Here is a 57,671-nt window from a genome sequence, read left to right as displayed (position 1 = left end):
CTCACGCCACCGGCGGTCGAGGGGGTCGACTGGGGTGTTCCCGTGTTCTCGGGACCCGATGTGCACTCCGTGGCCGACGGCGGAGCGCAGTTCACCGTCGGCTCCGGTACGGCACTCGCGGTCACGCTCACCAACACCGCGACGACGCCGCCCGTGATTCCGCCGACGACACCGCCGACACCGCCCACCGGGGTCACTCCGCCCACCGAGCTGCCACTCACGGGTGGGTCGTCGCTGGCCACCACCGGTGGCGATGTCCCCGCTGCGATGCTCTGGGGCGGCGGCGCGGCTCTGCTGCTCGGCATCGCTCTGACCGTTCTCGGAGCGGTCCGGGCGCGCTCGCGCGTGGCCCAGGACTGATCCATCGGACGACTGGTCCGTCGGACGACTGATCCACCGGACGAGGCCGGTGCCGAGGAGTCGCCTGCTCCCCGGTACCGGTTTCGTCGTACCGGTTTCGTCGCGCGCGGGAGAGCAGACGCTCTCCGGTCTTCCGCGAGATCCTTCTCCGTGAGGTCGTTTCCCGGGGGTCAGGCGACGGCGATCACCGTCGCGTCCGTGATACGGCGGAGTTCGTCGAACGTCAGTGGCATGACGGTGTGTGGATGGCCCGCGGCCGCCCACAGCTCTCGATGGTCCCGCAGTGCTTCGTCGATGAACGTGCGGAGCGGCGCGGGGTGCCCGACAGGAGCGACGCCGCCGATCGCCTGGCCGGTCGCCGAGCGGACCACGGATGCGGGCGCCATGGACACGTCGTCCGCGCCGATGCTCGCCCGCAGGGTGGAGAGCTCCACGCGGTGACCGCCGCTGGTCAGAACCAGGACGGGGACGCCATCGGCGAGGAACACCAGACTGTTGGCGATCGCCGCGACGTCGCACCCGATCGCCGTCGCGGCCTCCACGGCTGTGCGTGCGGAGTCCGGAAGCACACGGATCGCTGTCTCGACGCCGGCGTCCACGAGATGCTCATGCACGAGACGGCTGCGTTCGGGGAGGGAAGGCGTTTCGCTCATCGCCCCACGATATCCAAGGCGCAGGCTGCCGGATCCAGAGGGTGCAGGCTGCGACGCCGGAGCGGGCTCCGCTGGCCGTTCCGACGTCGCAGGTCCGGTTCAGGCGGCGTCGCCCACGAGGATAGCCGCGGCGTCCTCCGTCGTCGCGTCCGCAGGCTCGTCGTCGATGTGCGCGAGCACTCGGCGTCCCAGGAACACCGTGAGTGCGGCCAGCAGCACCGAGGCAGCGGCGAACAGGTAGGGAACCGTCGCGTTGAACGCGTGCCACAGCAGCGCCGCGATCGGAGGAGCCATCGCACCGCCGAGGAATCGCACGGCGGAGTACGCCGAGGAGGCGACGGAGCGCGGAAGATCCGTGGCCTCCATCACGGCCTCCGTGAGCACGGTGTTCATAACGCCGAGCAGGAGCCCGCCGATGACGATGCAGGCGACGAGAGCAGCGGCGTTCGCGACCAGGAGGCCGGCGGCGACGAGGTCGATCGCCAGGAGGGGGAGCACGACGAGGATGATGCGCGTGCGGGGCATCCGGCGCATCAGGATCGGCGCGACCCACACGCTCGTGACGGCGAGTGCAACGCCCCATCCGAAGAACGTGAAGCCGATTCCCATCGCGCCGAAGCCGAGGGGGAACGGCGAGAACGCCAGCAGCACGAAGAAGCCGATGTTGTAGAACAGCGCTGTGATCGCGAGGACCGCCAGTGCGGGACGCCGCAGCGCGGCGAACGGCGCGGAGAACTTCACGGGAACCCGCTTCTCCCCGGGCCCCCGCAGCAGCACGAGCACGGCGACGAATGCGACGGCCATCAGCACGACGACGCCGAAGAACGGGCCGCGCCAGCTCTGCTCCCCGAGGAGTCCGCCGAGGAGAGGGCCCACGGCGATCCCGAGGCCGAGCGCCGCTTCGTAGAGCACGATGGCAGCGCTGCTGCCACCTGACGCGGCGCCGACGATCGTAGCGAGCGCGGTCGAGATGAACAGGGCGTTGCCGAGGCCCCAGCCTGCCCGGAAACCGATGACGGCATCGACACTGCCGCTCAGGGCGCACAGCAGGGCGAAGACGACGATCAGCGCCAATCCGATGAGCAGGGTGGCCTTCGCGCCGATGCGGCTCGAGATCCAGCTGGTCACGAGCATCGCGAGCCCGGTCACGAGGAGGTAGCTGGTAAACAGCAACTCGGTCTCGACCGGCGAGGCCTGGAGCGATTCCGCGATCGCGGGCAGGATCGGGTCCACGAGGCCGATGCCCATGAAGGCGACGACGCACGCGAATGCGACGGCCCACACCTGGGCCGGTTGCTTCCACACCGAGGGGGTGGCGGGGGTGTTCACCGAGATTCTCCTGTTCGATCAGTGGCGGTGTGCGCGGCGAGGATCTCCGCCGCACGGGTGAGGGCAGCCCATTCCTCGTCGCTCAGCGCGGCGAAGCGCGGGGCGAGCGTGTCACGGAACTCGGCGCGCCAGGCGGCGAGGGCGGCGGTTCCCCGTGGAGTGATGTCGACGACCGTCGCTCGTGAATCGTCGGGATCGGGGGAGCGGAGCACGAGTCCTTCCCGTTCCAAGCCGCCGAGGAGACGGGTCATGCCGGGTTGGGTGGTGCGGGCGGCCGCGGCGAGTTCACCCACCCTTCTCGCGCCTGCCTGTTCGAGGAGGCTCAACACTCGCCACTGCGCCGCAGGTGCGTCGTTCCCGGCGTCCTGAGCGGCGATGCGGCCGAGCGCGTACCCCGACAGCACCAGAGAGGGGATGACATCGACGCGATTCATACCAACGAGTATATACCGGTTGGTATGAATGGTCGTCACCGCCTGGTGCTGGCGATCCTCGCGGAGAGTTGGTGCGCGTGCGCGAGGAGCGTGCGACCGAGTTCGGCCATCCGCTCCGGGCCGAAGCGGAACTCGACGCCGGTCAGACTCAGCGCCCATTCCGGGCGCCCTGCACGATCGAAGACCGCAGCACCCAGCCCCCAGCTGCCCTCGACGATCAGTCCGGGGTTGACGGCATAGCCGCGTTCCTTGGTCTCGGCGAGGCGTGCTCGGAGGGGGAGCTGACCGTGCGCGCGCCCCCACGCTCCCTCCAGCTCGGGGTGGCGGTCGAGATAGGCATCCACATCGTGGTCGGGGAGGAACGCCAGGATGGCGAGTCCGGCGCTGGCGACGCCGAGAGGGAAGCGGACCCCTTCGCTGAGCACGAAGGAGCGGATCGGGAACGACCCTTCCTCGCGGAGCAGGCACACCGTCTCGTCCGCCCGTCGCACGGAGAGGAACGCGCTCTCCTCGGTCTTCACCGCGAGAGACCGGACGATATCGCGGGCGAGCGTGGTGACGTCGTAGCGGGCCGCTGCCACCGATCCCATGAGGAACAGCTCCGGCCCGGGCATCCATCGCGTGCTCGCGCCGTCGCGGTCGACGAGTCCTTCCGATTTGAGGGCGCTCAGAAGGCGGTGGGCGGTCGAGCGCGAGAGCGCGGCGGCGACCGCGAGCTCCTGCAACGAGGCTCCGTCGGAGCCCGCGGCGGTCACCAGACGGAGCAGACGCGCGGCCCTCGCGATCGCCTGCGTGCCGGGAACTGAAGAGGCGGGTTCCATAATGTGGACGCTACCTCCGTGTTCGGCCACATCGCAAGATCCGGCTTCCCCGCAGACGGCTCGTCGGCGGATGCTGGGGTGAGCACGGAATCGAAGGAGCCGACGTGATCGACAAGCAATGGGAGTCTGCGGAGGCTGCCGTCTCCGACATCGAGGACGGAGCGTCGCTGGCCGTCGGCGGTTTCGGCCTGTCCGGGAACCCGATCGCTCTGATCGAGGCTCTCCTCGCGCAGGGCACCAAGGGCCTCAGCGTGGTGAGCAACAACTGCGGAGTGGATGACTGGGGACTCGGAGTGCTGCTCGCCGCGCAGCGTATCCACAAGATGACCTCGTCGTACGTGGGGGAGAACAAGGAGTTCGAGCGTCAGTTCCTGAGTGGCGAACTCGAACTCGAACTCACCCCGCAGGGCACCCTGGCAGAGAAGCTCAGGGCCGGCGGCTCGGGGATCGCCGCGTTCTATACCCAGACGGGTGTCGGGACGCAGGTCGCCGAAGGCGGGCTGCCGCGTCGGTACAACCCCGACGGAACCATCGCCACCGCCTCGCCGGTGAAGGACGTGCGCGTCTTCGCGGTGAACGGGCAGCCGAAGGAGTTCGTCCTGGAAGAGGCGATCACCACCGACTTCTCGCTCGTGCACGCGGCACGCGGCGACCGACACGGAAACCTCGTGTTCAACAAGGCCGCGCGCAACTTCAATCCGCTCGCCGCGATGGCCGGTCGCATCTGCATCGCGCAGGTCGAGCAGCTGGTGGAGCCGGGCAAGCTCGACCCCGACGACATCCACCTCCCCGGCGTGTTCGTGCACCGGATCGTCGAGGTGGGCCTCGACATCCCCAAGCGCATCGAGCGGCGGACCGTCGCCGTGGAAGGAGCCTGAGATGGCACTCACCCGTGAGCAGATGGCGGCCCGCGCGGCGATCGAGCTGGAGGACGGCGCCTACGTCAACCTCGGCATCGGCCTGCCCACCCTCGTACCCAACCATGTCCCGCCCGGGGTCACGGTCGTCCTGCAGTCGGAGAACGGCATCCTGGGCGTCGGTCCCTACCCGCGGGAGGACGCTGTCGACCCAGACCTCATCAACGCCGGCAAGGAGACGGTCACCACCCTCCCCGGAGCGGCGTTCTTCGACTCCGCGACCAGCTTCGGCATGATCCGCGGCGGCAAGATCGACGCGGCCATCCTTGGTGCGATGCAGGTCTCCGTGAGAGGCGACCTCGCGAACTGGATGATCCCGGGCAAGATGGTCAAGGGTCCCGGCGGCGCCATGGATCTGGTTCACGGAGCCGGCCGCGTCATCGTGCTCATGGAGCACGTGGCCAAGGACGGCTCCGCGAAGATCGTCGACGAGTGCTCGCTGCCGTTGACCGGTCGCGGTGTCGTCGATCGGATCATCACCGACCTCGCCGTGGTCGATGTGACGGCCGAAGGCCTGGTGCTCGTCGAGACGGCGCCGGGCGTCACGGTCGACGAGGTCATCGCCGCCACGGAACCACCGCTCACCATCTCCCGCACTCTCCTCACCGGAAGGACCACAGACCATGACTGAGAACGATGTCGTCATCGTCGCCGCCGCCCGCACGCCTCAGGGTCGCCTCAAGGGGCAGCTCGCCGCGTTCACCGCACCTCAGCTCGGCTCCTTCGCCATCCGAGGTGCGCTGGAGCAGGGCTCGATCGATCCGGCTGACGTCGACGCGGTCATCGTCGGCCAGGTGCTCGCCGCGGGGTCGGGGCAGAACGCGGCGCGTCAGGCGGCCATCGGCGCAGGGATCGGGTGGGACGTTCCCGCGCACTCCGTGAATAAGGTGTGCCTGTCCGGTTTGACCGCCATCATCGACGCGGCGCGGATGATCCGCACCGGCGACGCCGATGTGGTCGTCGCCGCCGGGATGGAATCGATGACGCGCGCGCCCCATCTGCTCATGGGATCGCGCGACGGCTGGGCGTACGGCAGCGTCGAGGTTCTCGACCACATGGCATACGACGGCCTCACGGATGCGTATGACCGGGAGAGCATGGGCGCGTCCACCGAGCGGCACAACGCGCGCTTCGGGCTGACCCGTGAAGCGCAGGACCGGGTGGCCGCGCTGTCGCATCAGCGCGCGACGGCAGCGCAGGAGGCAGGTCTCTTCGACGAGGAGATCGTCGCCGTCGACGTGCCGCAGCGTCGGGGAGAGCCCGTGCGCGTGACGAGGGACGAGGGCGTGCGTCCGGACACCACCGTCGAGACCCTCGCGGGACTGCGTGCCGCGTTCGCAGAGGGAGGTTCGATCACGGCGGGGAACTCGTCACCGATCTCCGACGGTGCCTCGGCTGTGGTGGTGACGACACGACGGACTGCGGACGCCAAGGGATGGCCCGTGCTCGTGACCGTCGGAGCGAGCGGGCAGACCGCCGGTCCCGACAACTCGCTGCAGGCGCAGCCGGCGCGTGCCATCGAACGTGCGTGCGAGAAGCAGGGCATCGCGCCCGCCGATCTCGACCTGGTGGAGATCAACGAGGCCTTCGGCGCTGTCGTCGCCCGTTCGCAGGAGGAGCTCGGCCTGGACGAGGGCGTCGTGAACATCCATGGCGGCGGCATCGCCATCGGCCACCCGATCGGCGCATCGGGGAACCGGCTCGTGGTGCATGTCGCACACGAGCTCGCTCGTCGAGGTGGTGGTACGGCCGCCGTCGGCCTCTGTGGCGGTGGCGGTCAGGGAGAAGCCCTCATCCTCACCCGGTGACAAGAGTCTCGGGCGGGGAGGACGTCAGGGGCGAGCGTCCTTCGCGTGGTCCTGCGTGTCGGCGAGAGCCTTCTGCGACCGGAACTGCAGTCGCTGGGCCTTCTTCGCCTTCTTGACCGACTGGGGCGAGTCGGCGTCGACCAGGACGCCGCGGCGTTCACGGTTCATGTCGACGACGGCGCCGACCGCGAGTGCCATCGTGATTCCCCAGCTCACCCACGACAGGACGGCGCGCCAGGTGATCGGCTGCTCGCGCGTGCCGCGCAGCAGGGAGACCCCGGCAGAGATCGCAGCGACAAGTCCAGTGCTGAAGAGGTAGCGCATGCCCCCACGCTACCTTCCCGTACCCCAGGTCGCACCGAGCCTTGACAAGCCCTCCCTGATCCTGGCAGGGGAGTAGGTGGTGAAGGACAGGCGGAGGGTGCGTTCGTCGGGGATACCGGAGAAGAACGACGTGCCCGGTACGAAAGCGACGTCGTGGGCGAGCGCTGCGGGAAGCGCCGATGCGGCGTCCCGTCCCTCGGGGAGTCGAACCCAGACGAACATGCCACCGTCGGGTCGGTTCCAGCTGCTTCCGTCCGGGAGCGCGGAGGGAAGCATCTCCAGCATCGCGTCGCGACGAGCGGCATACGCTTCGCGGATGCGCGAGAGCGCGAGCTCGCCGCGACCCGAAGCGAGGTAGTGGGCGGCCGCTGCCTGGTCGACCGTGGAGGTGTGCAGGTCGGCCGCCTGTTTGGCGATCGTGATCGACGAGCGGATGTCGGCCGTGGTGCGGATCCAGCCGATGCGCAGGCCGGGTGCGATCACCTTGGAGAAGCTGCCGAGGCTGATGACATGTCCGGGGGCGAACGCGGCGAGCGAGGGGAGGGCATCCCCCGAGTACCGCAACTGGCGGTACGGCTCGTCCTCGACGATCCGGAAGCCTCGGCGCTGCGCGATCGCGGCGATCGTGCGGCGTGCTTCGACATCGTGCGTGCGTCCGGTCGGATTCTGAAACGTGGGCACGGTGTAGAAGAACTTCGGTCCATGGTGCGCGGCGAGGCGGTCCAGTGCGTCGAGGTCGAGGTCATCGCCGACGTAGGGGACACCGACGACGCGGGCACCGGCCAGCGCGAACGTCTGGAGCGCTGCGAGGTAGCAGGGCTCCTCAACCAGAATCGTGTCGCCGGGATCGACGAGCGTCGTCGAGATGAGCCCCAGCCCCTGCTGCGACCCCGTCGTGACGATGAGGTCGGATGCCGCGGTGGGTAGCCCGTCGGACGAATAGCGTCTGGCGACCGCGTCCCGCAGTCCCGGGTCTCCCTCGGACGTGGAGTACTGGAGCACCCCCGGGGAGTCGAGCACGGCATCGAACGCGGCGCGGATGCCCTCGACGTCGACGAGCTCGGGCGCGGGGAGCCCGCCGGCGAACGAGATGACCTCGGGGCGCGCGGTGAGGGCCAGCAGGTCGCGGACCGGCGAGGTCTTGGCACTGCCGGCACGCTGTGAACGCGACGGGAGGGAGAGGATCGGCGCGGCGGGCTGCGGGGCAGTGGGCAACGGGGACTCCTCTTGCGCTTGTCGTTCGGCGGGTGTCGCCCAGACTAGACCCGTCCCGAGGCGCCGGCTTCCCTGCTGTTCCCCGGGCCGACCCGCTATCATGGCCTGGTCGCGGCTCGCCCGCGGCCGCACCCCGTGTATCTACCGGCCGTCGGCATTCCGACGGACAGCGGCGGCACCCGACATCGCGTCCTCGACGCGCGAGAGCCATGACACGCGCCACAGCAATCCCACCACTCACCGAGCCGAGCCTTCTGCGTCTCGCCGGTCTGCCCTACTTCCTGATCGCCTTCATCGCGCGGTTGCCGTTCGCCATGATGGTGGTCGGCGTCCTGACCGTGGTCGTGTCCGCCCGCGGTTCCCTGTCCCTGGGCGGGCTCACCTCCGCAGCCGTCGGCCTCGGCACGGCCTGCTTCGGGCCTCTTCTCGGCGCCGCCGCAGACCGCTTCGGTCAGCGCGTCGTCCTGATGGTGCTCGCCCTCGCCAACGGCGCCATGCTCCTGCTCTTCACGTTCGTGGTCTATGGCACCGCGGCAGACGGCTTCGTGCTGCTGGCCGCAGTGGGCATCGGAGCCACCGCCCCGCAGGTCGCACCGCTCTCGCGCTCGCGGCTGGTGACGATCATCAACGAACGGATGGCCGTGGCTCGCCGCGCCAAGACGGTGTCGGGCACGATGGCCTACGAGTCCGCGGCCGACGAGACCGTGTTCGTCTTCGGTCCCTTCCTGGTCGGTATCCTCGCGTCGGCCATCGCGCCGTGGGCGCCTCTGGTCGGCGCGGCCGTGCTCACGGTGGTCTTCGTCGGTGCCTTCGCTTTGCACCCCAGCGGTCGACACGTGTCGCAGGACCGCGACGCCGACGGCAGGGCGCCGTCCGCCGTCTCCGAGCTGTTCCGCCCGCAATTGCTGATCGTCGTCCTCGGCATCCTCGGAGTCGGGATCTTCTTCGGCACGATGCTCACCTCGCTGACGTCGTTCATGGCCGATCGCGGCGCGCCGGAGCAGGCCGGGCTCCTCTACGGGGTCATGGGCGTCGGTTCCGCCATCCTCGCGCTCGGCGTCGCCTGGCTTCCCGCCGCCTTCTCGATGCGGGCCCGATGGCTCGTCTTCTCCGGCATCCTGCTGGCGGGCACCCTTCTGCTCGGATTCGTCGACACACCGGGCACGATGATGCTGGCGCTCGCGATCATGGGAATCGGCATCGGACCCACCCTCGTCACGCAGTACAGCTTCGGCGCCGCCCGCAGTCCGCGCGGACGCTCGGCCACCGTCATGACCATGTTGGGATCCGGTGTGGTCGTCGGTCAGTCGATCGGAGCCGCGTTCGCCGGTGAGATCGCAGAGAACGTCGGCACTCCTGCGGCGCTTCTCTTGCCGATGATCGCGGCGTTCATCGCCTTCGCGGCGGGCCTGGCCAACTGGTTCCTGACTGGTGTGGGGCGCCGGGAGGCTCTCGTCAAGGCCTGAGCGACGATCCGCGGAAATCCGCGTTCCTCGATAGCCTGGAGGAAACCCCCGGGAGGAGCCCTCGTGGCCGCAGCAGATTTCGTCGTCGTCGCCAACCGCCTGCCCGTGGATCGCGTGGTGGGGCCTGATGGTGAGGAGACCTGGCGCACCTCTCCGGGCGGACTCGTCGCCGCCCTCGAACCCATGATGCGCAGTGTCCACGGAGCCTGGGTGGGCTGGCCCGGTCAGGCCGACGTCGAGCTGGAGCCTTTCGAGGCCGACGGCATCGATCTGATTCCGGTCGCGCTGAGTGCCCAGGAGGTGGCGGAGTACTACGAGGGCTTCGCGAACGACACGATCTGGCCGCTCTATCACGACGTGATCGCTCCTCCGCAGTACCACCGCGAGTGGTGGGATGCCTACGTCACCGTGAATCGACGGTTCGCCGAGGCGGCCGCTGATGCCGCGGCGCCGGAGGGCACGGTCTGGGTTCACGACTACCAGCTGCAGCTCGTGCCGCAGATGGTGCGCGAACTGCGCCCGGATGTCACGATCGGGTATTTCCATCACATCCCGTTCCCCGCACACGGGCTCTACGCGCAGCTGCCCTGGCGTGACCAGGTGCTGCGCGGGCTGCTCGGCGCCGACGTCATCGGTTTCCAGCGCGCGCAGGACGCCACCTACTTCCTGACCGCCGTACGCCGGCGGCTGCGCTACGAGGTCAAGGGCCCCCATGTCTCCGTCCCCGAGGGAGAGGGCACCCGAACGGCGATGGCGCGGGCATTCCCGATCTCGATCGACACCACCCCGTATCTCGAGCTCGCTGCCCGCGAGGATGTGCGCGCGAGGGCGGCGGAGATCCGCGCGAGCCTCGGAAACCCCAAGCGCATCCTGCTCGGTGTCGACCGGCTCGACTACACCAAGGGCATCCGTCACCGCATCAAGGCATACGGCGAGTTGCTGGCCGAGGGACGCCTCAAAGTCGAAGACGTGACGCTCGTGCAGGTCGCCAGTCCCAGCCGGGAGCGTGTGGATGCGTACGTGCACCTGCGCGACGAGATCGAGCTCGCGGTCAGCCGCATCAACGGCGATACCGACACGATGGGCCATTCCGCGATCCGATATCTTCACCAGGGCTATCCGCGCGAAGAGATGGTCGCGCTGTACCTCGCCGCAGATGTGATGCTGGTGACGGCCCTGCGGGACGGCATGAACCTCGTCGCCAAGGAGTATGTCGCGACCCGCGTCGACGACCGCGGAGTGCTGGTGCTCAGCGAGTTCACCGGCGCCGCGGATGAGCTGCGGCAGGCGGTCCGGGTGAACCCGCACGACATCGAGGGTCTCAAGGATGCGATCATGACGGCCGTGGAGATGCCTCCGGCGGAGCAGGGGCGGCGTATGCGGTCGCTTCGACGTCGGGTGCTGGACAACGACGTCGACGCGTGGTCGTCGTCGTTCCTGGCGGCGCTCTCCGAGGTCCGTGGTCGCTGACGTTCCTCCACGACCGAGATACTGAGCGTGCGGCTCACGCCGGAGCCGCCGAGAACCACCCCTGTGATTGGAGAATCCGTGACGCGTCCCTGGACCCCCGGAACCGCTGACGACGACCTGCAGGCTCTGGCTGCCACACCGCGGTTGGTGGTCGCCCTCGACTTCGACGGCACGGCTTCTCCTCTGGTCGCAGACCCGATGGCGGCACGGGCGCTTCCCGAGGTGGCGGTTCAGGTCGAACGCCTCGCCGCTCTGCCGGACACGGTCGTCGCCTACGTCTCCGGTCGCAGCATGCACGACCTCCGCGTGATCACCGAGCACACGGACGACTCCGCGATCGCGCTGGCCGGCTCACACGGCGCCCAGTACTGGTTCCCCGGCGAGGGCGACGTGGACGCACCAGGCGAGGAGACGGAAGAAGGGGCTCGGGAAGAGCTCTGGGCTGCGGCGAAGCCGATCATCGAACGGTACGAGGGTGCGGAGTTCGAGCCCAAGACCTTCGGCATGGGCGTGCACACCCGCCGTGCGGACCGGGAGACCGAGCAACGCGTCTTCGCCGAGATCGACGCGCTCGTCGCCGAGCGATTCCCGCACTGGCGGCGGCGCTCCGGGCACCGGGTTCTCGAATTCTCCTCGCGCACCGAGGGCAAGGACGCCGCGATGGCCGCGCTCCGCGATCGCTTCGATGCCACGGGGATCCTGTTCGCCGGCGACGATGTGACCGACGAGGACGCGATGCGTGTGCTCGGAGAAGGCGACCTCGGCGTGCGCGTGGGCCCGGGGGAGAGCGTCGCGACCTTGCGTGTGGACACTCCACAACAGATCGCCGAGCTTCTGGAGGCGTTGGCGGACGAACGCGCCTCTCGTCGGCAATAGACTTCCGTCATGTCCTCGCATGATCCCTCTCACAGCGCGCCCATCGACATCAAGCCCCGCAGCCGCGTCGTCACCGACGGCATCGAGGCCACGACCTCCCGAGGCATGCTCCGTGCCGTCGGCATGGGAGACGCCGACTGGGACAAGCCGCAGATCGGCATCGCGTCGAGCTGGAATGAGATCACTCCCTGCAACCTGAGTCTCGACCGTCTCGCTCAGGGGGCCAAGGAAGGCGTGCACTCCGGCGGCGGCTACCCGCTGCAGTTCGGCACGATCTCCGTCTCGGACGGCATCTCGATGGGCCACGAGGGGATGCACTTCTCGCTCGTGTCGCGCGAGGTCATCGCCGACTCCGTCGAGACCGTCATGATGGCCGAGCGCCTCGACGGTTCCGTGCTCCTCGCCGGCTGCGACAAGTCGATCCCCGGAATGCTCATGGCCAGCGCGCGCCTCGACCTGTCGAGCGTGTTCCTGTACGCCGGGTCCATCGCTCCCGGCTGGGTCAAGCTCTCTGACGGCACCGAGAAGGACGTCACGATCATCGACTCGTTCGAGGCGGTCGGTGCCTGCCGTGCCGGTCTCATGAGCGAGGAGGACCTCAAGCGCATCGAGTGCGCCATCGCTCCCGGCGAGGGTGCCTGCGGTGGCATGTACACCGCCAACACCATGGCGTCGGTCGCGGAGGCCCTCGGCCTCAGCCTTCCGGGCTCGGCGGCTCCGCCCGCAGCGGATCGTCGTCGCGACTACTACGCCCACCGCTCGGGCGAGGCCGTGGTGAACCTGCTCCGTCAGGGCATCACGACGCGCGACATCCTCACCAAGGAGGCGTTCGAGAACGCGATCGCCCTCGCGATGGCCCTCGGTGGTTCCACGAACGTCGTCCTGCACCTGCTCGCGATCGCCCGTGAGGCCGACGTCGAGCTGAGCCTGCACGACTTCAACCGCATCGGCGACAAGGTCCCGCACGTCGCCGACATGAAGCCCTTCGGCAAGTACGTGATGAACGACGTCGATCGTCACGGCGGCATCCCCGTGATCATGAAGGCGATGCTCGACGAGGGCCTGCTGCACGGCGACGCGCTCACCGTCACGGGCAAGACGCTCGCCGAGAACCTCGCCGACCTCGACCCGCAGCCGATCGACGGCGAGGTCATCCACACCTTCGACAACCCGATCCACGCGACCGGCGGCCTCACGATCCTGCACGGCTCCCTCGCCCCCGAGGGCGCTGTCGTCAAGACCGCCGGCTTCGACGCCGCCGTGTTCGAGGGCCCTGCACGCGTGTTCGAGCGCGAGCGCGCCGCCATGGACGCGGTCGCCGAGGGGGAGATCGAGCCCGGCACCGTCATCGTGATCCGCTACGAGGGCCCCAAGGGCGGACCGGGCATGCGCGAGATGCTCGCCATCACTGCGGCCATCAAGGGCGCGGGGCTCGGAAAAGATGTACTACTCTTGACTGACGGACGATTCTCAGGCGGCACAACCGGCCTGTGCATCGGCCACATAGCACCCGAAGCGGTGGACGCAGGTCCTATCGCCTTCGTGCGCGATGGTGATCTGATACGGGTCGATATCGCAGCTCGCTCTCTCGATCTACTCGTCGACGAGGCAGAGCTCGCCTCCCGCCGTTCTGGCTGGGAGCCGCTTCCCCCGCGCTACACCCGAGGCGTTCTTGCCAAGTACTCGCGCCTCGTGCGGTCCGCCGCCGAGGGAGCGACCACCGGCTGACCCGGACGCTCCGACGTCCGGCGTCCTCCACAGATCATCAGAAGGAAACTCATGACTGCTGATACCGCCCCGGCCGTGCCGAGGCCGCCCGCCCGTCAATCCTCTGCGCCGGAGATCACCGGCGCGGAGGCCGTGGTCCGCTCGCTCGAGCTGCTCGGCGTCACCGACGTGTTCGGTCTTCCCGGAGGTGCGATCCTCCCGGTCTACGACCCGCTCATGGATGCATCCGAGCTGCGCCACATCCTGGTGCGGCACGAGCAGGGCGCCGGTCACGCCGCCGAGGGCTACGCATCGGCCTCCGGCAAGGTCGGCGTGTGCATCGCGACCTCCGGGCCCGGTGCGACCAACCTCGTGACCGCGATCGCCGATGCCTACATGGACTCGGTTCCGATGCTCGCCATCACCGGCCAGGTGTTCTCGACGCTGATGGGAACGGACGCGTTCCAGGAAGCCGACATCGTGGGCATCACGATGCCGATCACCAAGCACTCGTTCCTGGTGAAGGATGCCGCGGACATCCCTGGCGCGATCGCCGCGGCCTACGAGATCGCGGGCACCGGACGCCCCGGCCCCGTGCTGGTCGACATCACGAAGGATGCGCAGCAGGCGACCGCCCCGTTCGTGTGGCCGCCCAAGATCGACCTCCCCGGCTATCGTCCCGTCACGAAGGCGCACGGCAAGCAGATCCAGGCTGCGGCGACGCTGCTCGCCGAGGCCAAGAAGCCGGTGCTGTACGTCGGCGGTGGTGTGATCCGCGGCAAGGCGTCGGCGGAGCTCCTCGAGCTCGCGGAGTCCACCGGCGCGCCGGTCGTCACCACGCTGATGGCGCGCGGCGCGTTCCCCGACTCGCACCCCCAGCACCTCGGAATGCCCGGCATGCACGGCACGGTTCCCGCCGTGCTGGCGCTCCAGGAGGCCGACCTCCTGGTGTCGCTCGGTGCCCGGTTCGACGACCGCGTCACGGGTAAGGCGGCTCTGTTCGCGCCGAACGCGAAGGTCGTCCATGTCGACATCGACCCGGCCGAGATCTCCAAGATCCGCACGGCCGATGTGCCGATCGTCGGCGACGTGCGCGATGTGCTCACCGATCTCGATGCGGCCTTCCGCGGGGCGACCTCCGGCGCGAAGCCCGACATCGAGGAATGGTGGTCGTACCTCGACGGACTGCGCACCGAGTTCCCCCTCGGATACGCGCCGACGACGGACGGCCTCCTGGCTCCGCAGTACGTGATCCAGCGGATCGGCGAGCTCACCGGTCCGGAGGGCATCTTCGCCTCCGGCGTCGGTCAGCACCAGATGTGGGCGGCACAGTTCATCAAGTACGAGCGTCCGAACGCCTGGTTGAACTCCGGCGGTGCCGGCACGATGGGTTACTCGGTGCCGGCCGCGATGGGGGCCAAGGTGGCGCAGCCCGAGCGTCCGGTCTGGGCGATCGACGGCGACGGCTGCTTCCAGATGACGAATCAGGAGCTCGCGACCTGCACGATCAACAACATCCCGATCAAGGTCGCGATCATCAACAACTCGTCGCTCGGCATGGTCCGACAGTGGCAGACGCTGTTCTATGACGGCCGTCACTCCAACACCGACCTGAACACGGGTCACGGCACGATCCGCATCCCCGACTTCGTGAAGCTCGCCGAGGCCTACGGCTGCCTCGCGATCCGCGTGGAGAAGGAAGAGGAGGTGGACGCCGCCATCCAGCTCGCGCTCGAGACGAACGACCGCCCCGTGGTGATCGATTTCGTCGTGAGTGCCGACTCCATGGTGTGGCCGATGGTCCCGCAGGGAGTCAGCAACAGCTATGTCCAGTACGCCCGCGAGCACGCGCCCGCATTCGACGAGGAGGACTGATCCATGTCGACCCACGTGCTGAGCCTGCTGGTGGAGAACACCCCCGGCCTGCTGACCCGTGTCGCGGGGCTCTTCGCCCGCCGCGGCTTCAACATCGACTCCCTCGCCGTCGGCGTGACGGAGGTGCCGGGCATCTCCCGCATCACCGTCGTCGTCGACGTCGACGAGCTTCCGCTCGAGCAGGTCACCAAGCAGCTCAACAAGCTGATCAATGTGATCAAGATCGTCGAGCTCGACTTCGCCACCTCCGTGCAGCGCGAGCACATGCTCGTGAAGGTGCGCACCGACAACGCCACGCGCTCGAACGTGATCGAGGTGGTGAACCTCTTCCGCGCCTCCGTGGTCGACTACGCCTCCGACGCACTCGTGATCGAGGTGACCGGTGACAAGGGCAAGGTCGATGCGATGCTGCGCGCGCTCGAGCCCTTCGGCATCAAGGAGATCGCGCAGTCCGGCCTTCTCGCGATCGGCCGCGGCGGCAAGAGCATCACCGAACGCGTCCTGCGCGGCTGACCAACCCGAGTACCGAGTTTTCGCCGCTCATCGAGTGCGCGAAGCAAGACGAAACGCAAAGAACAAGGAGAAACACATAGTGAGCACCGAGATCTTCTACGACGCCGATGCAGACCTGTCCCTGATCCAGGGCAAGAAGGTCGCGATCGTCGGCTACGGATCGCAGGGTCACGCCCATGCGCAGAACCTGCGCGACTCGGGTGTCGAGGTCGCGATCGCCCTCAAGGAGGGCTCCAAGTCGGCAGCCAAGGCCGAGGATGCCGGCTTCCCGGTGAAGACCGTCGCCGAGGCCACCGAGTGGGCCGACGTCATCATGATCCTCGCGCCGGACCAGCACCAGCGCACGATCTACAGCGAGTCGATCGCGCCGAACCTGACGGCCGGCAAGACGCTCGCCTTCGCGCACGGCTTCAACATCCGCTTCGGTTACATCGACGCTCCCGAGGGTGTCGACGTGATCCTGGTCGCCCCGAAGGCTCCCGGTCACACGGTCCGTCGCGAGTTCGTCGCCGGCCGTGGCATCCCCGACATCATCGCCGTCGAGCGCGACGCATCGGGCAAGGCATGGGACCTCGCGCTCTCGTACGCCAAGGCCATCGGCGGCACCCGCGCCGGCGTCATCAAGACGACCTTCACCGAGGAGACCGAGACCGACCTGTTCGGTGAGCAGGCCGTGCTCTGCGGTGGCGTGAGCCACCTGGTGCAGGCCGGCTTCGAGACGCTGACCGAGGCGGGCTACCAGCCGCAGATCGCGTACTTCGAGGTTCTGCACGAGCTCAAGCTGATCGTCGACCTGATGTGGGAGGGCGGCATCGCCAAGCAGCGCTGGTCGATCTCCGACACCGCCGAGTTCGGCGACTACGTCTCGGGTCCGCGCGTCATCGACGAGCGCGTCAAGGAGAGCATGAAGGGCGTGCTGGCCGACATCCAGTCCGGCGCCTTCGCGAAGCGCTTCATCGACGACCAGGACAACGGGGCCGAGGAGTTCCTGGCACTGCGTGCGAAGGAGGAGCAGCACCCGATCGAGGTCACCGGCAAGGAGCTGCGCTCGCTCTTCGCGTGGAAGCAGCAGGATGAGGACTACGTCGACGGCAGCGCCGCGCGCTGATTCGATTCTCGAAAGAACGGGCGTCCCTTCGGGGGCGCCCGTTCTTCGTGACCGAGGTCATTCTGCCTCTAAACATCCGATGTCTATGCCAGGATGGAGGACATGCGACAGGAATGGTTTGACCGGGCCCGGTTCGGCATGTTCGTCCACTTCGGCCTCTACAGCGGGGCCGCCCGGCACGAGTGGGTCCAGAACTACGAACGCCTCACCGATGAGGACTACCGGCAGTATTTCGAGCACTTCGACCCGGATCTCTTCGATGCGACCGCCCTGGCGCGCACGGCGAAGGAGACCGGCATGGGATACGTGGTGCTCACCACGAAGCACCACGACGGATTCTGCCTCTGGGACTCGAAGCTGACGGACTTCACGTCGGTGACGAACACCGGACGCGACCTCGTGCGCGAGTATGTGGAGGCGCTGCGGGCCGAGGGCCTCAAGGTCGGCCTCTACCACTCGGTGATCGATTGGCATCACCCCGACTTCACCGTGGACTGGAATCACCCGCGCCGTGACGACGAGGGCGCGCACGCGCTGAACGTCGGGCGCGACATGGCCGCGTACCGCGACTACCTCCACGGGCAGGTGCGCGAGCTCCTCACGGACTACGGCGACATCGACTACCTCTTCTTCGACTTCACCTACCCCGAGGAGAAGGACGGATGGGTGGGCAAGGGGCCGGGCGACTGGGACGCGACAGCCCTGCTCGCCCTGTGCCGGGAACTGCAGCCGAACATGCTCGTGAATGATCGTCTGGGCATTCCGGCCGACTTCGTCACCCCCGAGCAGTACCAGCCGACCTCGCCGATCGTGCGTGACGGTGTGCCGCTGATCTGGGAGGCGTGCCAGACGCTGAACGGCTCCTGGGGCTACCACCGTGACAACACCGATCAGAAGTCGCCCACCATGCTCGTGCAGATGCTGGTGGACTCTGTGTCGATGGGCGGCAACATGCTGTTGAACATCGGCCCGGACGGACGTGGGGCGATCGCGCCCCGCGATGCGCAGACGCTGGGAGAGATCGGCGAGTGGATGCGCCTGCATCGGGGCGCCGTGATCGGCGCCGGGCACGCGTCGTTCACCCCGCCGCGCGAGGGGGTGTACACGCGTAGGGGGAACCGCCTGTACCTGAACCTGTTCAGTTGGCCGATGGGCTTCGTGCACCTGCCGGAGCTCGCCGGGAAGGTGTCGTACGCGCGGCTGCTGAACGACGGATCGTGGCTCCGGACCAGCGTGTCCGATCCGGATCGCGAGGCGGATCTGATGACGCCTGCGGGGGAGGCCGAGGGGACGCTGACGGTGCACCTCCCGGTGCGACGCCCCGACGTGCTCGTGCCCGTGATCGAACTGACGATGATCGACGACTGAGTCCCTCGTGGCGGCGGCTCAAGCCGTCGCCACGGGGATGTCCATGCCCTCGAGCGCGAGGCGCGCGGCTCCATGCAGGATGGCATCAGCGCCCGTGGTCGCGGACTCGATGCGCAGGCGCTGCGTGGCGAGCGGGTGGCACGCCTCGTAGACCCGGCTGCGGACGGCGGCGATGAACGGTTCGGATGCGCTCATGCTGCCGGTGAGGAACACGGCGTGCGGGTTGAAGAAGTTCACGACGCCGGAGAGCGCCTGTCCGAGATGGGTGCCTGCGGTCCGCACCAGCGTCGTGGCCAGGGGATCCGCATCGCGCGCCAGGCTGAGCACATCGGTCGTCGTGTGCACGGAGTCGTTGCCGCGGTCTCGCATCTGCCGCACGAGGCTCGCCCCGCTCGCCACGGTCTCGAGGCAGCCGGTGTTGCCGCAGGAGCAGGGGATGTCGCCGCTGCCGTCGATGCGGGTGTGCGTGATGTCGCCGGCGGCGGAGGTCGCACCGCGGTGCACGCGGCCGTCGACGATGATGCCGCTGCCGATCGCGGTTCCCGCCTTCACCGTGATGCTGTGGCCGGTGTGGCCGAAGCGCTCACGGTGCTCTCCCAGGGCGGCGAGATTGGCGTCGTTGTCGACCGCCACCGGAACGTCGTAGCGCGTGGAGAGGTGCTCGCCGACGCGGAACCCCGGCCATCCGGGCATCCGCGATGGCTGATCGACCGAGCCTGTCGCGATGTCGACGGGGCCCGGAAGGCTGATGCCGATCGCGTGGACGCGGCCGGCGGACGCCAGGCGGTCGAACACGACACCGAGGCGGTCGAGCGTCGCCTCGGGGCCCTCGGTCACATCGACGGCGATCGACTCGCTGTCCAAGAGGGCGCCACTGAGGGAGTGCCTGCCGATGCGCGCGTGGCCCCCGCCGAGGTCTGCCGAGAGCACGAAGCCGTCCGCGGCGATCTGGAGGACCCGGGGACGTCGTCCGCCGCGCGAGGTGCCGTCGCCCGCTTCGCGGAGGACTCCGGCGTCGAGCAGGGACTGCACGCGGAGTCCGACCGTCGATGCGGCGACGCCGAGCGATGTGGCGAGCTCCGATCGCGAGCGGGCCTCGCCGCGCGCGACGAGGTCGAGGATACGCCGCGTGTGCGGGTCGTCGACGGTGGTGTCAGCGGTGTTCGTCATGGGAGCACTTTCCTGTCGGAGCATCGTCAGCGTAGCGGGGGATGGTCGTGTTTCCCGGGAGTTACGAATTATCAAGGTCCGATAAACATCGGATGTTCAGCTTGCGGCCCCTTGCGAAGTATGAAACGGTAACTTCATACGAAATCCTACTAGGTTAATTCGAGCCTCGAAATAACCAGTTCCCTTCCAGGAGGCATTCAATGAAGAAGTTGCGTGTAGGGGCTGTTGTCGCCGTCGCCGGCGTCGCAGTCGCGATGACCGGCTGCGCGAGCGGCAACGGCACCGGCGGTTCCGCCGACGGCGACACGATCGTCGTCGACATGTGGGCGGGGAGCGAGTCCGACGTCGATGCCCTCGAGGCCCAGGTCGCATTCGCGCAGGAGCAGAACCCCGACATCAAGATCAAGCTGCAGACGTCGCCGTGGAGCGACTTCTTCACGAAGCTGACCACCAACATGGCCAGCGGCAACATGGCGTGCGTGACCGGTATGAGCGGAGCGCAGCTGGGCGGCTACACCGGCGGATTCCGTGAGCTGAGCGATGCCGACCTCAAGACGGCCGGCATCGACTGGTCCGAGTTCAACCCGAGCGCCGACGGCATCCTCAGCTTCGAGGGCAAGACCTATGGCGTGCCCTTCGACGTCGCCACCATGCTCGTGTACTACAACCAGGACATGCTGACCGCAGCGGGCGCCCCCACCCCGGAGATCGGGTGGACGTTCGACGACTTCGACACCATCGCCGCCGCTGCCACCAAGGACGGCAAGTACGGCTTCGGCATGGGCATGGGTGGATACCAGTGGATGTCGATGCCGATCGCGTACTCCGCGACGCAGCCGGCCTCCGAGGACGGCACCCTGCACATCGACGAGAAGGCGTTCGTCGACGCCTCGACCTGGTACGCCGAGCTCGTGACCGAGAAGAAGGTCGCGGCCCCCGTGGCGTCCGCCTCCGACACCGGATGGGGCGAGAACCAGTACACCGGCGCCAATGCCGCGATGGCCGTCGACGGCACGTGGAACGCCGTGAGCTACCTCGACAACGAGTCCGGCTTCGCCGCCGGCATGGTGCCGCTGCCCGCAGGCGCGGACGGCAACCCCGGCCCGATCCTCGGCTCCGGCTACGGCATCTCGGCCAACTGCAAGAACCCGGAGGCCGCCCTCAAGGTCATGGGCTCGCTTCTGGGCGAGGACGCGCAGGACTACATCGCATCCTCGGGACGCTCGTATCCCGCGCGCACGTCGTCGCAGCCGCTGTACTTCGAGTCCATCGACGAGAAGTACCGCGACCAGGTGCAGTCGGTGTTCGAGGCCGCGTTCGGCGACACCGTTCCGCTGTACATGACGAAGAACTGGCAGAAGCTCGACAGCTACATCCAGCCCAACCTGGTCAGCGTCTACAACGGTCAGATGACGATGGAAGAGCTGCTCTCCAACGCGCAGGCGCAGTTCGGCGAGTGACCCGGCTCCGGCCACCGCAGTAACGCAGCAACAGAGAAAGAACTGAGATGACGATCACGACGAGACGTCGACGATCGCTCGCCAAGGTGGAGGCCGGTCAGGCGCTGGGGTTCGCAAGCCCCGCCCTGATCGGGCTCGCCCTGTTCACGATCGTGCCCGTCGGGCTCTCGATCGTGATGAGCGTCTTCGACTGGCCGACCTTCGGCGAGCGGACCTTCAACGGCGTGGACAACTACGTCAAGCTGTTCACCAGCAGCCCCGACTTCTGGCCGGCGCTGCGCAACTCGGCGGTATACACCCTGCTCTACGTGCCGCTGAGCGTCGCTCTCTCGCTCGTGCTCGCTCTCGGCCTCGGATCGCGAATCCGCGGACGAGGAGCCCTGCGCGTGCTCTTCTTCATCCCCGTGGTGACTCCGATGGTCGCCAACGTGCTGGTGTGGAAGATGATGCTGCAGCCGCAGGGGCTGTTCAACGGTCTCTCGCAGACCTGGTTCGGCATCGAGCTGCCGAACTTCCTCGCCGACCCGTCATGGGCCATGATCATGGTCGTCGTGATGAGCGTCTGGCAGGGGCTCGGCTACAACATGCTGATCTTCTCGGCCGCTCTCGAGCAGCTCCCCGAGAGCGTGCTGGAGGCGGCGAGCATCGACGGCGCCCGAGGGTTCCGCCGGGTATGGAGCATCATCATCCCGATGATCTCGCCGTCGATCTTCTTCGCGACGATCATGACGATGATCACCTCCCTGCAGGTGTTCGTCCAGCCGCAGATGCTCACCGGCGGCGGTCCCGGCAACGCCACCAAGCCGCTCGTCATGTACATCTGGGAGCAGGGGTTCACCTTCGGCGACCTCGGCCTCGCCGCCGCAGCCGCGTGGATCCTCTTCGCGATCATCATCGCGATCACCGGGCTCCAGTTCGCCGCGCAGAAGAAGTGGGTGCACTATGAGCACTGAGACCCTCGTCCGCCCCACGGGCCGTGCCGGCCGCTCCGATCGGGAGCGTGCGCGCGGCGCGGCGACCACACCGGGTGCCCGCGCGCGACTGATCCTCGCCCATGTCGCGATCTACATCGCGGCGCTGATCTTCATCTCCCCGCTGATCTACGCGTTCTTCTCGGCGCTCAAGCCGAACGCCGAGATGTTCTCGATGCCGCCGACCCTGGTGGGTTCCGAGCTGCGGTGGAGCAACTTCGTCGACGTGTTCGCCTACGGGCCGTTCCTGACCTACATCATGAACTCCTTCATCGTCGCGATCGGCGGCACCCTCGTCGTTCTGGTCGTCTCGACCACGGCAGGGTACGCCTTCGGGCGTCTGCGCTGGAAGGGCCGCGACGCGGTGTTCGTGCTGTTCCTCGCGACGCTCATGGTGCCGGCCGAAGTCCTCGTCATCCCGATGTTCCAGGTGATGCAGTGGTTCAACTGGGTCGACACCTACCAGGCGCTGATCCTGCCCTTCGCCTTCGGGGCCTTCGGCACGTTCCTGATGCGACAGTTCTTCCGCGGCATCCCGTACGAGCTGGAGGAAGCGGCACGCGTCGACGGCGCCGGCCCCGTGCGCTCGTTCCTGCAGATCATCCTTCCGCTGTCGAAGTCGGCCGTGGCGGTGCTCGCGGTGTTCACGTTCCTCTCGTTCTGGAACAGCTACCTGTGGCCGCTGATCGTGACGGTCGACTACAACGCGCACGGCACCCTCCCCGTCGGGCTCGCGAGCTTCGCGGGACTCACCGGCACGCGGTGGGACCTGCAGATGGCCGCGGCCATCATCTCGATGGTGCCGACGACGATTCTCGTGATCGTGTTGCAGAAGCACCTCGTCAAGGGCATCGCGATGGCAGGACTGGGCGGGCGTTGAGCATGATCGATCAGGAACAGCGCACCACCATGCCCGTCGACGGCGTCGTCCTCCCCGACGGCACCGGTCTGGTCGGGATCGACATCGGCGGCACCAAGATCGCGGCGCTCCTCGTCAGTGCCGAAGGAGCCGTCCTCGCCAGGGGAAGCGTCCCGGCACCCGCTGCCCTCGGCGGAGGCGCGATGGCCGATGCGGCGGCAGAACTCACCCGCGCGCTGGTCGCCGAGGCCGACGTGACACTCGTCGCGGCAGGGGTCGGCGCAGCGGGGGTCATCGACCATGAGACCGGGACGATCCGCGCGGCATCGGCCACCTTCGTCGGGTGGGCGGGGTTCCCCCTGGCGGACGAACTCGAAGCACGTCTCGGCGTCCCCGTACGTGTCGAGAACGACGTCAACGCCTTCCTGCTCGGCGAGGCCGCCGCCGACGGGCGCTCGGACCGCGATGTGCTCGGCGTGATGCTCGGCACGGGCGTCGGCGGTGCGCTCATGATCGACGGTGAACTCCATCACGGTCCGCACGGTGCGGCGGGGGAGATCGGACACACCCCCGGCTACAGCGAGCTCGTGTGCACCTGTGGCCAGACCGGCCATCTGGAGACATTGGCGTCGGGCACCTCGATCGCACAGCGCTTTCAGGAGCGCACGGCGGGACCGATCCTCGACGCCAGAGACGTCGCCGACCGTGCCCGACGGGGCGACGTGGACGCGATCGCGGTGTTCGACGCCGCCGGGCACGCGCTCGCGCTCGCGTGTGCCAGTGCGGCGACGATCATGGATCTGCCCTGTGCGATCGTGGGCGGCGGCGTCGCCACCGCCTGGGACCTCCTCGAGCCGGCGATCGCGCGCACGCTGCGCACGGACTCCCCGGTATCGGGCATCCCGCTGCGCATCATCCCCGCCGTCCTCGGTTCCGATGCCGTCGCCCTCGGCGCCATCGAGACCGCCCGCCGTGCCCTCGTGCCGGCACGAGCAGACTGATCCCGGTTCGCACCGACCACCCGATGAGCCCCGAACGCCCGATGAGTCCACCCGACGAGCCCCGACAAGGAGCACACCACGTGACTGCACGTCCCGAAGCCCACGAGATCTGGATGGGTTCCCTTCCTTCCGTCGCAGACGGCGGGCTCCCGAGACCCCGCATCGGCATCGCCGGGATCTCGATCGAGTCGAGCACGTTCTCCCCTCATATCTCCGGTGACGAGGCCTTCACGGTCCGCACTGGAGAGGCCCTGCGCTCGTACTATCCCTTCCTCCAGGACGGGCGCGAGCTCGAAGCCGCCGCGGAGTGGGTACCGCTCACACACGGACGCTCCCTGCCGGGCGGAGCCGTGGCTCCGGAGACCTACCACCGGATGAAGGATGCGATCGTGGAGGGCATCCGCACGCGGGGGCCCTTCGACGGCTTCTTCTTCGACATCCACGGCGCCATGAGCGTCGTCGGCATGGAGGACGCCGAGGGGGATCTCGCTCTCGCGGTGCGCGCGGCCCTCGGCCCCGACACGCTGGTGTCGACCTCGATGGATCTGCACGGCAACGTCTCGGAGGTGCTGCGCGACGCGGTCGATCTGCTGACCTGCTACCGGATGGCGCCGCACGAGGACTGGATGAACACCAAGGAGCGGGCGGTGTGGAACCTGCTCTCGCGACTGCGGGGGCCGCACGGCACCGACCCGCTGCGTCGGCGCCCGTTCACGGCGTGGGTGCCGGTCCCGGTGCTGCTGCCCGGGGAGAAGACCAGCACCCGCCTGGAGCCGGCGCGCAGCATCTACGCGCAGCTGCCCGAGATCGAAGCGCTTCCCGGCGTCGTCGACGCCTCGGTGTGGATCGGCTATGCCTGGGCGGATGAGCCGCGGTGCCAGGCGTACGTCGTGGTCACCGGCGACGACGAGGAGCTGATCGCGCGCGAGGCCGAGCGCGTGGCACGGATGTTCTGGGACGCCCGCGAGGACTTCGTCTTCGTGGCCGAGACCGGATCCCTCGATGAGGCGCTCGAGAAGGCGCTCGCCCCGGGAGCGCCGCATCCGTACCTGATCTCGGACTCGGGCGACAACCCGACCGCCGGTGGTGCGGGCGACGTGACCTGGACGCTCGCGCACCTGCTGCAGCGTGCGGAGCTGACCGACGGCAGCCGCACCACTCTGGTCGCCTCGATCTTCGATCCCGTGGCCGTCACCCAGGCAGCGGCCGCCGGTGTCGGCGCCACCGTCACCCTCGACGCCGGCGCAGGGGTCGACGCAGGCCCGCACGGCCCCGTGCCGATCACCGGGACCGTGTTCTCCATCACCGACGGGGATCCCGATGCGGGCACGCAGGTCGTGATCGCAGTGGGCGGGCTGCACGCCATCATCACCGAGCGCCGCAAGCCGTTCCACCACCTCTCGGATTTCCGGATGCTTGGGCTCGAGCCCACGAGCGCCGACATCGTCGTGGTGAAGATCGGCTACCTCGAGCCGGAGCTGTACGAGCTCGCCGCGGGCTGGACCCTCGCGTTGACGCCCGGAGGTGTCGATCAGGACCTGCTGCGTCTGGGCCACCACCGCCTGCGGCCCGGCGTCTACCCCTTCGACCCGAACGGGAATCCCGATCTCACCGCGGTCGTCGTCCGTCGCGGAACCTCTGAGGAGCAGAGCGCATGATGAACTTCGAGAAGCGCACCGGACCGGACCTCGGCGCGGACGCTCCGACGTACCCCACGCAGGGTGTGCCCGACTGGTACCGCGACGCGAAGCTCGGCTTCTTCGTGCACTGGGGTCTCTACTCGGTGCCGGCGTGGGCCGTGCAGCACGGCGAGGGCGTGAACATCCCGACCGAGGACGCGTACGCCTGGCACCAGTACGCCGAGTGGTACGGCAACACCGTGCGCATCGCCGGCAGCCCCACGTGGGAGCGGCACCAGCAGCTGTTCGGGCCGGGCACCTCGTACGAGGACCTCGCCGATCGGTGGGATGCCTCGGCGTTCGACGCGGACGCCTTCGTGGGCGAGCTCGTCGGCGCGGGAGCCCGGTACATCATCCCCACGACGAAGCACCACGAGGGGTTCTGTCTGTGGGACACCGCGACGACCGGCTTCAACGCGGTGGCTCGTGGTCCGCGCCGTGACCTGATCTCCGAGTTCCACGATGCCACCCGCCGGGCGGGTGCGAAGTTCGGCGTCTACTACTCGGGCGCGCTCGACTGGCATGTGAGCGACTTCCCGGCGATCGAATCGGACACCGATCTGTTCCGGTTCCGTCGCAACGACGCGCACTTCGCCCGCTACTCCGCCGCACAGCTCGACGAGCTCGTGGCGCGCTTCTCGCCCGACGTGCTCTGGAACGACATCGAGTGGCCGGACGGTGGCAAGGGGCGTGACGATTACGCGGTCGCCGCGCTCCTGGAGCGGTACTTCGATGCCGTACCGGATGGTGTCGTCAACGACCGCTGGGGTGTGCCGTACCACGGCTTCCTCACCCGCGAATACACGGACATCCCCGAGATCATCCCGGAGCCATGGGAGTCGACCCGCGGCCTCGGCTACTCGTTCGGTTTCAACCAGGCGGAGGACGAGCGGCACTCGCTGTCCGGTGCGGCGCTCATCCGCCTGCTCGTCGACGTCGTGGCCAAGAACGGCAATCTGCTGATCAACGTGGGCCCTGCGGCCGACGGCTCGATCCCGGAACTGCAGCGGAGCGCGATGCGCGAGCTGGGTGCGTGGCTGCAGGCGAACGGGCACGCGATCTACGGCACACGACCGTGGATCCGGATGGGGGAGCGGAGCGGCGCTCCGCGTCGCTACACGACCACAGGGGCGACGGTGCACGTGCACGCGCTCGACCCGAGCGTCGGCACGATCGGGTTGCCCGATGAACTGCGCACGCGCGATCTGCGCTGGTCGGACGGGTCCGTCGCCGAGCGGTCGGCGCAGGACAGCGCGGTCGTCGTGATCCCGGCCGGTCTGCGCGAAGAGGCTGTCGCGGTCCTGTCCGCAGGCTGAGACGGATCAGATCGCGACGAGGCGAGGGCCCGCCCGACCACGAGTCGGGAGGGCCCTCGCTGTGTGCGCCCGCGCTCAGGGGCGGGTGAGCTCCTCGAGCACCTCGATCACATGCCGATACGGTCGCCCTGTGGCACGTGTCATCCCGATCTCGCAGGTGCGGTTGGCCGACACGAACGCATCGAAGTCGCCGCGCGTGCTCTCGGCCTCCGCGATCTCCGCCGACTCCTGAGCGGTCGCGCTGGCCGTGAGCTCGGGGTGCAGCATGCCGCGGTCCCCGGCGAAGGCGCAGCAGCCCCACCCCTCGGGGACGAACACGTCGTCGGCGACGGCTTCGGCGATCGTGGTCAGCGCCCCGGTCGCCCCGAGCGCCGTCGTGGAACAGGTCGGATGCACCGCGATGGTGGGCAGCTTCGCCGTGACGGTCAGCTTCGGCAGCACCTCGCGGGACACGAAGGTCGTGGCGTCCTCGATACGCAGCCCGGCGTACCGGGGGTTCTTCGCGACCGACTGTGCGAGCATCACGTCCAGGCCCTCGGTGCAGGACGCCGCATCGCACACCACGGGAAGCTCGCCGTGCCGGCTCGCGACCCACAACGACTCCAGGACCCGGTTCGACATGCGTGCGTATCCGTCGAGATGGCCCTTCGACTTCCACGGTGTGCCGCAGCAGAGTCCGCCGTTCTCCTCGGGGATCACGACGGGGATCCCCGCCCGGTCGAGCAGTGCACGCAGGGCATCCCGAGATCCCTCGCCCTCGCCCTCCGCACCGAACATCGTCCCGATGCAGGCGCCGAAGAAGACGGCCTGCGCATCGGTCGGCGACTCCGGGCGCGGGGGCTTCGAGCCGCCGTGGGGGAGCCCGCCGTCGTAGAGGGGCACGGTGTCGGTGCCGAGGACCGCGCGGCCGAGATGGGTGACGCCGCGCACGAGCGGAGCGGGGAGGGCATCGGCGACGGTGAGCGCGACCCCTCCGGCCCGGGCGACCGTGCCCCAGTGCTTCGCGGCCACGCCCCACACCGCGCCTTCGATCGCGTTCGACTGCTCCGCACGAAGCCGACGCACGAGGTCGCCGGTGTTGATGTCGACCGGACAGGCCACGCCGCACATGCCGTCGACCGCACACGTCTGGACGCCGTCGTAGTCGTAGTCCTTCTGCAGGTCGCGCAGCAGCTCGGTGTCGCCCTGCTCCTCGGCCCACGCCATGTCGCGGCGGATCACGATGCGCTGTCGAGGCGTGAGGGTGATGCTCTTGCTCGGACAGGTCGGTTCGCAGTACCCGCATTCGACGCAGCGGTCGACCTCGCGCTCGACCGTCGGCACCCGCTTGAGGTCATGCAGGTAGGAGTCCGGGTCGTCGGAGAGGACCACCCCCGGATTCAGGATGCCGTCGGGGTCGAGGAGGCCCTTGATCTCCCACATCATGTCGGTGAGCTCGTCACCGTACTGGCGGCGTACGAACGGCGCCATGATGCGCCCGGTCCCGTGCTCGGCCTTCAGCGATCCCTGCTGGGACAGCACGAGGTCCACCAGATCATCGGTGAAGCGCCGATAGCGCGCGACGCTGTCGGCATCGTCGAAACGCTCGTTGAGGAGGAAGTGGACGTTGCCGTCCTTGGCGTGCCCGAAGATCACCGAGCCCTCGTACCCGTGCGCGGCGAACAGCTCGATGAGTCGCTCGCACGTGTGGAGAAGACGCGGCACCGGCACCACGATGTCCTCGAGGAGAGCCGTCGTTCCCGAGGGGCGGGCGCCGGCGACCGCGGTGTAGAGACCTTTGCGCACGTGCCACAGTGAAGCGCGTTCTCCGGAGTCCGTGGTGAGGCGCGGTGCCACGGCGAGCGGCAGTACCTCGAAATGCGCCTGTGCCGTCGCACTCGCCTCCCTGAGCGCATCGTCGTCGGAGGCGTGCACCTCCACCAGGAGAGCGGCGTGCCCCTGCACCTCGATCTCCGCGATCGATGCCGGGACGTCGCTCAACCCCTGCGCGACACGGAGGGAGGCGGCATCCATGAGCTCGATGGTGGCGAGTCCGAGTCGGGTGAGGTCGGGAAGTGCCGTCATCGCGGCGGACAGCGTCTCGAACACGAGCAGCCCTGTCGCGATCGACGGGCGCACCTCGATCGTGCGGAAGCGGGCCTCGGCAACGAAGGCGAGTGTGCCCTCGGAGCCGATGATGAGGTGCTCCAGGATGCGCACGGGGTCATCGAAGTCGAGGAGCGCGTTCAGCCCGTAACCCATGGTGTTCTTCATGGAGAACTGCTGGCGCAGGAAGGCGACGCGCTCGGGGGTTGCGAGCAGACGTGCCCGCAGATCGAGCAGGCCCTCGGCGATCGCGGGTTCCGCGGCGTGCAGCAGCTCATTCGCATCCGGACGGCCGGTGTCGAGGATCGTTCCGCTCGGGAGCACGATCGTCATCGACTCGATCGTCCGGTACGAGTTCTCGGTGATGCCGCAGGCCATTCCGCTGGAGTTGTTCGCGACGACTCCGCCGATCGTGCAGGCGATCTCGCTGGCGGGGTCGGGGCCGAGCTTGCGGCGATAGCGCGTGAGTCTGGTGTTGACCTGGCGCACGGTGGCGCCGGGGCCGACGCGCACGGTCGCGCCGTCGTCTTCCACGCGGATCTCGCGGAAGCTGCTGCGGGTGTCGACGAGGATGTCCCCGCTCACGCTCTGCCCGGAGAGGCTGGTGCCCCCGGAGCGGAACGTCATCGTGCGGCCGGCGGCGCGAACGGCTCCGAAGGCGCGTGCCACCCCTTCGGCATCTGCGGGGGAGAGCACCGCATCCGGGATCAGCAGGTAGTGGGAGGCGTCGTGGGCGCGGGCGAAGCGGTCGATGGAGCGCGAATGGACCTGAGTCGCGGAGCCCAGCAGGGCGGGGTCCAGCGGTTCGGCGAGGGTGGTCGGCACGGTGCTCCTCTGCTCCGTCGGAAGGTGATCAACAAGATTGTCAGACAAGTGTACCGAGCATGCGGCTCTTCGATAGGCTGACCCGCATGACCACCACTTCGGACGCACCGCTGGGGATCGTCGGCGTCGTGGATGCCGTCACCGCACAGCTGCGCGGTCGTATCCTCGGCGGCGAGATCCGCTCGGGGGATCCGATCACGGAAGCGGCCGTATCGCAGACCTTCGGAGTTGCGCGTCCCAGCGCGAAAGCGGCGATCGAACAGCTCGTCGCCAGTGGCCTGCTCGTGCGCACCGCGCATCGGAGCGCTCGTGTGGTCGGGATCGACCCCGCGACAGTGCGTGACGTCTACCGCACCAGGGCCCGACTCGAGAGCGCGGCGCTGCGCGAGCTCGCGAAGACCAGCGCCGTGCCGCGCGCGGCGCGCGATGCGAACGCGGAGATCCTCGCGATGCCCCCGGGTCCCGATCCGGCGACCGTGGACCCCGACCTGCGGTTCCACACCGCCATCATCGATGCACTCGACAGCGAACGCACCGGGCGCATGTACCGCAGCGTGCTCGACGAAGTGCGGCTGTGCATGGCGCAGGTGCAGGGGCGCCGGCTTCTCGACGCCTCGGTGATCGCGTCGCAGCATGCCGAGATCCTCGACGCGGTCGCTTCAGGCGACGGAGAACGGGCAGCGGCTCTTCTCGACGCGCACCTGTCGTCGGCCGAGCAGCGGCTGGTGGAGGCGCTCGACGCGGAGTAGCGTCGAGCGGGCCGTCACTCCGCCGGAGCTTCCTCGACCACGATCGGGGCTTCGGCCGGATCAGCCCACACCGGCGCCGGGAGCACGGTGTCGGTCTGGCCTGCCTGGATCGATCGCAGCGCCTCGGTGATCTGCTCGTCGTTCTCGGGGACGGGAAGGTCGCAGGCGCGCAGTTCCGAAGCGAACTGCAGGGTCAGCCGGATCTTGCCCGCCTCGACGGCCTGTGCGGTCGTACCGGTGCGGATCTCGCTCCCGGTCTGGATCGCCGGGACGTCATCGCAGACGTGGTAGACCTTGCCGCCGTCGACCCAGACCACCTCGTCCTTGCCCAGAAGCTGGATCACGGCCGACTGGTCGGCCGTGTACTGCTCGACGGACGCCGGAGCGAAGTCGACGCCGATGAAGACGGCCAGGGCCGCGAGGACGACGCCGACGATTCCAGCCGTGGTCTTCTGGCCCTTGTCCATGTCCTTGTTGAGGAAGATCAGGATGACCAGCGGGAGGAACGCCACGACTGCGACGATCGCACCGAGCTGGTTCTGCACGAAGAACCGCGTCTTGTCCGCCCTGCGCGCGGGGTCGAGGCGGTTGGCCTTCTTCCACAGCACCGAGCCGGTGATGGACAGGGCCGCGATCACGACGAGCAGCACGAGGAGTGTGATGAACGCCCACTGCGGGAACGTCGCGGTGACACCCTGCTCCTCGAGCAGGCCGGTGTCGGGGTTGCGGACGAGGGTGCCGTCTTCGCCGACGAACACACGCTGGCGCAGGAGCCAGAAGATGCCGACGCCTTCGCCGATGATCGCGACAGCCCAGAGGATGGCGGCGATCCAGCGGAAGCGCGTCGCCTTGGCCTTGGCTTCGGGGGTGGGGACCCAACCGGCAGGTGGTTCGGTCGCCGTGCTCTTCGCGGACTGGGCGACGCGGGCGTCGCTGTTCCCGGTCTCGGCGTTCTCGCTCGCAGCCACGGTGTTCCCTTCCCCTCCGGTGCCCGCCGTTCCGGCTCAAGGCAACCCCGATCCTAGTGGACCGGGTGTCCTACGCTGGGGACATGACTTCCGATTCCGACGACGCGCTCAGCTGGGACGGCGACGAGGCCTCGACACCGAAGGATCGCGCGCTTCCGCACGGCTGGAACGCCGTCGGCAAGGGCAGCGACGACGTCGGGACGATCGAGGACGACGGCACCGTCACACCGGCGACCGACGACGAGCCCTCGGGGCTGAGCACCCCGATGCTGCTGCTCGTCGGTGTCGTCGGCGGCGTCTACCTCCTCTACACAATCGGCTGGATCGTCGGAGGGCTCCGGTTGCAGCCGCTGGCATCCTTCCTCGTCTCCGACGTGATGTTCCTGCCGTGGTTCTTCCTCGCGATCGCTGCGCCCGCGCTGTGGTTCCTGGCGACCTGGGTGCTCACACGGGGGAGTGCGGCCTGGATCCGCGTCGCGGTGCTGTTCGCGGGGGTCGTGCTCCTCGTCCCCTGGCCCTTCGTCACCGTGGGGGTGATCGGATCATGACCACGTCGTCGAACGAAGCGCAGGTATCCGCGGATTCTCCGCGTTGGCTCGTCGGGCTCGTCATCGGCCTGGCAGGACTCTTCTACGCCTACGCGGTCTGGAATGCCGTCGCGCACCTCATCACGATGGCCCAGACCGGACTGAGTGGCGGCGGGTGGGCGACGCTGCTGTTCGGCGTCGCCTTCCCCGCGATCGTGTTCGTCTTCGCCTATGTGATCGGCCGGCGGCGCCGTGTCGGCGAACTGGCGCTCGTGTTCCTCGCCGGACTCGGCGTCGTCGCGGTGTTCTGGATGAGTCTGATCGCGCTGAGCCTCACGATGCCCAGCGCGTGAGCGGCCTGCCGTGCCGCGTCACACGGCACGGAGGGCTGCGCCTGCTCCGGTAGAGTTGACGCGATCGCGCCCCCATGGTGTGCGGCGCATCGGCCCCTGCCGCGCTGCCCCGAAGGATCCACTGTGCCGAAGCCTGTCGTGCTTATCGCCGAAGTACTCTCTCCCGCCACGATCGACGCTCTCGGTCCCGACTTCGACGTCCGTGACGTCGACGGCACCGACCGCGAGGCGCTGTTCGCGGCGCTCGCGGATGCCGATGCCGTGCTGGTCCGCTCGGCGACGCGCATCGACGAGGAAGCGCTGGGGCACGCCCCGAAGCTGAAGGTGGTCGCCCGCGCCGGAGTGGGCCTCGACAACGTCGACATCAAGGCGGCCACGGCTGCCGGCGTCATGGTCGTCAACGCGCCGACCTCGAACATCGTCTCCGCCGCCGAGCTCACGGTGGGCCACATCCTGAGCCTCGCCCGCCGCATCCCGGCGGCGCATGCCTCACTGTCTGCCGGTGCCTGGAAGCGCAGCTCCTTCACCGGCGCCGAGCTGTTCGAGAAGACGGTCGGCATCGTCGGTCTCGGCCGCATCGGCGCCCTCGTCGCCGCGCGCCTCGCGGCTTTCGACATGCGGGTCGTCGCCTACGACCCCTATGTCACGTCTGCTCGCGCACAGCAGCTCGGCGTGCAGCTGCTCTCGCTCGACGAGCTCGTGGCGGAGTCGGACTTCCTGACGATCCACATGCCGAAGACGCCGGAGACGACCGGCATGATCGGTGCCGAGCAGTTCGCAGCCATGAAGCCGACCGCCTTCGTGGTCAACGTCGCACGCGGTGGGCTGATCGACGAGGAGGCGCTGCACGCGGCCCTCGTCGCGGGTGAGATCGCGGGTGCCGGTCTCGACGTGTTCACCTCCGAGCCTCCGGCAGAAGGGGGCACCGCTCGACCGCTCCTCGACCTGCCGAACGTCGTGGTCACCCCTCACCTCGGTGCCAGCACCGAAGAGGCGCAGGAGAAGGCCGGTGTCTCGGTGGCCCGCTCGGTGCGCCTCGCTCTCGGCGGCGACCTCGTCCCCGACGCGGTGAACGTCGCGGGTGGCGTCATCGATCCCTACGTGCGTCCCGGCATCTCGCTCGTCGAGAAGCTCGGTCAGATCTTCGCGGCACTCGCGACGTCGCCGCTCACCAGCCTCGATGTCGAGGTGCACGGAGAGCTGAACGACTACGACGTCAGCGTGCTCAAGCTCGCTGCGCTTAAGGGCGTGTTCACCAACATCGTCAGCGAGACGGTCTCTTACGTCAACGCGCCGCTCCTCGCCGACCAGCGTGGGATCGCGGTGCGTCTGCTCAAGGATGACGTCAGCGACGAATACCGCAACGTCATCACGCTCGCGGGCGCGTTGTCCGACGGCTCGCAGCTCTCGGTGTCCGGCACGCTCACCGGTCCGAAGCAGACCGAGAAGCTCGTCGGCATCAACGACCACCGGCTCGAGCTGCCGATCGAGAAGCACCACGTCGTCATGCTCTACACCGACCGCCCCGGCATCGTCGCGGTGTACGGCCAGAAGTTCGGGGAGGCCGGCATCAACATCGCCGGCATGCAGATCGCCCGTCAGGCCGCCGGGGCCCAGGCGCTCAGCGTGCTGACCCTGGACTCGCCGGTCTCGGACGAACTGCTCGACGACGTGCGCGACGCGATCGACGCCGACCTCTTCCGTCAGATCGAGATCACCGAGGTCTGATCGCACAGGTCTGGCTGCACCGGTGCCAGTGCGCAAGTGCAGAAGAGGGCGGGAGCGTGATGCTCCCGCCCTCTTCTCATCTCTCGGCGGGTCAGGCCGTGGCTCTGAGGACCAGGGCGATCAGCTCGGCGAGTTCGTCGCTGCGGGGGACGAGCCGCTCGGGGCCGTGCACGTCTAGCGAGTTGTTGAAGTAGAGCCCGTCGCTCACGAGCATCACGAGGTCGAGGCTCGCATTGTCGCGCACATGCGGGCGGATCGTCTCCGCCCAGCGTCGTCGCGTGTCGCGGAGCATGTCGGCGGCAGGGATTGATCCGCCCTGGGCCAGCCGCGTCGTGGCGATCAGCACGCGATCGAGGGCGTCGTCCTCCATGACCGAGGTGCGCACGTAGTAGGCGACCGGCCCCTCGTCGGCTGCGGTCATGCGTTCGAGGTCGAGCGTCGTGAGCCGGTCGAGCCGCTCGACGAGCCCTGCCTCCAGTTCATCCTTCGACCCGAAGTGGTAGAGGAGGCCACCCTTGGAGACGCCGGCCGCCTTCGCGGTCGCATCGAGCGTCGCTGCACGTTCGCCGTCTTCGATGAGGATCGCTTCGAAGGCGTCGAGCACCTTCTCGCGGGCGAGGGGAGGTCGGGGCATCGTGGATCCTCTGCACAGGGGAGGGGCGGGAATTCTGTTACTATACCATCTGGACGGTTCACTAACCGTGCCGTCATGATTCTGAGAGGTGTTCCATGAACCGTACTGCGTCGATCCCGACGACAGAGACGGACGCTCCCCGCGTCGGAGCCCGCGGCTGGGCGGCACTCGTCGTCCTCATGCTGCCGGTGCTGCTGGTGTCGGTGGACAACACGGTGCTGAGCTTCGCGCTCCCCGAGATCTCGATCGCGCTCGCTCCCACGGGGGCGGAGCAGCTGTGGATCATCGACGTGTACCCCCTGGTGCTCGCCGGCCTCCTGGTCACGATGGGGACGCTGGGCGACCGCTTCGGGCGCCGGAAGATGCTGCTGATCGGTGCGACCGGCTTCGCCGCCGTCTCCGCACTGGCCGCCTTCGCGCCCACTGCCGGGCTGCTGATCGCCGCCCGGGCGCTCCTCGGCTTCTTCGGCGCCATGCTGATGCCGTCGACCCTTTCCCTCCTGCGCTCGATCTTCCAGAATCGCGACCAGCGCCGCATGGCGATCGCCGTGTGGGCGTCGGCGTTCTCCGCGGGCTCCGCGCTCGGACCGATCGTCGGCGGCTTTCTCCTCGAGCACTTCGCATGGGGTTCGGTCTTCCTCATCGCCGTGCCCGTGTTGATCCCGCTGCTCGTCGCCGCGCCGCTGCTGGTGCCCGAGAGCCGCGACCCGAACCCCGGGCGCATCGATCTGATCAGCATCGCGCTGTCGATGGCGACGATGATCCCGGTCGTCTACGCGATCAAGTCGCTGGCCGTCGACGGGCCGAGTCTCAAGGCCGGAGCCTGGGCGCTGCTCGGCTTCGTGATGGGCTACCTGTTCGTCCGTCGCCAGCTGCGTGCCAAGACGCCGATGCTCGACATGGCGCTCTTCCGTCGGGGCTCCTTCTCCGGTGCGATCCTGGTCAACCTGCTGAGCGTCGTGGCTCTGGTCGGTTTCCTCTACTTCGTCTCGCAGCACCTGCAGCTCGTCCTCGGGCTGTCCCCGATGATGGCCGGGCTCGCGCTCGTGCCCGGAATGCTCGCGATGATCGTGGCCGGACTCTCGGTCGTCCCGATCTCCCGTCGTATCCCGCCGCACATCGTGATCCCCGTCGGGCTCGCGTTCTCTGTGGCCGGTTACCTGATCGTGGCGTTCACGACGCACGAGCACGGCGTCCTGCCGCTGGTCGTCGCATTCGTGGTGCTCGGCATCGGCATCGGTGCCGCCGAGACGATCTCCAACGAACTGATCCTCTCCAGCGCCCCCGCCGCGAAGGCGGGAGCGGCGAGTGCGGTCTCCGAGACCGCCTATGAACTCGGTGCGGTGCTCGGCACCGCGGTGCTCGGTGGCATCATCACGGCCTTCTACCGCGGGGCTCTCGTGCTTCCGGAGGGCCTGCCGGCAGACGTGGCGCACGCGGCGGGGGAGACTCTCGCCGGGGCCTACACGGCGGCGCAGGCGCTGCCGGGCCAGCTCGGCACCGCGCTGTGGGAGGCAGCGGCGGCCGCATTCGGCTCCGGGGTGATGGTGACCTCGCTGATCGGCGCTGGTCTCGTCGTCGTCGCGGGCGTGATCGCCGCCGTCACACTGCGCAAAGCCCCCACGCACTGACCAGTACGCTGGGAGGACCGGCTCGCTCGCTCTGCGGTGAGCCCGAGCCGGTCCATCCCCGTGCAGTGCGCAAGGAGTCTCATGTCGCGTGTCGTGAAGCTGGCCGTCATCCCCGGAGACGGCATCGGTCCCGAGGTCATCGCCGAAGCGGAGAAGGTGCTCGACGCCGTCACCGCCGACAGTGGTGTGGTCTTCGACAAGACCCGTTTCTCGCTCGGCGCCGGACGCTTCCTCGAGACCGGCGACACCCTCACGGACGATGACCTCGCCGCGATCTCCGCGAACGATGCGATCCTGCTCGGCGCGGTCGGCGGCACCCCGGGCGACCCGCGCCTCAAGGACGCCAACATCGAGCGGGGCCTGCTGCTGAAGCTGCGTTTCACCCTCGACCACTACGTGAACCTGCGGCCGTCGAAGCTGTTCGTCGGTGCCTCGGGCCCGTTGGCCGAGCCCGGCGACATCGACTTCGTCGTGGTGCGTGAAGGCACCGAGGGGCCGTACGTCGGCAACGGCGGGGCCATCCGCAAGGGCACCCCGCAGGAGGTCGCGAACGAGACCTCGGTGAACACCGCCTTCGGCGTCGAGCGCGTCGTGCGCTACGCGTTCGACCTCGCCGAGCGTCGTCATAAGAAGGTCACGCTGGTGCACAAGACCAACGTGCTCGTGCACGCCGGTGCCATCTGGCAGCGCGTCGTGAACGAGGTGGCGGCCGAGCACCCCGACGTCGAGGTCGACTACCTGCACGTCGACGCCGCCACGATCTTCCTGGTCACCGACCCCTCGCGCTTCGACGTGATCGTCACCGACAACCTGTTCGGCGACATCCTCACCGACCTCGCGGGCGCGGTCACGGGTGGCATCGGCCTCGCCGCCTCGGGGAACATCAACCCCGACGGCGCGTTCCCGTCGATGTTCGAGCCGGTCCACGGCTCAGCGCCCGACATCGCCGGACAGCAGAAAGCCGACCCGACGGCGGCGATCCTCTCGATCGCGCTGCTGCTCGACCACCTCGGACTCACCGAGGAATCCGCACGGGTCGGTGCCGCGGTCGAGGCGGACATCGCGGCACGGACGGTGGCTCGCACCACGGCGGAGATCGGCTCCGCGATCACTGCACGCCTCTGACTGCAGGCGTAGGCTGAACGGGCGCGAGGATGCGCCCACCCACGAGGAATGGATGATGAGATGACGACCATCGATGCCGAGGCGACCGTGGCTCCCCTGGAGTTCGCCGTCACGAAGAACCTGACCGCTGCGTCTCCCGCACGGCTCGCCGAGGTGCTGGAGAATCCGGGCTTCGGCGTGGTCTTCACCGATCACATGGTCGACATCTGCTGGTCCGCCAAGGGCGGCTGGCACCGTCCTCGCGTGCAGCCGTACGGTCCGATCCCGCTCGACCCCGCGGCATCGGTGCTGCACTACGCGCAGGAGATCTTCGAGGGTATCAAGGCCTACCGTCACGCGGACGGTTCGATCCACACGTTCCGCCCCGACCGCAATGCTGCGCGTCTGCAGGCCAGCGCTCGTCGTCTCGCTCTGCCGGAGCTGCCGACCGAGTACTTCATCCAGTCGCTGCGCGAGCTCATCGCCGTGGATGGCCGCTGGGTTCCGGACGGCGCTGACCAGAGCCTGTACCTGCGCCCGTTCATGTTCGCGAAGGAGGCGTTCCTCGGCGTGCGCGCCGCGCAGAAGGTCGCCTATTACGTGATCGCGAGCCCCGCAGGCGCCTACTTCTCCGGCGGGGTGAAGCCGGTGCGCATCTGGCTCTCCGAGGAGTACGCCCGCGCCGGCAAGGGCGGAACCGGCAAGGCCAAGACCGGAGGCAACTATGCCTCGAGCCTGCTCGCCCAGAGCGAGGCGAGCGCGAAGGGGTGCGACCAGGTCGTGTTCCTCAACGAGAAGCGCGATGTCGAGGAGCTCGGCGGCATGAACGTCGTCTTCGTCTTCAAGGACGGACGTGTGGTCACCCCCGAGTCGGACAGCATCCTCGAGGGCATCACGCGTGACTCGCTCCTGCAGCTGGCGGAAGACCGCGGCTACACGGTCGAGAAGCGCCCGATCTCGATCGACGAGTGGCGCGAAGGCGTGGCCTCCGGCGACATCGTCGAGGTGTTCGCGTGCGGCACCGCCGCGGTCGTCACCCCGATCGGCGCACTCGTCGGAGACGGGTTCGACGAACCGCAGCCGCTGGGCGAGCTCGCACTCTCGCTGCGTGAGGAGCTCACGGACATCCAGTACGGCCGCCGCGAGGACAAGCACGGCTGGCTTCTGCGCCTCGACGCCTGACCGCTCGGACGGTACCAGCGCCCATCACCGAGACCCACGCCTGCCGCCTGCGCACGTGTGGGTCTCGGTGTCTGCGGTGCGTCTCGGCGGGGTGGGACGCCCTCGCTAGGCTGGATCCCATGAAGATCGCCCGGTTCAGCCACGACGAAGCCATCATGTACGGGATCATCGACGAGCGTGAGCTCGTCGTGCTCGCCGGAGACCCGATGTTCACCGGGTACGAGACCACCGGCGCCCGTGTGCCGCTCGCGGATGCCGCGCTGCTCGCTCCGGTGATCCCGCGGTCGAAGGTGGTCTGCGTGGGCAAGAACTATCACGACCACGCGGCCGAGATGGGGGGAGAGGCTCCCGAGGAACCGCTGCTGTTCCTCAAACCGAACACCGCGGTGATCGGACCTGGTGACGCGATCGTGCGTCCGCCCCTCTCCGATCGCACCGAGTACGAGGGGGAGCTCGTCGTGGTCATCGGCAAGATCGCCAAGAACGTGAAGGCCGAGAACGCGCTCGACTACGTGCTGGGCTACACGATCGGCAACGACGTGACCGCGCGCGATCTGCAGCGCAAGGACGGACAGTGGGCGCGCGCGAAGGGCTTCGACACGTTCTGCCCGCTCGGACCCGTGATCGAGACCGACTTCGATCCCGCGACCGCCACGATCGAGACGCGGGTGAACGGCGAGGTGCGCCAGCACGCTCCGCTCACCGACATGATCCACTCGGTACCGGCGATCATCGAGTACGCCTCGGCCGTGTTCACCCTGCTCCCGGGCGATGTCATCATGACGGGCACGCCGGCGGGCGTCGGAACCTTCGGCGCAGGAGACGTCGTCGAGGTCGAGATCACGGGGCTGGGCATCCTGCGCAACACCGCGCGGGACGCCGCACCCGCGTCATGACCGATGTGGCCCTGACGGCGGCGCAGCAGACGGCGGTCCAGCGACGCACCGTGCTGGTGCTGTCGCTCGGGCAGGTGCTCGGCGGCATCGCCTTCGGTGCCACGGTGTCGCTCGGAGCGCTCCTGGCGGCGGACATCTCGGGGAACGACGCGCTCTCCGGTCTGGCGACCGCCTCGGTCACGCTCGGAGCGGCGGCGTGCGCGATCCCGCTGGCCCGCCTCGCCGCTCGTGTCGGTCGGCGTCGTGCGCTCACGCTCGGCAACCTGTTCGCACTGGTCGGCATCGCGGTCGTCATCCTCGCTGCCTCCCTGCGCATCTTCCCGCTGCTGCTCGCCGGCATCCTCATGATCGGCGCGGGCAACGCGGGAAACCTGCAGTCTCGCTTTGCCGCGACGGATCTCGCCGCCCCGCAGCACCGCGGCCGGGATCTGTCGATCGTCGTCTGGTCGACGACGATCGGCGGGGTTGCCGGGCCCCTTCTGCTGGGGCCGGGAGAGATCGTCGGGCAGGCGGTCGGGATGCCTCCGCAGACGGGTTCTTATCTGTTCTCGTTCGTTGCGCAGTGCGCGGCACTCCTGCTCTACATCGTCGCGCTGCGCCCTGATCCGCTTCTCGCGGCGCAGCGGCTCGCCACGGCGTCGGCGGCTGCCGCCGGAGCGGTGGCAGAGGACCGGCCACGGGTGGCGCGCTATGCGATCTTCGCGATCGCGGGGTCTCACGTGGTGATGGCGTCGGTCATGGCCATGACCCCGGTGCACCTGTCGCACATGGCGCACGGCGCCGGAGGCATGGCGGCGACCCCGGCGGATGTCTCGGCTCTGGTGGGGATCACGATCGCCCTGCACGTGGGCGGGATGTACGCCCTGTCGCCGGTCTTCGGTGTGCTCGCCGACAGGTGGGGCCGACTCAAGGTCGTGCTGCTCGGCCAGGTGCTGCTCGCCGGTGCTCTGGCGTTCGCCGTGTTCACGGGTACCGAGGCCTGGGGTGTCATGGTCGCGCTCATCCTGCTGGGGCTGGGGTGGAGCGCGGCGACGGTCGCCGGGGCGGCGCTGCTCACCGAGGCCTCCGCACCCGAGCTCCGCACGCGCAGACAGGGTCGCAGCGATTCGCTCATGAGCCTCTCGGCTGCGGCCGGCTCGGTGCTGGCCGGAGTAGTGCTGTCGAACTTCCAGTACTCCGGACTCGGGATCGCAGCCTTCATCCTGGTCGTCGCGATCGTGGCGCTGTCTCCGCTGGCTCGCGCGGGAGCACGGTGAAGGACTGGTCCGGGGTCGGTGAAGCGTACTCCGCCTCCTACTCGGCGTTGTGCGCCGGGACCTTCGTCGCGATGCGGGAGGCTCTGGGCGAGCCGCACGGCCGCAGCCTGGTCGACGTGGGCGCCGGAGACGGCACCCTGGCTGCGATGTGGACCGCCGAGGGATGGACGGTGACCGCGTGCGAGCCGGAGTCGACCATGCGCGCGGTCTCGCGTCGCCGGCATCCTCGGATCGACACCATCGACGGCACCTTGCCGGCGCTTCCGTTCGCAGACGGCGCGTTCGACGTCGCCATCGCGAACTTCGTGTTGAATCACGTCCCGTCACCGCGTTCGGCCGCCGCAGAGCTGCGACGGGTCAGCCGGGGTGCGGTCGTGGCGACGACCTGGACGCTCTCTCCCTCGTGGTTCTGGGCCGAGATCACCGAGCGTGCCGGTATCGCGAACTTCGCGGGGCCGAGGCTCCCGGATGACGAGGACTTCGAGCGCACGGCCGACGGGTTCGGGCGGATGCTGCAGGAGGCCGGTCTGCAGCGCGTAGAGGTCACCGAGCTCGACTGGACCTGGAGCGCGGATCCGCGAGCCCTCTGGCGGTCTGTCGAAGGGGGAGTGGCCGGTGCCGGTGCGCTCTACGTCCGTCTCGACCAGGTCGACCGGCAGCAGTTTCGGACCGCTTTCGACCAGGTGGTCGATGAGCGGAGTGCGAACGGTTTCCTACCGCTGGCGCATCGTGCCGCGGTCGCCGTGAGCACCGCTCGCTGAGCGCTTCGATCCTCCAGCGGTGCGGTCACCCGTCCCCGTAGAATCGAAGGGCTATGGCTACCCCTCACCCCCTCACCACGACTGTCAGTGGTGCCGACGTCCGCGTCCGCTTCTGCCCCTCACCGACCGGTCTGCCGCACGTCGGCATGGTCCGCACGGCTCTCTACAACTGGGCCTACGCCCGACACAACGGCGGGAAGATGGTGTTCCGCATTGAGGACACCGACGCCGCCCGTGACAGCGAGGAGAGCTTCCGCCAACTGGTCGACGCGCTCACCTGGCTCAAGATCGACTGGGACGAGGGCGTCGAGGTCGGCGGACCGCATGCGCCCTACCGGCAGTCGGAGCGTCACGACATCTATCGCGAGGTGATCGACAAGCTCATCGCGACGGGCGCCCTCTACGAGAGCTACTCGACGGCCGAGGAGATCGACGCGCGCAACGAGGCCGCAGGCCGCGCCAAGCAGCTCGGCTACGACAACTTCGACCGCGACCTCACCGACGAGCAGAAGGCGGCCTTCCGCGCCGAGGGTCGACAGCCCGCTCTGCGCCTGCGCGTGCCGGACGAGGACGTCACGTACGTCGACCTGATCCGTGGCGAGGTCACCTTCCCCGCCGGTTCATTCCCCGACTTCGTGGTCGTGCGTCCGAACGGCGTGCCCCTGTACACGTTCGTGAACCCGGTCGACGACGCACTGATGGGCATCACGCACGTCCTGCGCGGTGAGGATCTGATGCCGTCGACCGCGCGCCAGCTCTCGCTGTACGCGGCTCTCATCGATGCGGGCGTCACGACGTTCGTGCCGCGATTCGCCCACATGCCGCTGGTGCTGGGGGAGACCGGCAACAAGAAGCTCTCCAAGCGCGACCCGCAGGCCGATCTGTTCCTGCACCGCGACCGCGGCTTCATCCCCGAGGGACTGCTGAACTATCTCGCGCTCCTCGGCTGGTCGATCGGCCCCGACCGCGACGTGTTCTCGCTCGACGAGTTCACCGCGGCATTCGACATCGTCAACGTCAACCCGAACCCGGCCCGCTTCGACCAGAAGAAGGCCGAGTCGATCAACGGCGACCACATCCGGATGCTGGGGGAGAAGGACTTCGCCGAGCGGACGATCCCGTACCTCGCCGCGGCCGGGCTCTTCGATGAGCCCACACACGAACAGCTGGTGACGGCGTTCCGCGTGGCGCCCCTCGTGCAGGAGCGCGTGCAGCTGTTGGGCGAGGTCCCCGGGATGGTGGGCTTCCTCTTCACCGACGAGGTCTCATACGCCGAGGACGCGCTCAAGGGACTGCCGGCGAATGCTGCCGAGGTGCTCGATGCCTGCGTCGTCGCTCTCGAGCCGCTGGAGGAGTTCACGCCCGAGAAGATCCAGGAGGCTCTGGCCGCGGAGCTGGTGGAGAAGCTCGAGCTCAAGCCGCGCATCGCCTACGGCCCGCCGCGTGTGGCGATCACCGGCCGCCGGATCTCGCCGCCGCTGTTCGAGTCGATGGAGCTGCTGGGCAAGGACGAGTCGCTGCGTCGTCTGCGTTCCCTGTCGGCGTTCCTCGCGAGCTGAGTCGCGACGCGCCCGGGCGGCGGCGCACGGCACCGGTTTTGGTGTTCCGCCGCCGCTCGGGTAGGCTTGATTCTCGGTGCGAGGCTCCGGTTTCGCCCTTGGGGTATGGTGTAATTGGCAACACGACGGTTTCTGGTTCCGTTATTCTTGGTTCGAGTCCAGGTACCCCAGCAAGATAAAGACCCCCGCTCAGGCGGGGGTTTCTTCGTTAGGTGATGCGTCGGAGTCGTCCGCCGCGAGAGTGACGCGTTCGGCGACGGCCCCCGGCCATCCGTGTCAGCACGGAAAGCAGGGGGCCTTCGCCATCGGTCGTCAGGCCGCGCGGCGGCGCAGACGGGCCAGCCACGCGCCAGCCCCCAGCAGGGTGGCAGCCAATCCCGCCCACACCCAGAGGATCGCCCCGTCTGCTCCGGTCGTCGCGAGCGGAGCAGCGGTGCCGTCGGTTCCAGGCTTCGCCACGGTGCCGTCTCCGCGTCCCGTGCCGCCGTTCCCGTTGCCGCCCTCGCCGGGGGTGCCGCCCTCGCCGGGGATGCCGGTGTCGGCCGTGGCGAAGTCGATCGAGGCGAGCACGCGGCTCTCGACGCCTGTCAGCACCAGTTCCGCACCTTCGATGGCGAAGCTGTCGACGCCGCTGACCGTGACCGTTGAACCCGCGATCCCGAAACCGGCAGCCGGCGTGAGCGTCAGGCGCACCTGGCCGCCGCGATCCGCAACGCCCTCTGCGGGCGAAACGGTGCCGCCGCGCACCTCGGTGCGATAGCTGAAGCGCACGGCCTGGGCCTCCACGGCGTCGACGGCGGCCTTCAGCGACTCGAAGCTCGTCCGCAGCTGTGCCTTCGTCGGTGCGACGGCGGCGACTGTCGCGACCGTACCATCGGTCGAGCCATCCCGCGCTCCCGGAGATCCCGCGAGCAGAGCCGCACTGTGGGCTGTCGCCGCGGCGAGAGCATCGCCGAGCGTCTCATCGAAGACACGTCCGTTCGCCGCCTCGACCTCGTTGACGTTCATCAGCTCGGTCGCGTATTCGACGGCCTGGGTGAGTGCGGCAGTCTCTGTGGTCGAATCATCGGCGGCGAAGAGGGCGGCGACCTCGGTCGTGGACAGAGCCGTGTCCCACATCCGCAGGTCGTCCATGTCGAGACCGATGCCGTAGCTCTTGCTCCCGTCGACGCCCACGAGCATGTTCAGGCCGCTGGTCATGCTCCCGATCCCCGCGATGCTCGTCTCCTTGGCCAGCATGCCGTCCATGTAGGTGCTCGCGGTGTTGCGCGTGCGGTCGACGGTCACGGTCATGTGGTGCCAGGAGCCGCGGTACTCGCCGACGTCGCCGGTCGCGTAGACGCCGTCGGTGCCGTCGCCGAGCGTGAACTCGAGCTTGCCGGTGTTCGTGCCCTCCGGGGCGAGGTTGATGCCCGAGCGGTACCAGTTCGCCCAGTTCTTGTTGCTGATGATCGCACCGTAGCCGTTGACGCCGGTGACCTTCGTCCAGAAGCTGATCGTGAGGTCCTTGTCGGCGCCGAGGTCGAACTCGGGTCGGGATCCGAGATCGACGTAGCTGCCCGCGCCTCCGCCGATGCGCACGGCTGTTCCGGAGGCCCCAGGGCGATCGGTCGCGACGTAGGAGACCGAGCCGACCGGCTTCGCCGTGGGCCCGGATGCCGCATGCGTTCCGGTGTCACCGAGGTCGCCCTCGAAGGCGAGATGCAGGAACTCGCCGTCCGGTGCAGGTGCCGGGGTCTCGGGGAAATCGGGGAAGACGAGCTCGCCGGCCGTGCGCACGAGGCCGGTGAGCGGCTCCGACGCGTTCTGGAAGTCGTCGTACGCGGTGACCGTGACGGTGTAGTTCTTCGCCGGTTTCAGACCGCGGACGTCGAAGCCCATCGTGTTCGGGGTCATGTAGAACCGCGAGTACGCCTTGAACGATCCGGTGACGGACTTCGCCGCGTTCTTGCCGAAGTCCGGCACCTGGTTCGCCGTGTACGCGACCGGGTTGCCGGCCTGATCACGGATCTCGACCTCGTAGTAGTTCACGAGTTCGTCGTCCTTCGCCTGGTCGAAGTGCAGCGTGAGCGTCTCCTCGGTGACATCGGTCGCGGTGACGGCGGCGGCACCCCACCACGGCGCGGTCGTGCTGCGCTGTGCGGCGGTGTACGTGAAGCCGCTCTTGCCTTTGGTCGTGTCGACCACCCAGGGCATGCCGACCCAGCGCTGATGGGTGACGTCGAATCGACGGATGACAGTGGAGCCGTCGGTGAGCACGGAGATGAAGTTCGCGTACTTCTGCGACACCCCGGCAGCAGGGTCTCCCTGGTTGCCCCCGAAGTAGCCGCCGCCGAGGAAGTCGCTCGGCACGTCCTGGTAGATGTAGTTCATCGAGGCGTTCTCGTAGACCGTGAAGTCTTTCTGGAAGATGCTCGTCTCCGGGTTCGAGGAGAAGTGCGTGTGCGCCGAGCCGAGCATCACCTGCGGATAGGACGCGAGGATCCGCTGCAGGTCGGGACCTGCCATGTCGTAGTCGGCGTGGAAGGGCCCCCCGAGCGACGTGCCCGCGTAGCCGCTGTGGATCGAGACGAAGATCGGCTTGGCGGGGTCGTAGTCGGGCTTCGCAGCGATGTCCTGCAGCGTGGTGGTGAGGAAGGCCTGGTAACCGGTGCGCTGCCCGCCGTAGCCGAACGTGCTGGTGCCGTTGTAGTCGAGACCGATGAAGTCGATGCCCTCGATGGTCGTGTGGAAGTTGCTCACGTATGCGCTGTTGGCGTTCGGGTAGTGCCACGCGGGCGCGTCGGCCGGTGCATTCTTCCGCGCGGAGTCGAAGGTCGTGCCCATCAGATCGGCGATGTCGTGGTTGCCCTGGGTGAGCAGGACCTGCGACTCGGGGAAACTCTCGCGCATGACCCGTTCGACCGCGCGATACCAGCCGGCGACCTTCTCGCTGTCGCCGGCGAGGTGGGCGGAGTACTCCGGGTCGTTCGCACCGACGACATCGCCGTTGTCGACCACGACGCGCGGGTCGAAGCCCTTGGCGTCCGCCCAGGAGCGGAGGGCCTGGAAGTGCGGCTTCGCGCCCTCGTAGGCCACCTGCTCGGATGTCTTGTCCGCCGTGGCGGCGCCCCCGAGCTCGGTATCGGACATCGTGATGAACTCGAGTGTGGCGTCGGCGCCGTTGTAGGCGTCGTTCGCGGCGTCGATGCGCTGTTGCGTCATCGGTTCCACGGCGGACGACGAGGTCGGGACGGCCGTCGGCGCGACCGCCGCCGCCGGGAGAACGGGGACCAGGAGCGTGAGGGCCGTCGTGGCCGCGATCATCCCTCCACCGAGTGCGCGGCGTAGGGCCGCCTCCGGACGGGGGCGTGTCGTCTTCGGGCGATCAGGGGTCAGCATGGGGTTCCTCGCAGGTGTCGTCGGGGTTCGGAAGGCGGTCGAGAAGTGTGGGGAAATCAGGGAAGCGCGGGCACGGAGGACATCAGTGAAGCGGCCCAGGGTGCCGTCACGGCGCGGAAGTCGGGGATGCAGGCCGTCGTGCCGCTCGCCTCCCTCCGGTCGGCCCGGACCTGCACGACGCGGCATCCGGCAGCGACGGCAGCACGCACGCCGACCTCGGAGTCCTCGAACACCAGACACGCGGCCGGATCGACGTCGAGCAGGCGGGTCGCCCGCAGATAGGGTTCTGGGCTCGGCTTCGTGCGTCGCACATCGTCCGCGGTCACGACGACGTCGAATACGCCGAGGCTCACGTTCTCGGCGACCGCATCGACCCATGCCCTGGTCGAGCTGGTCACGAGACCGATTCGGATTCCCTCGCGCCGCAGGTGCGCGAGTGCTTCCTCGGCACCGGCGACCCATTCCAGACGCCCCGCGAAGGAATCGATCGTGACGAGCTCCAGCTCCGCCGCGAGCGCGCTCGCACTCGCACGCGTACTCCCGAGCCCGATCAGAGCGTGGGCGGCATCGATGCCGGACAGCCCTTCGAACCCGGCGAGCTGCGCCGACGACACCGTTGTGCCGAGGTGGGTGAGGTGGGCGCTGATCACGTCGAGCCAGGCCCGTTCACTGTCGACGAGTGTGCCGTCGAGGTCGAAGAGCACGGCGGCGGGTCGAGCCGCGGCGGGCCGCGCGGGGGTGGAACGAGGGGAGGCGGAGCGATCAGAGGCGGAGCGATCAGAAGCGGAACGATCGGAAGCGGGCGTCGACGAGGTCACGGGACGATTACCCCGCTCCGTGGTGTGCACGGGGCGGCGTGCAGATGAACGACGTCTGAACGATAGCCGCCGGCGGACGTGCAGCGGGGGACAACTGTGAACTGCTGTCCTGATCGCGCGATCGACGGTATCGCGGCTCACCTAGTCTGAGACGGTGTTACCGGCGACCCCGCGCTCCCATCGCGAGATCATGAGCGATCTGATGACCAGGATCATCGATGGGGAGTTCTCTCCGGGCTCCCGTCTTCCGTCGGAGACGAAATTGAGTCTGCATTACGGCTCGACCCGTGGCACGATCCGACGGGCTCTCGCGGGTCTCGAGGACCGAGGCCTGGTATCCCCGGTTCAAGGCGCGGGCTGGACCGTTCGTTCGGGCCGACAGAGTCAGTCGTTCGAAGAACTGCGTTCGTTCGCGCAGTGGGCGCGGTCCAAGGGTCTGGCGCCGGGCGGGCAGGTGCGTCGCAAGGAGTTCGGGGAGGCGACCGCGGCGGAGGCGCGTCGCCTGTGGGTGAGCCCGCGGACGCGTGTGCTGCGCGTGACCAGGACGCGAAGCATCGACGGCCGCGACGTGATGCTGGAGCGCACCAGCTACCCGGACTGGATCGCCGATCGGCTGGCCTCGATCGCCGATGACGAGGCCTCCGTCGTCGAGGCGCTCTCGCGTGACTTCGGGATCGTGACCGCGTTCGCCGAGCACGCCATCGATGCCGTCCCCGTGTCCAGCGCCGACGCCGAGCTGCTCGGCGTGCGTCGGGCGAGCGCGCTGCTGCGGGTGCGCCGCGTGAGCTACACCCCGGCAGGCGAGCCGATCGAGTACGGCGAGGACCGCTACCTGCCCGACACCGTCACGTTCCTCGTCACGGCATCGCGGGAGAGCACACCCCTCACGCGCACCGAGTTCTCGCGGTAGCGGATCAGCTCGCGTCGTCACCCCGCGTCGCGTCCGGCGATGTCGAGGGCGCCGAGTAATGTGAATACGTGACAGGAACACGAGCAGAAGCGGCATTCTCGCGCGCTGTCACCGCATTCAGCACGCCGACTCTCGACCTCCTTCACGGACGTTTCGCGCCCTTCGTCGTCGCGTCCCTCTCGCTGCTGTTCACGGCAGACCGGGCATCCATCCCGATCGCCGACGCCCAGGCCGAGCTCGCCGAGATCCTCGATGAGCTGAGGGGAGCGGGCGACGACGACGACGACCGCCGGGTTCCCGCAGGGACCGGCCGCGACGTCGCGCGGAACTGGGTGCGACTGGGCTGGCTGGTGCAGCAGATCGACGAGGACATCGAGGTGTACCGACTCTCCGCGCACGCCGTCGAGGCGCTGGAGATCGCCGGACGCACGGGCGGGGGGCGCACACGTGTATCCAACTCCCGTGTGCGAACGCTCCTCGACGCCGTGGAGCACCTCTCCGACAGCGCCGAGGCCGATCCCGAGCGTCGCCTGGCTCGTCTTCGGAAGGAGCGGGCGGCACTCGACGCCGAGATCGATCGGATCGAGGAATCGGGCAGGGCGGATCCGCTCGACGATGAAGAGCTGTTCGAAGAAGCGGAGAACGTGCTGCACCTGGCACGGGAGCTCCCCGCCGACTTCACCCGCGTCGCCGAGTCGCTCAAGCTCATGCAGCGCGACGTCGTCGCCCATCTGCGGCGTGACGAGCGCCCGACCGGCGAGGTGCTCCGCGAGTATCTGCGACGCGCGCAGGACGTGATGAACTCGACCCCGGAGGGGCGCGCGTTCTCCGGCGCCCTGCGGCTGATCGGCGATCCGGATTGCATCGACGCGCTCACCGAACAACTGCACGGCCTGCTCCGGCAGCCGTTCGCCCGCATGCTCGACAGCACGCAGCGTGCCGAACTCGACGCCATCGGACGTCGGGTCGAGCTCGGCGTCGAAGAGGTCCTCGCCGCACAGCGTCGAGCGTCGCACGTCATCACCGGCCAGGTGAAGACCCACGATCCGCTGCGGGACCGTCAGATCGACGATCTGCTGCGCGACGTCATCGCCGCTCTCCACATCTGGGACGGTGCGGGGGCGAGCGACTCGCCGGTGCGCAGTCTCCCGCTCGCAGATCTGGGGCACCTCAGGCAGACGGTGAGCAGCATCCGCCCGCCGGCCGTCCCCGCACCTCTCGCGGACGCCGACGACGTCGAGTTCGCCGACGTCGACTCCCGCGCGTGGGGCGGTCCGCGGTATGCGGAGCTCGAGGAGTACGTGTCGGGTCTCGGCCCGGAGTTCGACCTCGCGGCGGCGTTCACCCAGGGAGCCGACGATACCCGTCGTCCTGTCGACCTCGTCGGACTGCTCGAGATCGCGCACCGCAACGGCATGACCGAGGGCGAGGAGGTCTCGGTGGTCGAAGCGCGGCGTCCGGACGGATCGACGCGACGTTTCGCTTTCGGCGCCGTCACGGCGCGCAACCCGAAGGAAGAATCACATGCCTGAAGAGAGCCTCGTGACGGAGACGCCGGTCGAGGATCCGTTCATCGCCCCGGTCCCGATGGAAGACGACATCGAGGAGCACTTCGCGGGTGACCGCGGCACGCTGGACCCCGAGATCCGGCGCCTGCTCGCGCACATCCTCCAGCGCCGTTTCATCGCCGCGGAGCGCAACCGCCGGGAATGGGCCCTGCTGCTCGACCATCAGCACGTGATCGAGTCGCGCCTGAACGACCTCTACCTCCGCCTGGTCGTCGACCACGGCCGCGGGTTCGCATACAAGCAGCAGCTGCGCTCCGACGAGATCGACATGCCGGTGTTGCTGAAGGACGCGCCGTACACACGCGCCGAGACCCTGGTTCTCGTGCATCTGCGCACGGTCTATCAGCGCGAGTCCGCCGCCGGCGAGGCATCCGTGCGCATCGACATCGAGGATCTCGAGCAGACCGTGCTGAGCTACTTCAGTGACGTCGACGGCGGCACAGCCCGGCAGCAGAAGGCGATCCGGAACGCGATGGATCGCCTGGATCGAGAGGGCATCGTGCAGGAGGAGACCAGCGGGCGCTATCGCATCAGCGCGCTCGTCGAGGTCGTCCTGAGCGCCGAGACCCTGAAAGAACTCCGCGACTGGCTGCGGTCGCAGGAAGCGGTGGAACGATGACCATGGTCGACACGCTCTTCGGCCTCATCCCGGCGGGTTCGCGCGGGCAGCAGTGGGTGGCGGACGAGCTGCAGCTGATCAACTGGGGCGGGTACGACGGCGGACCCCATCGTGTGCGCTTCTCGCCGCACGCGACCCTGCTCTGCGGAGGCTCGGGCTCCGGCAAGTCGACGTTGATGGATGCGTACATCGCCTTGATGATGCCGCACACGACGCCGTTCAACGGAGCGTCGAACGGTGGTGTGACGGGTCGCCCGCGCGGCGAGGAGCAGCGGAACATCCTCTCCTACGGGCGAGGGAAGATCGACGAATCCCGCACCGAGGAGGGCACGAAGCTGCGTGTGCTCCGCGGAGACGGGGAGGACACGTGGAGTGCGATCGCGACGACGTGGATCGACCACGACGGGTCGCGGTTCACGGCCGTGCGTGCGTGGTACATCCCCGCGGATGCGCGCGTCCTCGAGGACACGACGCGGGTCAGGGCCACCGTGAACGGGGCGTTCGATCTGGGACTGCTGGAGCGCGCGGCGACGCAGCGGCTCTCGGATGCGTCGGTGCGGGCGACGGGGCTGGAGACCCTCGCGACGGACCGTGAGTTCGCGGCGCGCCTACAGGCGGTGCTCGGGATCGGTGCGGCCGGCTCCGGCGCCAAGGCCATCAGTCTTCTGGCGAGGATCCAGGCCGGGCAGCAGATCACGACGGTCGACGATCTGTACAAGAAGCTCGTCCTCGAAGAGCCCGAGACCATGGCCACCGCAGATGCCGTCGTGGCGCATTTCGACGAGCTCGAGAGCACGCGCATGAGGATGCTCACGGCGAAGCAGCAGGTGAACGCGCTCGAGCCGATCCGGGGCATCAAAGACCGCATCGTCTCGGCGTCCGAGCGTGTGCGCGTGATCGACGAGGTCGGCGTGTTCACGGATCCGACCTCTCTGGCCGCCCTCTGGAACGCGCAGCGACGCCTCGATCTCCTGCGCGACGTGGAGGTCGAGCTGGGGGATCGTTCCCGCGCGCTGAGTCTTGCCGTGCGCGAGAAACGTGCTCTCGTCGATGCCGCGGATGTCGAGCGCGAAGGGCTTCTCGACGTGCTGCGCCAGTCCGGCGGCGACCGTCTCGAGACAGCTCAGCGCGAACTCCGCGTCGCCGAGCGCAGAGTGGACGACGTCCGGCGGGAGCGGGCGAAGTTCGACATCATCGTCCGGGAGCTGGGAGCGGAGGTGGAGACCGCCGCGCAGTTCGACGCCTTCGCCGCCGACGTTCGGGGGTCGGCTCCGAAGTCCGAGATCCGTGCTGCCCGTGCTGCTTTCGCCGATGCCGAGAGCACACGCCGGACGACGGAGGCCGAGATCCGCCGCCTGCGCGAGGAGCGTGAGAAGACGAGTCGCGTACGCGGGAGCATCCCCGCGCATCTCGACGAGTCGCGCAGCCTGCTCGCAGAAGCGGTCGGGCTCGACCCGGCCGATCTTCCGTTCGTCGGCGAGCTCATCGAGCTGCGGACCGAGTTCGAGCCGTGGCGGGAGGCATTCAACCTCGCGCTCGGAGGCTTCGCCAGGACGCTTCTGATCGACGTCGAGCACCTCGCTTCGTTCCGCACGGCCATCAACTCCGTGCGCACCCCGGAACGTCTGAACTACGAAGGCGTCCATACCGGCATCCCCGAGGTGCGGAACGCCGACCCGAAGACGCTTCCCGGGCGGCTCGAGTACCTCTCGACGCCCTTCACCGGTTGGCTTCAGCAGCGACTTCAGGATCGCTTCGGATACGTCTGTGTCGACTCGTCGTCGCAGTTGGGCGCACACCAGAAGACCCTCACGATCAGCGGCCAGGTGTCCCAGGGGAGTCGAGGTGCCCACGGAGGGCAGGGGCGCAGCAACGTCCTGGGCTTCACCAACGACCGTCGCCTGCGCGAGATCGACGAACAGCTGCGGCGGCTGACGGCGCAGCACGAGGAGTGCGCGTCCGCTGCGCACGAGGCCGAGGCCGCCCTCGACCGCATCGAGGCGCGGTCGACATCCTTCGCGAAGATCGAGGACCTCACGTGGGAGCAGATCGATGTGGTCACGGTGGAGGCCGAGCGGGAGCGCTGGCTCGCGGTCGAGGCGGAGGTCACCACGGCCAGCCCCGAGATCGCGCAACTCAAGCGCCAGGCCGAAGAACTGCGGGCGCGGGCGGCGCGGCTCCGCGATGAAGAGGCGCGTCTCGGCAACGAGCTCGCTCAGACCCAGGAGCAGTGGGGTCGGGTCACCGACGACGTCGACAGCTGTCAGTCGGTCATCGACTCTGCCGCGGCATCCGGACTCGTGCTCGCGGACGGGCACGCCTCGTTCCTCGACAGCCGATTCCTGCACGCCGAGACCGGAGGATCCGCGACGGCGGCGCAGCGCCTGACCCATCTGGACACCGCCCTCAGGACGGCAGCTCAGCGCCTTCTCGATGACCGCCGCGAGGCGGCCGAGGCGCACGAGCAGCAGCGCGAGAGCATGCGCCGACTCATGACGGGGTTCCTCGAGCGCTGGGACACCCTCACGATCCTTCCGGATCCCGACGCTTCGGTCGGGGAGTTCGAGAGCATCCTGGAGGCTCTCCAGACCAACGGGCTCCACGAGCTGGAGACCGAGTGGCGCGACAGCCTGCTCAAACTGTCGGGAAACGACCTGACGAGTCTCGACTCGACGCTCAGCCGGTCGCTCCGTGAGATCAAGGACCGGATCGATCCGATCAACCGGATCATGGAGGAGCTGCCGTTCTACGACGACGATCATCGTCTGCAGATCACCCCCCGGGAGAACCAGACGGAGGCTCGCAAGCGCTTCCGCCGTGAGCTCCGTGAGGTGCGGGGACTCATCGATGCGGCGGCGACGGATGCGGAGCGGGAGACCGTGTACCGCAAGATGAGTCGCCTCATCGCGCGCATGCGCCGCACCGCCCCCGACTTCGCGGAGCTCATCGATGTGCGAAACCATGTGCGGGTGAGCGCGGAGCGCGTCACAGCCGCCACGCGAGAGCACGTGGCGCTCTACGATCACATCGGTGAGAAGTCCGGAGGCGAGTCGCAGGAACTCGTCGCGTTCATCGTCGGGGCCGCCCTCCGGTACCAGCTCGGAGACGCGGGCGCCGCTCGACCTCGCTATGCGCCGGTGTTCATGGACGAGGCGCTGATCAAGGCCGACGCCCACTTCACCAAGCGTGCGATCGGTGCGTGGCGCGGGCTCGGCTTCCAGCTCGTCATCGGTGCGCCGAACGACAAGTACAGCGCGATCGAGCCGCATGTGGACGTCGAGTACGACATCCTCAAGGACACGCGCGGTCGGTCCTGGGCCAAGGCGAAGGTGGGTCTGCCGGAAGCGGGGGTCTGACCGTCGGTCGTCGACGCGCGAGCACCCGTATCGTCAGTCGCACTCCCCGAGGAACCCGAGGTAGCAGACGGCCTCGTGAGTGACTGCTGCTTCGTAGTCGTTGTTCGAGACCTGTCGCGTCGCGACCTCCGGTGTGCGGGTGAGGTGGCCGAAGTCTCCGAGCGAGGCGACGACCGATCCTTCGGAGTCCTCCGCGCGCATGCGATCGATCTCGGCGCGATGCTGTTCGCAGAGCATCGCCGCGGCGGGAACGAGCTCGACGCCGGAGCAGGCTCCCGCATACTGGGCCTCCATCGCACCGATGCAGTCGGTCCAGTCCTGATCGACGGCGCACGGGCTCACGCCGTCGTCCGCCACCAGGTACAGACCGGTCTCGTACTCCTCGCTGTGGAAGGTCTCGGGCTTCTCGGGCGCATCGACCTTCGTCCAGTGCCGGGCGGTGGTGAACGCCACCACCACGACGATGATCGCGAGCAGCAGCAGGGCACCGACGATGGACAGCGCGACCCAGAGACCGACCCGGCTCTTCTTCTCCGGTCCGCCGGGGACCGGGGCACCGGGAGAAGGGATCGCTGTGGTCGGCGTACCGGCGTACGCCGGCGGAGCGGATGCGAACGCCCCTGTCTGGGCGAAGTCGTGTCCGCCGAGCGGCACCGTCTCGGCGGCCGGGGTCGTCTCGGGTGCGGGTAACGCGGGAGCGGCAGGCTCCGTCTGCGGGTTCATGGACTGCCAGTACGCGTACCAGCTCTGGGCGGCGTGCGGGTCGGCCGCGACCTGCTGGGCTTCGGTGTCCGAGAGCCGGATGCCCAGCCCCTGCCGGGAACCGGCGTCCACCAGTGCGGAACAGAACTCCTCGAGTGACAGCGCCATGTTCGTGATGATGGCAGAAAGCCGCCTCGTCCGACAATCCGCTCGCGAACGCGATGTCTCCGGCATCCGCAAGAATATCGAGGTGATCGGTATGAGGAGCTTCTGGAACGCCCTTCCCACGGAGGGGCGGTGGTTGCTGTCGACGGTCGCGATCCAGACGCTCGGTCGCGGTATGACCCTGCCGTTCACGATCATCTATTTCCATGAGGTGCGCGGCTTCGACCTCGGCATCTCCGGAGCGCTGATGAGTCTCATCGCGATCACCGGGCTGATCGTCACAGGCCCCGGAGGGACTCTTCGGCGCACGGCGGGTGCTGATCGTCGGGCTGCTGTCGATGATCGCGGGATGCGCGCTGCTGGCCTACGCCACCCATCCGGTTGTCGCCGCCGTCGCGGTCATGCTGATCGGGGTGAACTTCGGCGTCTCCTGGCCCGGCTTCAACGCCCTCATCGCCACGGTGGTCGAGGGAGAGGTACGTCAGCAGTACTTCGGTGTGAACTTCGCGCTCGTCAACCTGGGGATCGGCGTCGGAGGCGTGATCGGCGGCTTCTTCGTGGACGTGACCGATCCCGCCACCTTCACGACGATCTTCCTCGTCGACGCCGCGAGCAGCCTCATCCCGCTCGCGCTCCTCCTCGGACCGCTCCGCCGTGTGCGCACGCAGCACGACGCCGAGGCCGACGCCCCTCCGGTGGGCGGGTATCGAGAGATCCTGCGGCGGCCGGCCGTGCTCTGGCTGACTCTTCTGACCTTCCTTTCGGTCTTCATCGGATACGGCCAGATGGAGGCGGGCTTCCCGGCGTTCGCCCGCCAGGTGTCACAGGTGTCGACGCAGGTCGTCGGCATCTCGTTCGCCGTCAACACCGCGGTGATCGTGCTTCTGCAGTTCGCCGTGCTCCGGCTCATCTCCGGCAAGAGGCGCACGCGGGTGATGCAGGTGATGGCCCTCATCTGGGCCCTGTCGTGGGTGGTGCTCGGGGCGACGGGCTTCCTGCCGGACACAGTCGCCGCCGCCATCGGCGTCATCGCCTACATGGGAGTCTTCGCGTTCGGAGAGACGATGCTGCAGCCCACCGTTCCCGCGATCTACAACGATCTCGCGTCCGACCGCACGCGCGGCCGGTACAACGCGATCAATTCCGCGGCGTTCCAGGGCGGTGCGATCACGGGCCCGCTCGTGGCGGGTGTGATGCTCGGTGCGGGACTGGACATCGGGTTCATCGGCGTCATGATCGCGGGAAGCCTGGCGGTCGGTGTGCTGGCGCTCGTGCTGGAGCGGGCGGTACCACCGGCTGCGAACGGCGCACCCGACATCCATCGAACGGTCGACGTCGACGACGCGCGGACGCAATAGGCTCCCCTCATGGCTCTGGAGTCTCTCTTCCTCCGTTTGGACCGGATCGCCGGTGGACGAAAGGCCGGCGTCGCGATCAGCGAGGCGGACCGCACGCATCCCAAGACCGTCCGGGCATTCACCTGGATTCTCTGGCTCCTGGTGGTCGAACTCGTCATCGGCGTCGGTGCGGTCATCGTCGCATTGGTGCTGGCGGTCGATGGCGAGTCGGTGTCGTTCGCGGTCTGGATGCGCACCCTCGTCGTGCTCGCGATGACCGCGACGTTGTTCTACTTCGCGTGGCGAGCGCAGCGCGGGTGGCGGTGGGCGTACCAGCGCCTGCGCCTGTTCGCCCAGATCTTCCCCGTGATCACGCTGGTCATGGCGGCGATCCCCGGCCTCTATCCGCTCTGGATGGTGTCGGAGCAGATCGTCTTCAGCCTGATCATGATCGGTATCGCCGACTTCCTGACGAGCGATCACATGCGCAGCACGTTCGCGGCACCGGACGTCGAGCCGACCGCGGAATAGCACGGTCGTCGCCGCGACGCCACTCCCTTCCGCGTATCCCACGGCGCCGCCATCCTCGATCGAAGGCATTCGAGGGAGGCAGCAGCATGGCGAGACTGATCCGTGTGGTTCCGGGGGAGGACCCGGGCTTCCGACGTGTGCGATCCGGATCCGGATTCCGCTACGTCGACCCGGCCGGTGAGACGGCGCCCGAGGCCGATCGGGAGCGGATCCACGACCTCGTGATCCCACCCGCGTGGCATGACGTGTGGATCGCGGCCGACCCGCTCGCGCACATCCAGGCGGTCGGCGTCGATGGCGCGGGACGCAAGCAGTACCTCTATCACCCCCTATGGCGAGTCACCCGGGATCGCCGGAAGTTCGTGCGGGCGCTGGATCTCGCGGCCGCGCTTCCTCGAGCGAGGGCCCAGGTCACCCGTGCGCTCGCGCAGGAGGGGCAGACGAAGGAGCGCGCCCTCGCCGTCGCCTTCCGGCTTCTCGACGATGCGGCCCTCCGCATCGGGTCGGAACGGTATCTCGTCCGCCACGGGAGCCGCGGTCTCACCACACTGCGGAGGCGGGATGTGCGGGTGGAGGGGAGTGAACTGGCGCTCTCGTTCCCTGCCAAGAGCGGCCGTACGGCGTCGATCGAGATCACCGACGAGACGCTCGCCGAGGCGTTGACCGACTTCGCCGCGGGGAAGTCTGCGGCCTTCCTGCTTGCGTACCGCCGAGGGCGTCGGCGGGTACGCATCACACCCGCCGAGGTCAATGCGTACCTCCGAGATGTCACGGGTGCCGCTTTCACGGCGAAGGACTTCCGCACTCTTCACGGCACGATCATCGCGGCCGACGCCCTCGCTCGGATCGGTGAGCTCGACAGCCGCCACCACCGGAGCCAGGCGGAGCGCCTCGCTGTGCAGGCGGCGGCGACGGCGCTGGGCAACACGACCGCCGTCGCACGCGGAAGCTACATCGATCCACGGGTGTTCAGTCAGTACGCGCGCGGACGGACACTCGATCTCTCGGTGACCCCTGAGACGGCCATCCGGCGTCTTCTCGGCGGACCGCAGATCTCGCGTAAGGTCACCCGACGAAGTGCAGCCAGACGACGGCGATGAGCATCGGCACCAGGGGCGTGGCCACTGCCAGGAGAACGGGCCACCATCGCACGCGCGTGTCGACCCCGCGCGCCCGATCGGCGAGAGTGTCGCCGTCGCGGCGGTAGGACGCCGGGTCCAGCGGTTCGGCGGCCTCGTCGCGATAGAGCATGGTGCGGCGTCCGAAGCGGTCGTACAAGGCAGCGATCACGGCGAGGAAGTCGCGCAGCTCTTCATCGTCGGTCAG

Annotated in this window: 50 protein-coding genes and 1 tRNA gene (2 of these 51 only partly in view); 37 read left to right on the top strand and 14 right to left on the bottom strand. The window is 68.5% G+C overall.

The window, feature by feature from the left end; translation table 11 throughout:
* Positions 1-360: the 3' end of an Ig-like domain-containing protein gene (locus tag ABDC25_RS09980; RefSeq protein ID WP_315068188.1), read on the top strand. 1,149 nt of this gene lie to the left of the window's left edge; only the last 360 of its 1,509 coding nucleotides appear in the window; its start codon lies off the left edge, out of view; its stop codon occupies positions 358-360.
* A 170-nt stretch (positions 361-530) separates the two neighbouring features.
* On the opposite strand, the gene ABDC25_RS09975 is transcribed toward ABDC25_RS09980, so the two are convergent.
* From ABDC25_RS09975 to ABDC25_RS09960, 4 genes are all read right to left on the bottom strand, one after another.
* Entirely contained in the window at positions 531-1,013 is a 483-nt protein-coding gene (locus ABDC25_RS09975) for a YbaK/EbsC family protein (protein ID WP_347122800.1), read from the bottom strand.
* 99 nt (positions 1,014-1,112) lie between these two features.
* Positions 1,113-2,342, bottom strand: a complete 1,230-nt coding sequence (locus tag ABDC25_RS09970) for an MFS transporter (RefSeq protein WP_036271558.1) — start codon at positions 2,340-2,342, stop codon at positions 1,113-1,115.
* A complete protein-coding gene (locus ABDC25_RS09965) occupies positions 2,339-2,776 on the bottom strand; it encodes a MarR family transcriptional regulator (protein WP_021200366.1) in 438 nt (145 codons plus the stop codon). Before ABDC25_RS09965 ends, ABDC25_RS09970 begins: the two co-directional genes overlap by 4 nt.
* Positions 2,777-2,811: 35 nt before the next feature.
* Complete coding sequence (locus ABDC25_RS09960; protein WP_347122798.1) at positions 2,812-3,597, bottom strand: IclR family transcriptional regulator; 786 nt, start codon at positions 3,595-3,597, stop codon at positions 2,812-2,814.
* 104 nt (positions 3,598-3,701) lie between these two features.
* On the opposite strand from ABDC25_RS09960, the gene ABDC25_RS09955 reads away from it, so the two are divergent.
* Genes ABDC25_RS09955 through ABDC25_RS09945 form a run of 3 tightly spaced genes read left to right on the top strand, consistent with a single transcriptional unit; the run spans position 3,702 to position 6,322 of the window.
* Positions 3,702-4,475: a CoA transferase subunit A gene (locus ABDC25_RS09955; protein WP_347122796.1), complete on the top strand. Its 774-nt coding sequence runs from the start codon at positions 3,702-3,704 to the stop codon at positions 4,473-4,475.
* A 1-nt stretch (position 4,476) separates the two neighbouring features.
* Positions 4,477-5,145 carry a CoA transferase subunit B gene (locus ABDC25_RS09950; RefSeq protein WP_029259037.1) on the top strand — a complete coding sequence of 223 codons (669 nt, stop codon included), beginning with the start codon at positions 4,477-4,479 and terminating at the stop codon, positions 5,143-5,145.
* On the top strand, positions 5,138-6,322 hold the full coding sequence (locus tag ABDC25_RS09945) for an acetyl-CoA C-acetyltransferase (protein ID WP_029265513.1): 1,185 nt from the start codon (positions 5,138-5,140) through the stop codon (positions 6,320-6,322). The genes ABDC25_RS09950 and ABDC25_RS09945 overlap by 8 nt, the downstream gene beginning before the upstream one ends.
* 24 nt (positions 6,323-6,346) lie before the next feature.
* Here ABDC25_RS09945 and ABDC25_RS09940 read toward each other — a convergent pair whose 3' ends face one another.
* Positions 6,347-6,646: a hypothetical protein gene (locus tag ABDC25_RS09940; protein WP_021200371.1), complete on the bottom strand. Its 300-nt coding sequence runs from the start codon at positions 6,644-6,646 to the stop codon at positions 6,347-6,349.
* 9 nt (positions 6,647-6,655) lie between these two features.
* The gene (locus tag ABDC25_RS09935) at positions 6,656-7,861 is read right to left on the bottom strand and encodes a PLP-dependent aminotransferase family protein (RefSeq protein ID WP_347122793.1); all 1,206 of its coding nucleotides are present in this window, start codon (positions 7,859-7,861) and stop codon (positions 6,656-6,658) included.
* A gap of 209 nt (positions 7,862-8,070) precedes the next feature.
* Between ABDC25_RS09935 and ABDC25_RS09930 the strand changes: the two genes are divergently transcribed.
* The 8 genes from ABDC25_RS09930 to ABDC25_RS09895 all read left to right on the top strand — a co-directional run bounded on the left by ABDC25_RS09930 (position 8,071) and on the right by ABDC25_RS09895 (position 18,244).
* On the top strand, positions 8,071-9,327 hold the full coding sequence (locus tag ABDC25_RS09930) for an MFS transporter (protein WP_021200373.1): 1,257 nt from the start codon (positions 8,071-8,073) through the stop codon (positions 9,325-9,327).
* A 63-nt stretch (positions 9,328-9,390) separates the two neighbouring features.
* Entirely contained in the window at positions 9,391-10,797 is a 1,407-nt protein-coding gene (locus ABDC25_RS09925) for a trehalose-6-phosphate synthase (protein ID WP_021200374.1), read from the top strand.
* Between the two features lie 78 nt (positions 10,798-10,875).
* Positions 10,876-11,673, top strand: coding sequence for a trehalose-phosphatase (gene otsB / locus ABDC25_RS09920; RefSeq protein WP_292767022.1), 798 nt, complete (start codon positions 10,876-10,878; stop codon positions 11,671-11,673).
* A gap of 9 nt (positions 11,674-11,682) precedes the next feature.
* Positions 11,683-13,401, top strand: coding sequence for a dihydroxy-acid dehydratase (gene ilvD / locus ABDC25_RS09915; protein WP_021200376.1), 1,719 nt, complete (start codon positions 11,683-11,685; stop codon positions 13,399-13,401).
* Between the two features lie 51 nt (positions 13,402-13,452).
* Positions 13,453-15,255 carry an acetolactate synthase large subunit gene (locus tag ABDC25_RS09910; RefSeq protein WP_021200377.1) on the top strand — a complete coding sequence of 601 codons (1,803 nt, stop codon included), beginning with the start codon at positions 13,453-13,455 and terminating at the stop codon, positions 15,253-15,255.
* A gap of 3 nt (positions 15,256-15,258) precedes the next feature.
* Complete coding sequence (ilvN, locus tag ABDC25_RS09905; RefSeq protein ID WP_017830816.1) at positions 15,259-15,768, top strand: acetolactate synthase small subunit; 510 nt, start codon at positions 15,259-15,261, stop codon at positions 15,766-15,768.
* On the top strand, positions 15,656-16,876 hold the full coding sequence (gene ilvC / locus ABDC25_RS09900) for a ketol-acid reductoisomerase (RefSeq protein ID WP_279587989.1): 1,221 nt from the start codon (positions 15,656-15,658) through the stop codon (positions 16,874-16,876). The genes ilvN and ilvC overlap by 113 nt, the downstream gene beginning before the upstream one ends.
* A gap of 102 nt (positions 16,877-16,978) precedes the next feature.
* Complete coding sequence (locus tag ABDC25_RS09895; RefSeq protein WP_167254286.1) at positions 16,979-18,244, top strand: alpha-L-fucosidase; 1,266 nt, start codon at positions 16,979-16,981, stop codon at positions 18,242-18,244.
* Between the two features lie 18 nt (positions 18,245-18,262).
* Here the strand turns inward: ABDC25_RS09895 and ABDC25_RS09890 are convergent, their stop codons facing one another.
* Complete coding sequence (locus ABDC25_RS09890) at positions 18,263-19,414, bottom strand: ROK family transcriptional regulator (protein WP_021200380.1); 1,152 nt, start codon at positions 19,412-19,414, stop codon at positions 18,263-18,265.
* 200 nt (positions 19,415-19,614) lie between these two features.
* On the opposite strand from ABDC25_RS09890, the gene ABDC25_RS09885 reads away from it, so the two are divergent.
* From ABDC25_RS09885 to ABDC25_RS09860, 6 genes are all read left to right on the top strand, one after another.
* Positions 19,615-20,874: a sugar ABC transporter substrate-binding protein gene (locus tag ABDC25_RS09885; protein WP_029265506.1), complete on the top strand. Its 1,260-nt coding sequence runs from the start codon at positions 19,615-19,617 to the stop codon at positions 20,872-20,874.
* A 47-nt stretch (positions 20,875-20,921) separates the two neighbouring features.
* Positions 20,922-21,827, top strand: a complete 906-nt coding sequence (locus ABDC25_RS09880) for a sugar ABC transporter permease (protein ID WP_017830811.1) — start codon at positions 20,922-20,924, stop codon at positions 21,825-21,827.
* Positions 21,817-22,725 (top strand): carbohydrate ABC transporter permease, encoded by a 909-nt coding sequence (locus tag ABDC25_RS09875; protein WP_029259044.1) that lies wholly within the window; start codon positions 21,817-21,819, stop codon positions 22,723-22,725. Before ABDC25_RS09880 ends, ABDC25_RS09875 begins: the two co-directional genes overlap by 11 nt.
* A 2-nt stretch (positions 22,726-22,727) precedes the next feature.
* Positions 22,728-23,705 carry an ROK family protein gene (locus ABDC25_RS09870; RefSeq protein ID WP_347122788.1) on the top strand — a complete coding sequence of 326 codons (978 nt, stop codon included), beginning with the start codon at positions 22,728-22,730 and terminating at the stop codon, positions 23,703-23,705.
* Between the two features lie 113 nt (positions 23,706-23,818).
* Positions 23,819-25,363: a M81 family metallopeptidase gene (locus tag ABDC25_RS09865; protein WP_347125976.1), complete on the top strand. Its 1,545-nt coding sequence runs from the start codon at positions 23,819-23,821 to the stop codon at positions 25,361-25,363.
* Positions 25,360-26,700: an alpha-L-fucosidase gene (locus ABDC25_RS09860; RefSeq protein WP_021200385.1), complete on the top strand. Its 1,341-nt coding sequence runs from the start codon at positions 25,360-25,362 to the stop codon at positions 26,698-26,700. The genes ABDC25_RS09865 and ABDC25_RS09860 overlap by 4 nt, the downstream gene beginning before the upstream one ends.
* A gap of 75 nt (positions 26,701-26,775) precedes the next feature.
* On the opposite strand, the gene ABDC25_RS09855 is transcribed toward ABDC25_RS09860, so the two are convergent.
* Positions 26,776-29,610, bottom strand: a complete 2,835-nt coding sequence (locus ABDC25_RS09855; protein ID WP_347122786.1) for an FAD-binding and (Fe-S)-binding domain-containing protein — start codon at positions 29,608-29,610, stop codon at positions 26,776-26,778.
* 86 nt (positions 29,611-29,696) lie between these two features.
* Between ABDC25_RS09855 and ABDC25_RS09850 the strand changes: the two genes are divergently transcribed.
* Positions 29,697-30,359, top strand: coding sequence for a GntR family transcriptional regulator (locus ABDC25_RS09850; RefSeq protein WP_347122784.1), 663 nt, complete (start codon positions 29,697-29,699; stop codon positions 30,357-30,359).
* A gap of 14 nt (positions 30,360-30,373) precedes the next feature.
* Here ABDC25_RS09850 and ABDC25_RS09845 read toward each other — a convergent pair whose 3' ends face one another.
* Positions 30,374-31,327, bottom strand: a complete 954-nt coding sequence (locus tag ABDC25_RS09845; protein ID WP_347122782.1) for a hypothetical protein — start codon at positions 31,325-31,327, stop codon at positions 30,374-30,376.
* An 83-nt stretch (positions 31,328-31,410) separates the two neighbouring features.
* Between ABDC25_RS09845 and ABDC25_RS09840 the strand changes: the two genes are divergently transcribed.
* From ABDC25_RS09840 to serA, 3 genes are all read left to right on the top strand, one after another.
* Complete coding sequence (locus ABDC25_RS09840) at positions 31,411-31,875, top strand: hypothetical protein (RefSeq protein ID WP_021200389.1); 465 nt, start codon at positions 31,411-31,413, stop codon at positions 31,873-31,875.
* Positions 31,872-32,207 (top strand): hypothetical protein, encoded by a 336-nt coding sequence (locus ABDC25_RS09835; RefSeq protein ID WP_021200390.1) that lies wholly within the window; start codon positions 31,872-31,874, stop codon positions 32,205-32,207. The genes ABDC25_RS09840 and ABDC25_RS09835 overlap by 4 nt, the downstream gene beginning before the upstream one ends.
* Before the next feature lie 123 nt (positions 32,208-32,330).
* The gene (serA, locus tag ABDC25_RS09830; RefSeq protein WP_021200391.1) at positions 32,331-33,935 is read left to right on the top strand and encodes a phosphoglycerate dehydrogenase; all 1,605 of its coding nucleotides are present in this window, start codon (positions 32,331-32,333) and stop codon (positions 33,933-33,935) included.
* Between the two features lie 91 nt (positions 33,936-34,026).
* On the opposite strand, the gene ABDC25_RS09825 is transcribed toward serA, so the two are convergent.
* Positions 34,027-34,569 carry a TetR/AcrR family transcriptional regulator gene (locus ABDC25_RS09825; RefSeq protein ID WP_021200392.1) on the bottom strand — a complete coding sequence of 181 codons (543 nt, stop codon included), beginning with the start codon at positions 34,567-34,569 and terminating at the stop codon, positions 34,027-34,029.
* A gap of 95 nt (positions 34,570-34,664) precedes the next feature.
* Here ABDC25_RS09825 and ABDC25_RS09820 point away from each other — a divergent pair, with 95 nt between their 5' ends.
* From ABDC25_RS09820 to ABDC25_RS09785, 8 genes are all read left to right on the top strand, one after another.
* Positions 34,665-36,200 carry an MFS transporter gene (locus ABDC25_RS09820; protein ID WP_021200393.1) on the top strand — a complete coding sequence of 512 codons (1,536 nt, stop codon included), beginning with the start codon at positions 34,665-34,667 and terminating at the stop codon, positions 36,198-36,200.
* An 81-nt stretch (positions 36,201-36,281) separates the two neighbouring features.
* Positions 36,282-37,325, top strand: coding sequence for a 3-isopropylmalate dehydrogenase (locus tag ABDC25_RS09815; protein ID WP_021200394.1), 1,044 nt, complete (start codon positions 36,282-36,284; stop codon positions 37,323-37,325).
* A 60-nt stretch (positions 37,326-37,385) separates the two neighbouring features.
* On the top strand, positions 37,386-38,486 hold the full coding sequence (locus ABDC25_RS09810; RefSeq protein ID WP_029265497.1) for a branched-chain amino acid aminotransferase: 1,101 nt from the start codon (positions 37,386-37,388) through the stop codon (positions 38,484-38,486).
* A 119-nt stretch (positions 38,487-38,605) separates the two neighbouring features.
* Positions 38,606-39,382 (top strand): fumarylacetoacetate hydrolase family protein, encoded by a 777-nt coding sequence (locus tag ABDC25_RS09805; RefSeq protein ID WP_029259056.1) that lies wholly within the window; start codon positions 38,606-38,608, stop codon positions 39,380-39,382.
* The gene (locus ABDC25_RS09800; RefSeq protein ID WP_347122777.1) at positions 39,379-40,638 is read left to right on the top strand and encodes an MFS transporter; all 1,260 of its coding nucleotides are present in this window, start codon (positions 39,379-39,381) and stop codon (positions 40,636-40,638) included. The genes ABDC25_RS09805 and ABDC25_RS09800 overlap by 4 nt, the downstream gene beginning before the upstream one ends.
* A complete protein-coding gene (locus tag ABDC25_RS09795) occupies positions 40,635-41,399 on the top strand; it encodes a class I SAM-dependent methyltransferase (RefSeq protein WP_347122775.1) in 765 nt (254 codons plus the stop codon). Before ABDC25_RS09800 ends, ABDC25_RS09795 begins: the two co-directional genes overlap by 4 nt.
* A gap of 53 nt (positions 41,400-41,452) precedes the next feature.
* Positions 41,453-42,958 (top strand): glutamate--tRNA ligase, encoded by a 1,506-nt coding sequence (gene gltX / locus ABDC25_RS09790; RefSeq protein WP_347122773.1) that lies wholly within the window; start codon positions 41,453-41,455, stop codon positions 42,956-42,958.
* 99 nt (positions 42,959-43,057) lie between these two features.
* Positions 43,058-43,129: transfer RNA gene (locus tag ABDC25_RS09785), tRNA-Gln, on the top strand.
* A 141-nt stretch (positions 43,130-43,270) separates the two neighbouring features.
* Here ABDC25_RS09785 and ABDC25_RS09780 read toward each other — a convergent pair.
* Both ABDC25_RS09780 and ABDC25_RS09775 read right to left on the bottom strand, forming a co-directional pair.
* Complete coding sequence (locus tag ABDC25_RS09780; protein ID WP_347122771.1) at positions 43,271-46,339, bottom strand: LamG-like jellyroll fold domain-containing protein; 3,069 nt, start codon at positions 46,337-46,339, stop codon at positions 43,271-43,273.
* Between the two features lie 56 nt (positions 46,340-46,395).
* The gene (locus tag ABDC25_RS09775) at positions 46,396-47,043 is read right to left on the bottom strand and encodes an HAD family phosphatase (protein ID WP_021200401.1); all 648 of its coding nucleotides are present in this window, start codon (positions 47,041-47,043) and stop codon (positions 46,396-46,398) included.
* Positions 47,044-47,311: 268 nt separating this feature from the next.
* On the opposite strand from ABDC25_RS09775, the gene ABDC25_RS09770 reads away from it, so the two are divergent.
* From ABDC25_RS09770 to ABDC25_RS09755, 4 genes are all read left to right on the top strand, one after another.
* Positions 47,312-48,067: a GntR family transcriptional regulator gene (locus tag ABDC25_RS09770; RefSeq protein ID WP_318387081.1), complete on the top strand. Its 756-nt coding sequence runs from the start codon at positions 47,312-47,314 to the stop codon at positions 48,065-48,067.
* A gap of 68 nt (positions 48,068-48,135) precedes the next feature.
* Positions 48,136-49,599, top strand: a complete 1,464-nt coding sequence (locus ABDC25_RS09765; RefSeq protein WP_347122769.1) for a DUF3375 domain-containing protein — start codon at positions 48,136-48,138, stop codon at positions 49,597-49,599.
* A complete protein-coding gene (locus ABDC25_RS09760; protein WP_021200404.1) occupies positions 49,592-50,254 on the top strand; it encodes a DUF4194 domain-containing protein in 663 nt (220 codons plus the stop codon). Before ABDC25_RS09765 ends, ABDC25_RS09760 begins: the two co-directional genes overlap by 8 nt.
* Complete coding sequence (locus tag ABDC25_RS09755) at positions 50,251-53,610, top strand: SbcC/MukB-like Walker B domain-containing protein (RefSeq protein WP_347122767.1); 3,360 nt, start codon at positions 50,251-50,253, stop codon at positions 53,608-53,610. Before ABDC25_RS09760 ends, ABDC25_RS09755 begins: the two co-directional genes overlap by 4 nt.
* Positions 53,611-53,643: 33 nt before the next feature.
* Here ABDC25_RS09755 and ABDC25_RS09750 read toward each other — a convergent pair whose 3' ends face one another.
* Entirely contained in the window at positions 53,644-54,480 is an 837-nt protein-coding gene (locus tag ABDC25_RS09750; RefSeq protein WP_347122765.1) for a hypothetical protein, read from the bottom strand.
* Between the two features lie 311 nt (positions 54,481-54,791).
* Here ABDC25_RS09750 and ABDC25_RS09745 point away from each other — a divergent pair, with 311 nt between their 5' ends.
* The 3 genes from ABDC25_RS09745 to ABDC25_RS09735 all read left to right on the top strand — a co-directional run bounded on the left by ABDC25_RS09745 (position 54,792) and on the right by ABDC25_RS09735 (position 57,445).
* Positions 54,792-55,835, top strand: a complete 1,044-nt coding sequence (locus ABDC25_RS09745) for an MFS transporter (RefSeq protein ID WP_347122763.1) — start codon at positions 54,792-54,794, stop codon at positions 55,833-55,835.
* Between the two features lie 9 nt (positions 55,836-55,844).
* Complete coding sequence (locus ABDC25_RS09740) at positions 55,845-56,345, top strand: hypothetical protein (RefSeq protein WP_021200408.1); 501 nt, start codon at positions 55,845-55,847, stop codon at positions 56,343-56,345.
* Between the two features lie 86 nt (positions 56,346-56,431).
* On the top strand, positions 56,432-57,445 hold the full coding sequence (locus ABDC25_RS09735) for a DNA topoisomerase IB (protein WP_347122761.1): 1,014 nt from the start codon (positions 56,432-56,434) through the stop codon (positions 57,443-57,445).
* Here the strand turns inward: ABDC25_RS09735 and ABDC25_RS09730 are convergent.
* Positions 57,411-57,671, bottom strand: the final stretch of a protein-coding gene (locus ABDC25_RS09730) for a DUF3137 domain-containing protein (protein ID WP_167254263.1). It continues 747 nt past the right edge of the window; the window shows 261 of its 1,008 coding nt (coding positions 748-1,008); the start codon falls outside the window, past its right edge; its stop codon occupies positions 57,411-57,413. The genes ABDC25_RS09735 and ABDC25_RS09730 overlap by 35 nt on opposite strands.

This window comes from Microbacterium sp. SY138 (genome assembly GCF_039729145.1).
GTDB classification, from domain to species: domain Bacteria; phylum Actinomycetota; class Actinomycetes; order Actinomycetales; family Microbacteriaceae; genus Microbacterium; species Microbacterium maritypicum_A.
This window is presented reverse-complemented; position numbering and strand designations above follow the sequence as displayed.

Excerpts from the sequence above, each read along its gene's own strand:
- ABDC25_RS09975 (WP_347122800.1), bottom strand. The coding sequence starts at position 1,013 with ATGAGCGAAACGCCTTCCCTCCCCGAACGCAGCCGTCTCGTGCATGAG.
- ABDC25_RS09965 (WP_021200366.1), bottom strand. The coding sequence starts at position 2,776 with ATGAATCGCGTCGATGTCATCCCCTCTCTGGTGCTGTCGGGGTACGCG.
- ABDC25_RS09960 (WP_347122798.1), bottom strand. The coding sequence starts at position 3,597 with ATGGAACCCGCCTCTTCAGTTCCCGGCACGCAGGCGATCGCGAGGGCC.
- ABDC25_RS09950 (WP_029259037.1), top strand. The coding sequence starts at position 4,477 with ATGGCACTCACCCGTGAGCAGATGGCGGCCCGCGCGGCGATCGAGCTG.
- ABDC25_RS09945 (WP_029265513.1), top strand. The coding sequence starts at position 5,138 with ATGACTGAGAACGATGTCGTCATCGTCGCCGCCGCCCGCACGCCTCAG.
- ABDC25_RS09940 (WP_021200371.1), bottom strand. The coding sequence starts at position 6,646 with ATGCGCTACCTCTTCAGCACTGGACTTGTCGCTGCGATCTCTGCCGGG.
- ABDC25_RS09930 (WP_021200373.1), top strand. The coding sequence starts at position 8,071 with ATGACACGCGCCACAGCAATCCCACCACTCACCGAGCCGAGCCTTCTG.
- ilvD (WP_021200376.1), top strand. The coding sequence starts at position 11,683 with ATGTCCTCGCATGATCCCTCTCACAGCGCGCCCATCGACATCAAGCCC.
- ABDC25_RS09910 (WP_021200377.1), top strand. The coding sequence starts at position 13,453 with ATGACTGCTGATACCGCCCCGGCCGTGCCGAGGCCGCCCGCCCGTCAA.
- ilvN (WP_017830816.1), top strand. The coding sequence starts at position 15,259 with ATGTCGACCCACGTGCTGAGCCTGCTGGTGGAGAACACCCCCGGCCTG.
- ilvC (WP_279587989.1), top strand. The coding sequence starts at position 15,656 with ATGCGATGCTGCGCGCGCTCGAGCCCTTCGGCATCAAGGAGATCGCGC.
- ABDC25_RS09895 (WP_167254286.1), top strand. The coding sequence starts at position 16,979 with ATGCGACAGGAATGGTTTGACCGGGCCCGGTTCGGCATGTTCGTCCAC.
- ABDC25_RS09890 (WP_021200380.1), bottom strand. The coding sequence starts at position 19,414 with ATGACGAACACCGCTGACACCACCGTCGACGACCCGCACACGCGGCGT.
- ABDC25_RS09885 (WP_029265506.1), top strand. The coding sequence starts at position 19,615 with ATGAAGAAGTTGCGTGTAGGGGCTGTTGTCGCCGTCGCCGGCGTCGCA.
- ABDC25_RS09880 (WP_017830811.1), top strand. The coding sequence starts at position 20,922 with ATGACGATCACGACGAGACGTCGACGATCGCTCGCCAAGGTGGAGGCC.
- ABDC25_RS09875 (WP_029259044.1), top strand. The coding sequence starts at position 21,817 with ATGAGCACTGAGACCCTCGTCCGCCCCACGGGCCGTGCCGGCCGCTCC.
- ABDC25_RS09870 (WP_347122788.1), top strand. The coding sequence starts at position 22,728 with ATGATCGATCAGGAACAGCGCACCACCATGCCCGTCGACGGCGTCGTC.
- ABDC25_RS09865 (WP_347125976.1), top strand. The coding sequence starts at position 23,819 with ATGGGTTCCCTTCCTTCCGTCGCAGACGGCGGGCTCCCGAGACCCCGC.
- ABDC25_RS09860 (WP_021200385.1), top strand. The coding sequence starts at position 25,360 with ATGATGAACTTCGAGAAGCGCACCGGACCGGACCTCGGCGCGGACGCT.
- ABDC25_RS09850 (WP_347122784.1), top strand. The coding sequence starts at position 29,697 with ATGACCACCACTTCGGACGCACCGCTGGGGATCGTCGGCGTCGTGGAT.
- ABDC25_RS09840 (WP_021200389.1), top strand. The coding sequence starts at position 31,411 with ATGACTTCCGATTCCGACGACGCGCTCAGCTGGGACGGCGACGAGGCC.
- ABDC25_RS09835 (WP_021200390.1), top strand. The coding sequence starts at position 31,872 with ATGACCACGTCGTCGAACGAAGCGCAGGTATCCGCGGATTCTCCGCGT.
- ABDC25_RS09825 (WP_021200392.1), bottom strand. The coding sequence starts at position 34,569 with ATGCCCCGACCTCCCCTCGCCCGCGAGAAGGTGCTCGACGCCTTCGAA.
- ABDC25_RS09820 (WP_021200393.1), top strand. The coding sequence starts at position 34,665 with ATGAACCGTACTGCGTCGATCCCGACGACAGAGACGGACGCTCCCCGC.
- ABDC25_RS09815 (WP_021200394.1), top strand. The coding sequence starts at position 36,282 with ATGTCGCGTGTCGTGAAGCTGGCCGTCATCCCCGGAGACGGCATCGGT.
- ABDC25_RS09810 (WP_029265497.1), top strand. The coding sequence starts at position 37,386 with ATGACGACCATCGATGCCGAGGCGACCGTGGCTCCCCTGGAGTTCGCC.
- ABDC25_RS09805 (WP_029259056.1), top strand. The coding sequence starts at position 38,606 with ATGAAGATCGCCCGGTTCAGCCACGACGAAGCCATCATGTACGGGATC.
- ABDC25_RS09800 (WP_347122777.1), top strand. The coding sequence starts at position 39,379 with ATGACCGATGTGGCCCTGACGGCGGCGCAGCAGACGGCGGTCCAGCGA.
- gltX (WP_347122773.1), top strand. The coding sequence starts at position 41,453 with ATGGCTACCCCTCACCCCCTCACCACGACTGTCAGTGGTGCCGACGTC.
- ABDC25_RS09780 (WP_347122771.1), bottom strand. The coding sequence starts at position 46,339 with ATGCTGACCCCTGATCGCCCGAAGACGACACGCCCCCGTCCGGAGGCG.
- ABDC25_RS09760 (WP_021200404.1), top strand. The coding sequence starts at position 49,592 with ATGCCTGAAGAGAGCCTCGTGACGGAGACGCCGGTCGAGGATCCGTTC.
- ABDC25_RS09755 (WP_347122767.1), top strand. The coding sequence starts at position 50,251 with ATGACCATGGTCGACACGCTCTTCGGCCTCATCCCGGCGGGTTCGCGC.
- ABDC25_RS09750 (WP_347122765.1), bottom strand. The coding sequence starts at position 54,480 with ATGGCGCTGTCACTCGAGGAGTTCTGTTCCGCACTGGTGGACGCCGGT.
- ABDC25_RS09740 (WP_021200408.1), top strand. The coding sequence starts at position 55,845 with ATGGCTCTGGAGTCTCTCTTCCTCCGTTTGGACCGGATCGCCGGTGGA.
- ABDC25_RS09735 (WP_347122761.1), top strand. The coding sequence starts at position 56,432 with ATGGCGAGACTGATCCGTGTGGTTCCGGGGGAGGACCCGGGCTTCCGA.